This window comes from Macrococcus equipercicus (assembly GCF_004359525.2).
GTDB classification, from domain to species: Bacteria; Bacillota; Bacilli; order Staphylococcales; family Staphylococcaceae; genus Macrococcus; species Macrococcus equipercicus.
On sequence record NZ_SCWC02000003.1, the window covers coordinates 173,015 to 230,685 of the forward strand.

Genomic DNA, 57,671 nt, shown 5'->3' on the forward strand with positions numbered 1-57,671 from the left:
GAGTATCGTATAACATCAGGAAGAGAACTGAAACTCACTGGAACACTAGAACTAATAGGAGGATGACATGCTGACCTTTAATGAGACAAAGCGTGACGCAGAGCACTATCTGGAGAACGCGCGCTTGACGCATTACCATACACCGTCACAGCTGATTAAATATTATGCCAATTACTATGAATACAAAGTCATGCCGACTGTTGAGCAGTTTAAAGAGGATATCGCAGCCCAGCAGAACTTCCATCTGGAAAGAGGGCAGCAGCATTTATTGTTCCTGTTCCCGGAAAACATGGAGCTGTCTGATCAACTGCTGGCTCTGAGCCGGGATTATGGCTTCACACTTAACAAGATGGAGCTTTATAAAGCTGATACAAGTCAGCTGACGGCATCCTGCAATCCGCGTGTGCAAATCGTTGAAGTGCTGGAGCGGGGAAAAGCATTTAATGACTTTCTAGTCGTCTGCCGTGAGAGTGAAATAGAATACGGCGAGGAATTCGTCGAACTGAAGCGGACAACGCATACGAGAGATTTAATGGATCCGTCAGTCATACAGCTCATTGCCTATATGGACGGTGAACCCGCAGGTAAGCTTGAAGCGATTCTTAATAAGCAGACTGTTGAACTTGATGATTTTTATGTCAGAAAGGTGTTCCAAGGGCGCGGTATCGGCAGTCAACTGCAGCACTTTGTCTGGGAGCGGGCGGGGCAGCGTTCTGTCATATTGATTGCAGACGGCGATGATACCGCACGTGATATGTACCAGAAGCAGGGATATAGAAAAATCAGTGAACGTTATGAATTACTGAAAACAGAATAACTTTTCCTCACTATAAACGCCCAGGCATTTGCCTGGGCGTTTTATTTAACGATGCGCTGCGGGTGGCTGTATATATTGAACGAACCATTCCGGATAAAGCCGACTGCAGTAATATTCAAGTCATGAGCAAGCTTGATCGCGAGATCAGTCGGGGCAGATTTAGATAAAATAATACCTACACCTATTTTGGATGCTTTGATTAATATTTCCGAGGAAATTCGCCCGGAGAAGATAAGTACTTTGTCCCGGATTGGAATATGTTGTTCAATGCAGTAGCCGTATAGTTTATCAAGTGCATTGTGTCTACCGATATCTGAACGGTGGATGTAAAAGTCATGACCGTCACTGATCGCTGCGTTATGAAGGCCGCCTGTTTGTTTGAAGTTCGTGCTGCTCTGTTGAAGCTGCTCCATCATATAAATAATCTCATCTGCCTTGATGGTTTTATCGGTCATCGAAACTTTGGCGGTCGCCGCATCGCTGACGAAGTAAAATTCACGGCTTTTACCGCAGCATGAGCTGATCATCCGCTTGGAATAATGAGCAGTGTTATGAGTAAGTTCTTTAGTCAGTGTGATATGACAGAAGCCTTTACTGTCATCCAGATGAATATCCTGGATATCAGCGCGGCGTCTAATGACGCCTTCTGATGCCAAAAAGCCGAGCACGAGCTCCTGCAGGTGTGTCGGGCTGCAGACAATTGTCGCAAACTCCTCGCGGTTAACATATAGAGTGAGCGGAAATTCTGTTGCGATCATATCGTCGACTGTAGTGAATTCATTGTTCTGATATTTGATGATGGACTGATGTCCGGCGATTTCTTCTTTCATCACGACGCCTCCTCACTGCTAGTATACACCAATGGAATTATCATATATATTGGAAACATTTTATAGAAAGAGTAGAATGAAAGAAATGGGTTTCATTAAATTTAAGAAGTTGAGGAATATATATGAATCGCTATGACAGACAGGAAAAGTTTAATCATATCGGCCGGGCCGGGCAATCGCGCATCAATACTAAAACGGTCGGTATTATCGGTATGGGGGCGCTTGGTACGCATACTGCGAGCACCCTCGTAAGAGCAGGCGTCAAGCGGCTCATTATTATTGACCGCGACTACGTGGAACTGTCCAATCTGCAGCGCCAGACATTGTTCGTAGAACGAGATGCAGTAGAATCACTGCCGAAAGTAATAGCAGCTAAAAAACAGCTTGAACAGATTGACAGCGAGGTCATGATTACAGCGCATATCGACCATTGTGATGCAGCGGCGCTACATGATTATTTCGCGTCATGTGACTTGCTGATTGACGGGACTGATAACTTTGAAGTGCGCCAGACCATCAATGATTTCAGCTATAAAACAACCATTCCATGGATTTACGGCGCCTGCGTCGAAGCGACGTATGCTGCCTGTGCCTTTATACCGGGCGTCACGCCGTGCTTCAACTGTGCGCTCGGCAGTCTGCCGGTCATGAACCGGACGTGCGATACAGTCGGTATTATTGAGCCCGCTGTCAGTCTGGCGGCAAGCTTTCAATCGGTCTACGCCATGAAAATATTAACCGGTATACCATTCGACGCCAAGCTTATTTACGGCGATGTCTGGAATAATGACCATACGACGCTTAAATTCGGTCGAACAAAGAAGCCGGACTGTGTGACATGCGGTGTCCACCCGACATTCCCTTATCTCGCTGATACTCAGCAGGAGACCATGCTGTGCGGTCGCAATACCGTGCAGTTCCGCCGTGTTACGGATAATGCGGCAGAACTAGAGCGTTTTCTATCAGACCGCGATATGAATTATCAGAAAACCCCTTATTTTATTCGCTTCCAATTCAATGAGAAACCGATGATGTGGTTTCCGGGCGGCCGTCTGCTGATCCATGATATTAAGTCCATCAACGAAGCAAAAACAGTGTTCCATCAATTATTCGGGTAGGTGATTATATGCATGATAATATATTTAAAGCAATTACAGCAGGCGTACTGACCGTCAGTGATACAAGGACAACAGAGACGGATAAAGGCGGTCAGGCGGTTATCCATGCGCTTGAAGCGAACGATATCACTGTCAAGCAGTACAAGATTGTCACTGATGATGTTCTTGTTATTCAGCAGGCAGTGACAGAGATGCTTCGGCATGTGGATGCCGTTATTACGACAGGCGGCACCGGTGTAGCACAGCGTGATGTTACAATCGAAGCGGTCAAGCCGCTTGTCGCCAAAGAACTGGAAGGATTCGGTGAACTCTTCCGGTATTTAAGCTTTACAGAAGACGTCGGCACAAAAGCTATGCTGTCTCGTGCATTTTGCGGTACCGCCGGCAGCCGTGTCATCTTCTGTCTTCCAGGTTCAGTCGGTGCGGTGAATCTCGCGATGAGCAGGCTTGTTACACAGGAGATCTTCCATATTGTGCATGAGCTGAACAAATAGCTAACGACTGAAGTCACCCGATTTGCCGCCGGATTTGTGGATGAGGTAAGTCGGTCCGATAATCATTCCTTTATCGACTGCCTTTGTCATATCGTAAATAGTCAGCGCAGTGACGGAAGCACCTGTCAGCGCTTCCATCTCAACGCCGGTCAATCCTTTTGTTTTAACAGTGCATTCTATATGCAATATATATTTTTCGTCCGTTTCCCAGCTGAAGCTTATATTGATGCCGCTTAGTGCCAATGGATGGCACATCGGGATGATGCGCGATGTATCTTTTGCGGCCATAATACCTGCCACTTGTGCGACAGCAAGTACGTCGCCTTTACGGTTCGACTGATTGATGATCTGGTCATAAATCATATGATTCACTTCGATGGAGCTGACAGCAACAGCAGTCCGTGCCGTCACTTCTTTTGCGGAAACATCGACCATGTGCGCACGGCCTTCATCATTAAAATGTGTTAATTGATTCATTCGTTTCACCCTTTCCTATATAATCATTATAAAGGACGTACGTTAAATGAGAAAGAAGGATGACAATGCTCGAAAAACGAACACCTATACCTGTTGAGGAAGCAGTAGCCCGCTGTATGGCACATGCTCACAAGCTGCCTGTCATTACAGTGCCGCTGGCTGACAGTTTGGGTTATTACACAGCGGAAGCAATTACTGCGACTTATGATATACCAATGTTCGATAAATCACCATATGACGGTTATGCCGTGAGAAGTGTGGATACAATAGGTGCAAGCGGAGATAACCGGATCAGCTTCCGTACAGTCGATCATATTGGGGCAGGTGCCGTCAGCAGTCACGCGGTGCAGCAGAATGAAGCAGTGCGTATTATGACTGGAGCGCCTATACCAGAAGGGGCAGATGCCGTTGTTATGCTTGAACAGACGGTTGAGACAGAAGAAGGGTTTACTGTGCGCAAATCTTTCAAATCCGGAGAGAATATTGCGGTGCAGGGAGAAGAATGTAAAGCTGGCGAACTGGTGCTGCCGGCAGGCACTCTCATTACTGCAGGCGTACAGGCCGTACTCGCGACATTTTCTTACAGCACTGTGCCAGTGAGAAGGAAACCTTCAGTGGCGCTGATTGCCACAGGCACAGAGCTTGCAGCCATCGACGAACCGCTGACACCGGGGAAAATCCGGAACTCCAATGGCCCGATGATTGCAGGCCAGCTCGCTGAACTACGTATTAAGGCAGCGACTTATGAAGTGACTGCCGATGATTATGACCATCTGCTGGCGCTCATCAAAGAAGCGCTTCAAACGCATGATATCATTATTACGACAGGCGGCGTATCGGTCGGAGACTATGACTATATGCCCGATATTTACAAGGCACTTGAAGCGGATGTGCTGTTCAATAAAGTAGCGATGCGGCCGGGCAGCGTGACGACAGTAGCGTCGCTGGAAAACCAGTTGCTCTTCGGACTGTCCGGAAACCCGTCAGCCTGTTATTCAGGGTTTGAGCTGTTCGCGAAACCAGTCATTAAGAAACTGATGGGAGCAACTAACTGCTATTCACCGGTCATTGAAGCGGAACTGACGGAAGATTTCTTGAAGGCTAATCCATTTACGCGCTTTATCCGGGCAGAACTTGATGTGATCAACCGGACAGTCAAGCCTGCCGGATTTAATAAGAGTAACGCGGTCGTCGCTATTGCTAAGAGCAATAGTATGATTATGCTGCCAGGTGGAACACGCGGATTTCAGGCGGGAGACAAAGTGCAGGTCATCATTACGAAACTGACGGATGTCGCTTCATGGTAGTGCTGCAAGTCGTCGGCTACAAAAAAAGCGGAAAAACGACGGTGATCAATCAGTTGATCCGTGCTGCACGAAAGCTGCAGCTGACAGTCGCGGTCATTAAACACCACGGAGACAAGTCGGGGAACGAGATTGATATTCCTCTTAAGCGAGATCATGTGACTTACATGGAAAGCGGAGCAGCCGAAAGTATTGTTGAAGGCTATCACTATGTGCATAAGCTGCTGAAAAAAAGTGAATCATCACTCGACGAACTCATCAATGAAGTATCGTCAGCTCCAGACATTATTTTAGTCGAAGGCTACAAGCAGGCTGATTACCCCAAAATCGTCCTGCTGAGAAGTGAAAGTGACAAAGAACTGCTCGACCTCACAACTATTACTCAAGTAATATATACAGACGCGATCAGCACAATCAATTACACAGACATTATACAGGGACTGATTAATGATGAAACCATTTGAAGTAGTAACGACACCGCTTGACCCGGAAACTTACCGGAAATACACTGTCAATCCAAAGCAGGGCGCCGTCTGTGTCTTCACGGGAATCGTCCGTGAATGGACAAAAGGGGTGAAGACGGAGTATCTTGAGTATGAATCCTATATCCCTATGGCTGAGAAGAAGCTGGCACAGATCGGCGAAGAAATCAGTGAACGCTGGCCGGGTACGGTGACAGCAATCGGACACAGAATAGGAGCACTTCAAATTTCGGATATCGCCGTCGTTATCGCCGTGTCGTCTCCGCACCGGAAAGACAGCTATGCGGCCAATGAATATGCAATCGAACGTATTAAAGAAATCGTCCCTATATGGAAAAAGGAAATATGGGAAGATGGCGAGGAATGGATGGGCGGCCAAAAAGGGTATCATTCATCCTACAAGGAGGAACATTAATGAGAGTACTGTACTTTGCACATATTAAAGAACTGATCAATCGCACAGAAGATAACTTTACTTTCAGCAATGAACTCAGCGTGAAAGAGTTCAGAAAGCATTTGAATGAAACCTATCCTTTTCTGCAGGGAGAAAAATTTCAGATTGCAGTGAATGAAGAAGTAGTGAGCGATGAAGAGCTGGTCAACAACGGGGATGTCATCGCCCTGATTCCGCCGGTGAGCGGCGGTTGATCGCTATTATACTGGCAGGCGGCGAATCTCGGCGGTTCGGCAGTCAGAAAGCTTTTTATGAACTTGACAGTGAGCCATTTTATAAGTGTGTCGCACAAACATTAGAGTTAAGTGGGCAGTTTGACAAGCTGGTTATCAGTTCCAATGAAGCAATTGCTGAAAGGTTTCAAGACTATCCAGTCGTGATTGATCAGCATCACTATAAAAACCGTGGACCGCTGGCAGGAATTTATTCTGTTATGACAGCCTGTCCCGCAGACGCCTATTTAGTGATTTCAGTAGATACACCGTTTATAACGACTGCAGCATTACATCATCTCATAAAGCAGTATGAAGGACAGCTGACAGTATACCGTGATGACAGTCAAATACATGGGACGATCGGAATATACCCGCACCATTTAAAGGCGGTCATCAAACAGCTGCTTGACAATGACAAGCTTGCATTACGCCATTTATTCAATGAGAACACTGACTATATAGATGTAGCAGCAGTGCCGGGTAACTGGTATGCGAACATCAATACAATGAACGAACTCGCTATAATGAAAGAAGGTGAACGAGATGACTGAACAAATAACAGATAAATTAGGACGGCCGATCCGTGACCTTCGCATCTCTGTTACAGACCGCTGCAATTTCAGATGTTCTTACTGCATGCCGAAAGAAATATTCGGCGATGACTTCGTGTTTCTGCCGAAAGATGAGCTGCTGTCGTTTGAAGAGCTGGTTAGAATTGCGACGCAATATGCGGCACTTGGCGTAAAGAAAATCCGGATAACAGGTGGGGAACCGTTATTGCGACGCGATTTACCGCTATTGATCAACGCGTTGAATCAAATCCCGGGTATTGAAGATATCGGTCTGACGACAAACGGGATGCTGCTCAAAAAACATGGACAGGCACTCTATGACGCGGGACTGCGCCGTCTTAACATTAGTCTGGACGCGCTGGACCATGTGTTTGAGGAAGTCAATGGACGCGGTATTAAAGCAGCAGCAATTCTCGAACAGATCGACTATGCCAACGGCCTCGGCTTCCAGATTAAAGTCAATATGGTCGTCCAAAAAGGGATGAATGATCATCAACTGCTGGCGATGACGGATTATTTTAAAGGCCGCAACATTACGCTTAGATTCATTGAATTTATGGATGTCGGTAATGACAATGGCTGGAACTTTGATCAAGTCGTCACGAAAGCTGAAATGATCCAGCTGATCGAGCAGCATTATGACATCACGCCGGTCAAGCCGAAATATTTCGGAGAAGTTGCCAAGTACTACGAGCATGACAACGGTGCAAAAATCGGTTTTATTACAAGCGTGTCTGAATCATTCTGCTCCAGCTGTACTCGAGTCAGACTCAGTTCAGACGGTAAAATATACGGCTGCTTGTTTGCCGGCAGTGGTTTTGATTTAAAGGGGCTGCTGAGACAAGGCGTATCAGACGAAGAATTAAAAGCCCGGCTTGTGGCGTTCTGGCGCAAGAGAGATGATCATTATTCAGATGAACGAACAGCAGAAACCGTGAAAAACAGGCAGCAGAAAAAAATAAACATGAATTATATTGGAGGCTGAGGCCTCTTTTTTTATTATTTCAGTATAAATAAGTGTATGAATTTATGCTTAATATATGCAATATAAATATAAAATTATTATAACTTAATAACAAATGGTGAGATAATGGAAGTTATTTGAATTTATTTATTCTGTTATTTCATAGAAAATAGGGTATAATAAGTTTATGACTAGATACTATTAACAAATAATAATTATCAATTCATGGTGGTTTAACGGTTTCATATATTATTTTAGAGGTGACCAATGGATAGAGATAAGAAGTTACAGTTAAGAAAGTCAGTCAAGCCTTATGAAAAATCAGAATTGCAAATAAGCATCATTCAGATTATCAATACGTTGATTCCGTATGTTTTGCTCATAGTGACAGGATTCCTCGTATACGATATTTCGCTGGTATTGTCTATTATCTGCGGGACAATAGGTGCATTTTTCCTTATTAGAAGTTTCATCATTTTCCATGACTGCTGTCACGGATCTTTCTTCAAGGATAAGAGAGCAAACAAAATACTTGGTAATATTTCCGGGTTTCTGACGTTGTTCCCTTATGAAAAGTGGCGCCGTGAACATATCACGCATCACGCAACGAGTGGTAACCTCGACAAAAAAGGGACAGGTGACATTTGGATGATGACGATAGAAGAATATAAAGAGGCGACACCGATGCAGCGCTTTATGTACCGTGCATACAGACATCCATTCGTGATGTTTGTTCTTGGTCCGATATATTTGCTGTTTATTTCAAACAGAATGAACGCGAAAGATGCAAAATCAAAAGAACGTAACAACACATATATTCATAATGTTGCTGTCATCGTTGTCTATGGTCTGCTCATCTACTTGCTTGGGCCTGCACGTTTCTTCAGTGTAATGGGACCTGTATTGTTCGTAGGTGGTCTGCTTGGCATATGGTTGTTCTATATCCAGCATACATTTGAAGACGCTTATTTTGAAGATGAAACACAATGGGATTATGTAAAAGCAGCTGTAGAAGGCAGCTCATATTACAGACTGCCGAAATTGTTTCAATGGCTGACAGGGAACATCGGTTTTCATCACGTCCATCATTTAAGCCCAAGAATTCCGAACTATCTGCTGGAACAGGCGCATAATGAAACACCGCCGCTGCACCATGCGACGACAATCGGACTGAAAGAAAGTTTGAAATCATTGAAGTACAAGTTATATGATGAAGACAATAAAGGATTTATTACATTCAGCGAATTTAATAGACGTTTCGCGAAATAGTCAAAAAGCACATCTTATCGATAAAGATGTGCTTTTTTTCCGTGTAATAATAAATAGGCGATGAGTCCGATGATAACAACAATGCTCATAATGGCGTACAGTCCATGCATGCCCGTCGATGGGATGATGCTGCCGAGTGCATAAGGACCAAAACCGAGGGCGAAATCAAGAAAGATAAAAAAAGTCGATGTTGCAAGACCGATCTTATGAGGCTCTGTAACTTTGACTGCTATTGCCTGAGCAATAGACTGGAAGTTACCATAACCAAAACCGATGAATATTGCGCTGATCCATAGCAGCAGGGCATTATGAGTCAGACTAAGCAGCACAAGCCCTATTATAAAGCTGATAAATGATGGAATCATCACAATATTAGTTCCTTTCGTATCCATCATGCGTCCTGTCACCGGTCGGGATAATAACACGGTAATCGCATAAACAAGGAAGAAGAAACTTCCCGCTGTCACTAAGTCGTTTTCTTTAGTGAAGAATGAAATGAAGCTCAGAACGCTTGAATAGGCTGTACAAGTGATCAGCACGACAAAGCCGATAGGAAGGGCATTCTTATCGATGAAATCACTGATATGCAAACCTTTCGGCATATTGGATTTAACAGGTTCAATATGCGGGGCGATTTTAATCATTGGAATAAGAATAAGTGCAATAACCGCGATTATAAGACAGATGATAAATAATTGCTGATATGAAATGAACTGCAGCAGGAACATGCCGAGAAACGGTCCGATAGCTGTAGATAACACAGTGCTCATACTGAAGTAGCTGATGCCTTCGCCGCGTCTATTAACCGGTGTGATAAATGCTGCAATCGTACCGGTCGCTGTTGAAGCAATACCGCTGCCAATTCCGTTTAATAATCTGACGATAATGAGTAGCGGTAAATTGAATGACAGGAAATAAAGGGCAGTTGTAATTGTAAAAATAAGACCACCGATAATAAGAATTTTCTTCTGTCCTAAAATATCGATGTATTTTCCTGCCCAGAACCTGCCGAATAAACTACCGACAATGAAAATACCTGATACAAGTCCTGCGAGGCTGGTAGAGACGTGATACTCAGTCACTGCATAGCCTCCGATAGTAACAAGCAGCAAATACATAGACAGCATGATGATGAAGTTAATCATTGAGACTAAAATAAAGTTTTTAGTCCATAACGGCTCTTTAATATGTTCTTCCAAAGCGCTCTTCCTTTCTATTCTGGTAATATTGAGTAACCATATTGAGCTGTGCGGTCAGTTCTTCGACTGGAACACTGATATTGGCCAGCGATTCCTGCTGGCATGTAGATACTTGCTGCTGAATCTCCTGATACATAGACTGGCCGTGCTCAGTGAGCGATAAGATTTTCTCGCGCTTATCTCTGCCTTCAGAAGACTGGATGAGGTTTAACTCCACTAATTTCTGAATGATTTTCGTTGCGGTTGGTTTTTCTATCGTACGTGCCTTAGCGACTTCTACAAGAGTCGTCGGAGCAGTCTGTGCGATTGTTTTGAAGATAAACCACTGGGCGGAAGATAATTGATAGTTATTAACGATAAAATCCATTTCTCCGACATAAGAACGCCGCAAATCAAGCAGTGCTTCGAAAAATAACTGATTGTTCATAATAACCTCCTAAATAGTTAGTTAGCAAAACTAACTATTTTATTCTAAAGGGTCACGACTGTTTTGTAAAGAGGATAAACTTATTTAACTGAGATAAAGCAAAAAGCACTTTAAGGACTATTACAAAGTCCTTAAAGTGCTGAGGTGAAATTAAAGATAACGTGTGTTGACGAATTTTTCAACGACATATTCTTTCAAGCCGAGGTGACTGTTCTCGCGGCCGAAGCCTGAATGTTTAACACCGCCGAATGGTGTTTCAGGATTAGAGATTTTCACTTCATTGATACCGACCATGCCGTATTCCAGACGAGTTGATAATTCGAATATTACTTTAGCAGAAGAAGCATAAGCATAAGATGCAAGTCCAAATTCTGTATCATTTGCCATTGCAATGACCTGATCGATGTCATTGAAAGAGATGACAGGGACGACCGGTCCAAATGTTTCCTCATAGAAAATGTTCATAGATTGGTTGACGTTATCAATAATCGTCGGTTTGAAGAAGAAGCCTTCAGCATAAGCACCTTCTGTCAGGCGTTCGCCGCCTGTCACAAGTTGAGCGCCTTTTGCCAGCGCATCGTCAAGCTGTCCTTTAATTTTGTCGATAGCGTCTTCGCGGATTAATGGCCCGACCTTTGTGCCTTCTTCCATACCGTTACCGACTTTCAGCGCTTCGACTGCAGTTTTCAGCTGAGTCATGAAGTCTTCTTTGATTTCTTCATGAACGAAAACACGGTTAGGAGCGATACATACTTGGCCGTTATTACGGAATTTTGCAGCGACTAGACCTTCAACACTCGCTTTGACGTCAGCATCTGAATGCACAATGAACGGGGCATGTCCGCCCAGTTCAAGTGACAGCTTTTTAAGGGTGCCGGCTGATTGTTTGTATAGTTCCTGACCGATTGGTGTAGAACCTGTGAATGTCAGCTTTCTGACTGTATCTGAATCAGTCATCGTCCGGCCGATAACATCAGAACCGCCCATAACAAGGTTGACTGCTCCAGCAGGGAATCCTGCCTGTTCCAGCTGCTCAAAAATAGCGATTGCTGTAAGCGGTGTATCGCCTGATGGTTTCAATACGACTGTATTACCTGCTGCAAGTGCCGGAGCGATCTTCCGTGTGACCATCCCTGATGGAAAGTTCCACGGGGTAATTGCTGCCACAACACCGACCGGCTGGTAGATGATTTCATAGTGATGAGCGTTCGGCGCCGGGATGATTTCACCGTACAGTCTTCTTGCTTCTTCAGCATTCCATCTGAACGTTTCAGCGCCGTCAATGACTTCAAGTTTTGACTCGGCAAGTGGTTTCCCCTGCTCAACAGTCATCACTTCTGCGATATAATCCGCATTTTCTTCAATTAAGTCTGCAGCTTTACGCAAAATGTTCACGCGGTCTTTCAGTTCCATACCGCTCCATTCTTTGAAAGCTTTATCAGCGGCTTCGATAGCGCGTGTCGTCTCTGCTTCGCCGGCCTGAGCAATCGTTTTGATTACTTTGCCGGTCGCCGGATTGATGACTTCCTTCGTCTGCTTGTCGTCGCCGTCTACCCACTGACCGTCTATAAATAACTGATGATGCACTTTATTAATCGCTTCACTCATTAACTAATCCTTCTTTCATAAGTTTGATAGTTATATTTTCCCTCATACAAAATCATGAAACAAACAATTAGCTTCCGCTGATTTAATGTATAATGAATTATCTTGATCACTGGAGGTCATTATGAATCATTCTCAGTCTACTCAATCAAAGGTCCAATGGAAACTTGTCGTTGTACTTGGCCTGCTTGCCGCGTTCGGACCGCTGTCACTTGATATGTATTTACCGGCACTGCCGCATGTCGTTGATGATTATCAGACAACTCCATCAAGTGTGCAGCTTAGTCTGACTGCTTGTATGATAGGTCTTGCTGTCGGTCAGCTGTTTATTGGTCCACTCACAGATATTGTCGGGCGGAAAAAGCCGCTGCTCATCGTGCTCGCAGTCTATGCATTAATGTCGCTGTTGTCAGCCGTTGCTCCGACGATTAACTGGTTAATACTCATCCGGTTTTTCCAGGGATTTGCCGGCGGAGCAGGGGCAGTTATTGCCCGTGCAATTTCTGCGGATTTATATAAAGGAAAAGCGCTGACGAAGTTTATGAGCATGCTCATGCTCGTCAATGGACTGGCACCGATACTTGCCCCGATAATCGGCGGGATCATCCTGCGTTTTTCAGTATGGCAGACCGTGTTTTACATTCTTGCAGGCTACGGCATACTTATGTTTCTGCTGAGTACAATGCTCAAAGAAAGTCTGCCGAAGACAAGTCGTCAAAACGCTCGAATTTCTTCTATTTTTATTGATTTCAAGGCACTGCTCAGCAATCAGAAGTTTGTAGTATTGCTGGTGCTTCAGTCATTGACGTACGGTGTATTATTCAGCTATATCGCCGGGTCACCGTTTATTACCCAGAAAATTTATCGTATTTCACCGCAGCAGTTCAGCTTGATGTTTGCGGTGAATGGAATCGGCCTTATTTTATTCAGTCAGTTTACTGCCCGGCTTGTAGACCGCATGCCTGAAGGCGCTATTTTGAAGCTGGGTCAGAACATCCAGTTTATAGGAATGATAGCGACAGTGATCGTCCTCATGTTCCATATGCCGGTATGGCTGCTTTTCAGTGCATTATTTTTACTGATAGCGCCGGTCAGCATGATTGGTACTACCGGTTTTTCGCTCGCTATGCAAGTTCAGCGGCAGGGGGCAGGGAGTGCTGCAGCATTACTTGGTCTCGTCCAGTTTTTAATCGGCGGCGCCTTGTCACCATTAGTAGGTGTAATGGGTGAAGCTAGTTTTATTCCTTTTTTAATCATTATTATTGCTCTTTCTATCATTGCGCAGCTGTTGAGAATAGTTGTACTGAATCGTATGACATTGACCGATAACGGGCACTAAAAAAAGCGTCTGAGGAGATGCTCCTCGGACGCTTATCGTTTGTTGAATAATTTCTTGATGTTATTTCTATAGTAATATAGTAATAATATCAGTCCGGCCAGAATAGATAAGGTGATGCCTATTGTCAGCTGGACGAAGTAGTCATCGATGAATTTCTTGATGCGGTACTGCTGGTAATCTTCGTAAGTGACATTAGGAACATCAGTATCTTTTGAGACAAATGAACGTGCGTACTGATAGGTCGCTTTACCATCTTTGAAAATCAGTTTGCCAGTAACGCCTTTTTTGACGACATCATATAAGTCATGATGAATGTACAGTTCTTGATCACCGTTTTTGTAGTAGCCTTTACTGAGTACTTTCTTGTAGCTGTACTTGCTGTATACATCGTCCATAATTGCATTGGCAATTTTATTGCGGTTGAATTCAGCCGGCGGATCATACCAGTCTTCGACACCCATGATCACTTGAATAATGCGCATGCCGTTTCTTCTGCCGGTAATCGTCGTATTAAAGCCTGCCGTGTCGCTTGACCCGGTTTTCAGGCCATCGACACCTTTGTAGCTGAGCTGTGCGCCTTCTAACGAATGGTTGTATGTGGCGAATGTCTCTTCGTCAATCGTCCCTTTTTTGACAGTGACAGTGAGCAGCTTCGTATAGTTCAGTACTTGAGGATATTCATTGACGATATGACGGGCAAGGATTGCATAGTCCCGTGCAGTAGAAATATTGTCATCATCCTCCTGGTAACGCGCCGGCTTGTACTGCAGCAGCAGATTGTTCGGAGGGCCTGCCGGGTTATAGTAATGCGTATTCTTCATACCGAGCTTCGACGCTGTTTTATTCATTAAATCGACAAAGTCAGAATCATCTTTGTGGACTAACGAGGACAGCATGAACGTCGCTGAATTCGATGAAGCGGTGAGCATAATGTGCAGCAGTTCATCAACCGTATAAGTCGCGCCTTTACGGAAATGATTATTGCTCAGCATCGGCAGTGTTGAAATCTCATAAAATTTGTCGTTGACCGTCACTTTAGTGTTTAAATTGAACTTACCGTGGTCCATCGCCTGATAGACGAGGTACAGTGTCATCAGTTTAGACATAGAAGCGGGCGGCCACTTTACATCTGGGTGATCCGAGTAGAGAACCTGCCCATTTTTCGCTGCAATGACTATCGTTCCTTTTGGATTATAGTTTTCGGTCATCGGATAGCCATCTTCATTTGCTATTTCAACAGGCGTTTTAGCGTAAGTGACAGGAGCGAGCAGCAGTTGTCCCGCAAGCAGTAACAGTAATAATTTGGGATAAATAGTTTTCATTGGTCAGCCTCTTATTGTTCAGTAAATGTTATTATTATCTAATAGTAACATAAATGTTTTTAACGTATCATCAATAAAAATGGACAGATTTTGAAAGAAACTATTAAAAGAAAATATTATATGTATATTTCTTTATCATTTATCATTGTAAGCGTTTATTAAATTTTTATTATTCGACTTTCGAGTACTATTTGCCTTCAATACAAAATAATTGTTCGCTTTTTTTAGAAAAAGTATATCCAATTAAACTTTAATAGTGCTATAATCTTTCTACATTCAAAAATTATAAAGGTGGAAATTATGAATCCCTATTTATTGCTTAACGTTTTAGGTATTTTTGTATTTATCCTTATTGCTTATCTGTTTTCAAGAGATAGAAAAAATGTTGACTGGAAATCAGTAGTTATTATGCTGCTTGTCAACTTGCTGCTTGCCTGGTTCTTCACTCAGTTTCCGTGGGGACGTATGGTGGTCAAAGGAGTAGCAGACGGTTTCAGCTGGATGCTTGAAGCAGCTTATGTCGGTGTCGGCATGCCGTTTGGCAGCTGGGTCGCTGACCGGATGAAAATGGACATGGCGGTAGCAGCGTTACTGCCGATTTTATTCATTGTCCCGCTGTTCGATATTTTAATGTATATCGGCGTGCTGCCGTTCATTATCAAGTGGTTCGGCTGGTTGATCGGTAAAATAACCGGACAGCCGAAGTTTGAATCGTTCTTCTCAGTAGAAATGATGGTATTAGGTAACACAGAAGCACTGGCTGTGTCACAGGCGCAGGTCCGTGAAATGAATGCAGCCCGCGTATTGACCATCGCTTTAATGTCTATGAGCTGTATTTCAGGGTCAATTGTCGGGGCGTATGTCACGATGGTACCTGGTGAACTCGTATTGACAGCGATTCCTTTGAACATTATTAACGCGATTATTATTACGACAATTCTTAATCCGATCAAATTGACACCGGAAGAAGATTACATTGTAGAAATTAAACAGGAAAAACGTCAGCCGTTCTTCTCATTTTTAGGAGATTCTGTACTTGGTGCAGGTAAATTGATTTTGATTATCATCGCATTTTTAATTGCTTTTGTAGCGCTTGCTCACTTCATTGATATGTTGTTGTCGCTGCTCGATCGTTTCACGCACGAAAAAGTACGTCTTGCGAATATCCTTGGCTTCTACATGGCACCATTTGCGATGCTGTTAGGTTTACCTTGGAATGAAGCGCAAGTCGTAGGTGGTCATATGGCAACAAAGATCATCACTAATGAGTTCGTTGTTATGCTCGGCATTAAAGATTCATTGAAAACATTCTCGCCGCATATGACAGCTGTTCTTGTGACCTTCCTCATTTCTTTCGCTAACTTCTCAACAGTGGGGATGATTATCGGAACATTGAAAGGGATTGTCGATCAGAAGACGTCTGACTTTATCAGCAAATATGTACCGATGATGCTGCTCTCAGGTATTTTAGTATCATTGTTATCTGCTGCGTTTGTCGGCCTGTTCAGCTGGTAAATTTAAGAGATTTTAAAATAACTGATGTAATTTCGAATGGTAAGTGGTAAAATGTAACTGATAGAGAGATGAAAAAGGAGGCTTTTTCATGAAAACTCGAACGCTTAGAAATTTAAGACGTAAGTTACAACGTGCCCTGCTGCCGAAGAAAAATGTAGCCGCTGAGTAAAACTGGTTCTTTTAGAACCAGTTTTTTTTAATGACAAATATTTTTGTGAATATATTCACAAAAATATTGCTGTGCAGCAGAAAAAGTATTATAATAAATTTGTGAAAAAATTAACAAACTTTTAAGGGGTCGTTATAATGGAGACAATTAAAGGTAACAAAGTCGTTCTTGTCGGCAATGGTGCAGTCGGTTCAAGCTATGCGTTCTCAGTATTAAACCAAGGGATTTGCGATGAGTTCGTCATTATCGATCTGAATGAAGAAAAAGCCCGTGGTGATGTGATGGACTTAAATCATGGCTTGTTATATGCGCCGAGTCCGATGAACATTTACGCAGGAACATATGCTGATTGTCATGATGCTGCTATCGTTGTCTTATGTGCAGGAGCGGCACAGAAACCCGGCGAAACACGTCTGGATTTAGTCAGTAAAAACATGAAAATCTTCAAAGCTATCATCGATGAGATTATGGCTTCCGGCTTTGACGGGATATTTGTTGTCGCTACTAACCCGGTAGATATTCTGACGTATGCGACTTGGAAATTCTCAGGTCTGCCACAGGAGCGGGTCATCGGTTCAGGAACGATTCTTGACACGGCGCGGTTCAGATATTTATTAAGTAAGGAATTTGATGTTGCTCCGTCAAGTGTTCATGCGAATATCATTGGTGAACATGGGGATTCAGAGCTTGCTGTCTGGAGCGGCGCGAATATCGCAGGGATCTCACTTAAGAAGATGCTGGAAGACTATCCGGAGAAAAAAGGGCGCATGGATGATATTTACATCAATGTCCGCGATGCAGCTTATGACATCATTAAAGCAAAAGGTGCAACTTACTACGGCGTCGCGATGGGATTAATGCGCATCACTAAAGCAATACTCGGCAATCAGGACGTTATTCTCACTGTTTCCGCAAAACTTGATGGCCAATACGGACATGAAGATGTTTATATCGGTGTGCCGGCAGTCATTAATAGAAATGGCATTAGACAAATCATAGAGTCTCCTTTATCTGTTGCTGAGCAGCAGCAATTTAATCGTTCTGTCGAGACATTGAAAGCTATTCAGGCGCCATTCTTTAACTGAAATTAAATAAGACTGACATCAAGGTGTTGGCTTTTAGCCGGCACCTTTTTTATAATGGAGAAGTCGAGCGCTTGTCTCAAGCGATTCGTTAGAATGAGAACTTACGTCAAGTGAACGAGAAAGAGGGAGACGATGAATATTTCATTTAAGACAGTCATGATTGTTCTATTAGGCTGTTTTCTATTTTCTGTAGGAGTTAATACATTTATCATTCCTGCCCATCTTGGTGAAGGCGGCGTGACCGGTCTGTCACTCGTGCTGTTATATGCATTTGGCTGGTCACCGGCCTGGACGACACTTGCGATGAACTTAGTGCTCTTGGCAGTCGGCTATAAATTTCTGTCGAAGCGTTCTATGGTACTGACTGTTATTGCCATTATGGCGCTTGCTGTATTTCTGAAACTGACAGAAAGCTGGCAGCTTCATCTGCATGAAGTGCTCGTCAGCACTGTGTTCGGTGGATTTATAGTCGGCATCGGCATCGGACTGATTGTTATCGTCGGCGGGACGACAGCCGGAACAACGATTCTTGCCCGCATCGCTCATAAATATTTGGACGTCAGCACATCTTACGCCCTATTGTTTTTTGACTTGATTGTTGTTGCGATTTCATTGACTGTGATTCCGGTCGAAAAAGCACTGTTAACTGCGCTCGGTCTTTATATCGGCACAAAAGCGATGGATTTCATGATCGAAGGTTTAAATCCTAAGAAGGCCATCACTATCATCTCGCAGAACCCTGAACCGATTGCAAAAATGCTTGATGAAGACATCGGACGAGGCGTGACTTTGCTGAACGGGAAAGGGTATTATACAAAGAGAGAGACCGATGTCTTATACTGTGTCATCAATAAAACACAGCTGACACGTGCTAAACGAATGATCAGAAAAATTGATGCGGATGCTTTTGTCGTTGTCCATGATGTGCGCGATGTATTAGGAAACGGTTTTATACCTGAAGATTAAGGGAGGCAGTTATGAGATTCATTAATTTAGGCAGCAGACAGGACGCAGCTCATTATACAGCAATTGAAATGTTCAAGGAAATACACTATAACCACTGTACATTGCTCGGTCTCGCAACAGGCGGGACAATGGAAGAAGTCTATGCGAAGCTCGTCGAATTACTGACATTGAATCATACGGATATTACATGCCTTGAAACATTTAATCTGGATGAATATTTTATGCTCGATCAGAACGATCCCAACAGCTATATGTCTTATATGAGAGCGCATTTCTTCGACAAAATCGGTATGCAGCAATCACAGTTTCATCTGCCGGATAACGATGGAATTGATGTGGAAGAAGACAATGAAGCATATGACCGTGCCATCAGAGAAAAAGGGCCGCTGCATCTTCAGCTTCTAGGTATCGGAGAGAACGGCCATATCGGCTTTAATGAGCCGGGGACCCCGTTTGACAGCAAAACGCGGCTCGTCGAACTGACAGAGACGACTATTGCCGCTAATTCGCGGTACTTTGACAATGAGGACGATGTACCGACGAAAGCGATATCAATGGGAATCGACACGATTCTTTATTCAAAGCGTATTATTCTCCTGGCCCTTGGAGAGAAGAAAGCAGACATTATGGCGAAGCTGTATGCGATGTCAGCGCCGGATGAGAGTATACCGGCAAGCAGTCTGCTGAATCATCCTAATGTTGAGATAGTGATGGATGATGCAGCCGCCTGTAAGATCGATAGAACAAGTAAATAACATCACAAAACGCCCCGGCAGTTGCCGGGGCGTTTTGTTGATAAGAGACTTCAGCTTATTTCAGCTGCTGTACAAGTGCCTCATTCTTTTCTTTAAACACATCGTTATGACTGGATACTGTTCCTGCCTGTGCGGCTTCCGGATTAATATATTTTTTGGCGAGATTCGCGGCATTGGCTGCATCATGGAAGCAGCCTGCAATCAGCTGGACTTTGCTGGCATGTGATAAAATATCACCGACGGCATACACACCTTCAACATTAGTGGAAGAATCGGCATTGCCTTTAATGTAGAAGCTGTCTTGACGTTCAAGCTTGATGTCACAGTTGTCCAGCATGTCGCATTCCATATGGAACCCGTGATTAATAATGACGTCATCGACAAGCAGTTCAGATTTTTCCCGTGTCCGACAATGTTCAATAATGACCGCATCGATATGGTCTCCAGTTGCCTGCAGTGAACTGATGGAATGGCTCATCACTTTAAAGACACCGCGCTCGTCGAGCTTACGCACCATTTCCTCGTGTCCTTTAAAGTCATCCTGCCGGCAGAGAATATGCACGCTGCGTGCCAGCGCAGCAATCTCATACGCCCAGTCGACTGCTGCATTACCGCCGCCGGAAATCAGCACGCGCTTGTTCTCAAAGCGCTTTAACGACGGTACAACATAATGCAGGTTATTGACTTCATAGCGTTCGCAGCCTTCAATAGCCAGCTTCATCGGTGAAATAATGCCGCTGCCGACTGCGATGATGACTGCTTTAGAATAGAAGCTTGTGGTTTCAGTCACCACTTCAAAATGCTGGTCGCTGTGCTTGATGATGTTGACGACTTTTTCGTTGACATTGACTTCCGGATTGAAAGTCAGGCCCTGGCTGATCATTTCGCTGACAATCATGGCAGCAGGCTTCGGTGCAACGCCTCCGATGTCCCATATAAACTTCTCGGGATAGAGGTTGACCTTGCCGCCCAGCTTGTCGTGATGTTCAATGATGCGCACCGTCATGCCGCGCAAACCGGAATAAAAAGCTGCGTAAAGACCAGCCGGACCGCCGCCGATCACAGTAACATCCAATATATCGCTCATAGGAGCAGCTCCTTTAATAGTAAGTTATCTTGATTTGATATATATTATACTATAAAATGAAGGCATTGATAATGATTATCATTTATAAAATTGTGAAAGAAGGCTATTTATGGGGAGACTGCAGGGGAATCATATTACGGTAAGCTATGATGACCATGATATTATTAAAGATTTGAGTGTTGATATCGCCGACCACAAAATCACATCGATTATCGGTCCGAACGGCTGTGGTAAGTCGACTTTATTAAAGGCACTGGCCCGTATTATTAATGTCAAGAACGGGCAAGTGCTGCTGGACGGTGTGAATATACATACATCTTCAACGAAAGAAGTCGCAAGAAAAATTGCTATTCTGCCGCAGTCACCTGCCGTTGCGGATGGTCTTACCGTCAGTGAACTGGTCAGTTACGGCCGCTTCCCCTATCAGAAGGGATTCGGACGTCTGACAAAAGAAGATAAAGAGATGATTGACTGGGCTCTGCATGCGACAGGGACGTATGAATTCAGGAATCGTCCGGTCAACGGACTGAGCGGCGGACAGAGACAGCGCGTCTGGATAGCCATGGCACTGGCCCAGGAAACAGAGATTATTTTTCTGGATGAACCGACGACTTATCTTGATATCTCTCATCAGCTGGAAATTCTCGAACTCGTTCAATCATTGAATGAAGAGCGCGGCACTACGATTATTATGGTACTGCACGACATCAATCAGGCCATCAGATTCTCAGATCATATCATTGCGATGAAAAAAGGCCGCATTGTCACACAAGGTGCAACAACCGATGTCTTAACTCATGCAGTGCTGGAAGAAGTCTTTAACATCAATGCTGAACTGAGTACAGACCCAAGGACGGGGAAACCGATGCTTGTCACTTATGATTTGCTGTGTAAGCATTATACGAGAATTTAAGGAGCCCGTCATGAAATTATTTAATAATAAACTATCGATTGAACTGCAGGGTGTAATGCTGCTCGCTGTGCTCCTCATCCTGCTGATTGTTTCATTCTGCCTCGGCGTCGAGAACTATTCTTTAAAGGAAGTTTATGACGCTTTATTTAATTACCGTAACATTGAAAGTTACAATATCATTAGAGATATTCGTATTCCCCGGGAAATAGCAGCTGTACTGGTCGGGATGGCACTGGCATGCAGCGGTGCCATCATGCAGGGTGTGACGAAAAATGCATTGGCTGATCCATCACTTCTCGGTTTGAACGCCGGTGCATCAATGGTTATCAGTATACTGCTTGCATTCAACACGGGAGCAGGTTTCCTTGCACTGATGAGCGCTGGATTTATCGGAGCAGTTATCGGAGGTACAGCTGTCATACTGATCGGCATGTCACGCCGCGGCGGATTCAATACGATGCGCATCATACTCGCAGGTGCTGCTGTATCGGCGTTATTAACTGCACTCGCTGATGGGATCGCCCTGTTCTTTAAGATTAATCAGAGCATCACTTTCTTTATCGCAGGAGGCGTCGCCGGCACAACATGGCAGCAACTCCTGTATGCAGCACCGGTCATTATCTTTGTCTTAATCATCACGACATTAAGTGCCAGACAGCTGACTGCTCTAAGTCTCGGAGAAGAGATGGCTCAAGGACTTGGTGTCAATACCGGAGTCATTCGGACCGTGTTTTCGGTGTTGACCATGATACTTTCAGGTGTCGCTGTAGCACTCGTCGGCTCTCTGGCATTCGTCGGACTGATGGTCCCCCACATTGCACGGATGATTGTCGGGACGGATTATCGTCTTGTTCTTCCATTTTCTGCGCTGCTCGGCGGTATATTCATCGTTACTGCTGATATGATTGCACGGATGAGCGGAGAAAATCCGCTCGGTGCAGTTGTGTCATTAGTTGGCGTTCCATTCTTCATCTACCTTGTAAGAAAGGATGGCAGAATTCTATGAGTGAAGCACACAAACGCCAGACTATCATATTGATAGCACTTTTAATTCTACTGCTCGGTGTAATGGCGCTGAGCATGACGACAGGCGACTTCAAGATGAGTTTCACCGAATTTTTCAGAACGCTTTTCGGTATGGGCAGTCAGACGGAACAGATGATTCTCTATGAATTCCGGATGCCGCGCCTGCTTGTCACTTTATTAAGCGGTGCTGCACTGGCACTGAGCGGCGCGCTGCTGCAGAGTATCACTAAAAATCCGCTGGCAGATCCCGGTATTATCGGTATTAATGCCGGCAGTGGTTTTACAATGGTGCTGCTGATTATGTTTATTCCAGTAGACAGCAGCACATTTGTCTATGTATTACCGCTCTTCAGTCTGCTCGGCGGTATATTAACGGCCTTATTGATCTTTACGCTGAGCTATAAGCACGGGGAAGGTATCAACCCAGTCCGCATGGTGCTGATTGGTGTCGGACTTGCCGCTGCTTTAAGTGGGGCCTCTATTATGATGACGACAACATTCAATAAAGACCAGGTTGAGTTTGTTTCCACTTGGTTTGCCGGAAACATCTGGGGGGACACGTGGCCCTTTGTGGTGCTGCTCGGTCTTATCGTCATCATCTGCCTGCCTGCAATATTCATGCGGGCAAATGTACTGAATATCCTCAATACACATGATCATATATCCCGTGGTGTCGGCATTCATGTCGCCCGGGAGAATATAGTGCTCGTGCTGCTGTCGGTACTGCTCAGTTCAAGTGCAGTCGCTGTAAGCGGCGGTATCGGTTTTATCGGGCTGCTCGGTCCTCATATCGCAAAGAGCATGGTCGGACCAAGGCATCAGCTGTTTATGCCGCTTGCCCTGCTGATTGGTGCGATACTGCTGGCGCTGGCTGATACGCTTGGCCGAATGCTGCTGCAGCCGGAAGGTATTCCTGCAGGTATTATCGTCAGTATTATTGGAGCACCTTATTTCCTGTACTTAATGGGTAAGAAGACGCAGTTTTAATCATACAAAAAAGCAACTCGGCTGAAGAACAGCTGAGTTGCTTTTTATATAGCAGACTAAAGTTCACTTGCTTTACTTAACCATGGCACTCTTTGTTTCACCAGATAGCTGATATAGAGCAGGCCGAGCATGACTAAACCGATAATCGTAATAATAGTAAGTGAAGTCGTGTAAGGAACATTTCCTTCAAAACCAAATATAGATTCTCGCAGCGCCTTGATGACATAGGTCATCGGTGAGAAGACATGCATGGTCTGGAAGAACTTGTTCGTCAACTGTATCGGAAACGTCCCTTCACTTGAACCGAGCTGCAGAATCAGCACAATGATAGCGAGGAACTTGCCGATGTTACTGAACGCCGCAGTCAGGAAGCAGACGATAAACATCGCTGTCAGCGACCAGATGACGAGTGTCAGCGTAAAGTGCAGCGTATGCTCGATCTTAATATTGATGACAAATATGGTGAATAAGGCGAGCAGCAGTCCTTGCAGCAGTCCGTAGAGGGCAATCAGCAGAGATTTGCTTGCCCACCAGCTTATGCTGCGTCTATAGGCGCCGACACGTTTATCAACTGGATAAATGGAAACAAATGCAATGGCACCGACGTACAGGCTTAAACTCAGCACATAAGGCGCGAAGCTCTGACCGTAGTTCGCTACTTTAGTCACATCGTTCTCTGTGATTTTCACAGGGTCACTGATACTTTTCGCGTTGCTTTCCTGGAATGAACGGGCACTGAGCTGCTGCAAGCTGCTATCAAGCTGCGATGTCATTTTGTCTGTGTTTGATGATAATGACGCTAAACCTGAAGTAATCTGCTGTGAGCTTTGCGCAAGCTGCAGCACACTCTGGTTCTGCGGAGAAGGAAGTGCTGCCTGCAGACCCTCTGTAACCCGCGTGCTGCCTGCAGCTAGGTCTTGTTCACCTTGACTCGTTTTCTTTAAGTTCGCTGATAATTTTTTTGAGTTCTCCTCCATGGCATTAACGGACTGGAAAATTTTCTTCAAATAAAGTTCACGAATGGCAAGCGAGACGTTATCTTTGACAGCCTGCGCACTTTTATCACCGATACTTTGTCCTGAGTAACTGTAGCCCGGATTTTTCTTGACGATAATTTGGACTTGCTTCGGTTTCTTTTCAAGCATTGTTCCCGCATCTTTCGAAAAGTCTTTCGGTAGACGGATGACGGCGAAGTATTTTCCTGCTGTAATACCGGCTGATGCTTTTCGGCGGTCGACAAACTGCCAGTTGAAATTATCGTTTTGCTTTAACTTGGCGACAACACGGTCTCCTAAATTTTCTTTCCTGCCTTGTATAGCTGCGCCTGCATCTTCATTGACGACAGCAATCGGCAGGTCCTTTGTCTGACCATAAGGATCCCACATGGAATAAATGAAGACAGCACTGTAAATAATCGGTAAAAATAATAACACAATCAGCGCGGCCAATAGAAATTTTTTGCTGAAAATATACTTGAAATCTTTAAGCATTGGAAAACCACCCTTTTAAGCCCTAAGTTATTTTTTACCAGAAGTGATGTAAATTGATTTGATTATTATGAAAGACTTTGTTGTAATAAATAACGTATGACGAGTAACGGAAAAATATTTTAATTCAGCACTGTGCTTCTCTGTGACTTATATTAACGCAAACAGCGGGTTGATATCCAATACTACCTGTCGTTTTTAAAAATATAAGTAAAATAAGCGAATGTCATTAGTTGAATGAGTAATTGTTACTTTAAACGTGTTAATTGTCTTTGGAGAGGGAATAGAATGAAAAAATGATGGAGTGATGACATGGAAATTCATCCGTTAGTGACATCCTATCAGCAGTTTATAACTAATCGGTCGAATCATAAAATCGGTATTATCGGACAGCCCGATGCCGGAAAAAGCAGCTTGATCAATGCCTTGAACAATAATAACACCGCCCATACATCCGTGCATACTGATGCGACACTTCAAACTAAAGAATATGCTTTTGATACATACGGTATTCTCGTCGACTTTCCAGGAGTCGGTACAGAGGAAGTCAGCACCGGCTATTATAAAAAATTGATTCAGCAGAGTGGTATTAACCATTTTGTCTATGTCTTTGAAAGTAAAATAAAAGAAGCGGACATCGAACTAATCAAGTATCTTGCCAAAAATGATAAAGAACTCATACTTATTTATAATAAAACAGACGCGTTAGTGGACATTACTAATCATGACACAGTAGAAGAGCTGAAACGCGATAAAAATACAGAGCTCAAAGTGACATTGAAGCCTTATATTAAAAAGCCGGTGTCCTATATATTTGTCAGCACGCTCACTCAGGAAGGTCTTGACACTTTGAGGCAGACCATAACGGAAATCTTCCAAGCGCAGCAGCAGGATTATAAGGAAAAATATGCAGCTGATGATATGCTCGAAAGCTATTTGAACTATAAGGCGCATTCACTGCTGCCGAAACTGTTTACACCAAGCTTCAAAGAAGTCGTTATGAAAAAGAACTACCAGTCACTTGAACGGACCATCCTCAATCATTTTAAAATACAGGAGGATGATGTGCTGGATTATAAGAAGGAATGGCCAACCATTCAAGAGCATATCGCTAAGTTTGACCATCCTGAAGTTAAAGAGAAAGTCTCCGGCCTGAAAGAGCTGGCGAAAATTGCCCAGCTGCTGCGGACGGTGTTTAAATTAAAAACGTTGAACCCGGTATCAACAGGGCTGGGCGCCCTGTTTGAAGCAGGAGTCGTCAATGCCTTCCCGACGATTCAAGGCTTGACCAACTATATAAGTGAAATTAAGGACATTGCAAGAAAGATTCTTGAAGCCTCACAGGAAGCTGAGTAATCAGCTTCTTTTTTATTGCATAAAAAAGGTATTTCGTGTCAAGCCTCGGCTAATCGTTTGCACAATTGATTAATCCATAGCTTAATAGTCGCTTTAAATGACTGATGCAACTTCAATGCAATCGTTTGCAAAAAGTTGTTGACAGTCTAAAAATCGTCATGATAATATGAAAGTTTCATTGAAAACGCTTTCTAAAAAATAATACTCAAAGGGGATAAAGAGAATGAGAAAACAATCAAGTCTGATGTTAGTGTTCGTCTTGTTATTTGCAACTGTTCTCGCAGCTTGTGGTAACTCAGGTTCGGGCGGCGGCACAGCTTCAAAAAATGGCGGTAAAGATGCAGTCACAATTAACGTCTTCCAGTTCAAAGTGGAATTCAAAAAGCAATTTGAAGCAATGGCTCAAAAATATATGGATAAACATCCTAACGTCAAAATCAACATTGAAACAGTCGGAGGCGGTAATGACTACGGTCAGGCACTGAAGGCAAAGATCGCTTCTAAAAATGAACCGGATATTTTCAACATCGGCGGACCTGAAGACTTAAAACAGCATGCCAGCCGTTTAGCGGACTTATCAGATATGAAAGCGACTAAAAATGTAATCGATGAAGCATTGCTGGCACCGGTTCAAAAAGATGGAAAAACATACGGTATTCCAATGAACCAGGAAGGTTACGGCCTGATCTACAATAAAGAAATCTTCAAAAAAGCAGGCGTTAAAGCAGAAGATATTAAAACGCTTGATGATTTAGAAAAAGTTACGAAGAAAATTGATTCTCAAAAAGACAAACTTGGCTTAAGCGGTGTCTTCGCTTTACCAGGTAAAGAAAAATGGGTGTTAAGTGATCACGGCGCAAGCATGTTCCTCGCATCTGACTTCGATAACGACATTAAAAAAGCAGCAGAAGCTAAAACATTACCATTCACACATAAAGATTTATTCAAGCAGTATTTAGATATTCAGAACAAATACTCTAAACAACCTGTTGCATCACTTGATTATTCTCAGCAAGTAGAAGAATTATTCTCTACTGGTAAAGTAGCAATGATTCAGCAAGGTAACTGGGCTTATCCGACTATCGCTGATGTGAATCCGGAGTTAGCTGATAAAGTAGGACTGATTGCAGTGCCGACAGATTCAAAAGAATTGACTATTCCAGTAGGGGTTGCTAATAACTGGGCAGTTAACAAAAAAGCTGATGAAAAAGTTCAAAAAGCAGCAAAAGAATTCTTAGACTGGTTATACACATCTGATGAAGGTAAAAATATTGTCATGGAAGACTTCAAGTTCATTCCAGCTTATAAAGGCTACGATTCATCTAAAATTGCTGATCCACTATCAAAAGAAATCTACAAATATTCTCAAGAAGGTAAAACAACTGCATGGGTATTCAAAGGTTATCCGACTGGATACACTGATGATGCATTAGGTGCGTATTTGCAGGATTACTTAACAGGTAAATTGTCATTTGACGAAGCGATCAAAAAATCTCAGGATGCCTGGGCAAAAGCACGTAAATAATAGTTAAGGGGATTAGACATTCGAATATTTAAGAATGTCTGTCCCCTTTTTTAAAAAAAAGAGGTGTAATACAGTGAAGACAAAAAGTTTAGCGTTCTGGTTAATGCTTGCGCCGGTGCTTGTCGCTTTATTCATGGTTATTATTATTCCGTTTCTTTACGGAATTTATTATTCATTTACAAACTGGAACGGCGATACGACAATCGTCCCTGACTTTATAGGATTTCAGAACTACTTAAATCTATTTAAAGATGACAGCTTCAAAAATGCACTCTGGTTTACATTCAAATATTCGATTGCCGCGGTTATTATTATTAATTTAATTGGCCTCGGACTTGCCTTGCTTGTCACAAGTAAAATTAAATCAAGAAATGTATTAAGAACAGTATTCTTTATGCCGAACTTGATCGGTGGATTAATTCTTGGTTTCATCTGGCAGTTCATTTTCACAAAAGTTTTTGCAACTATCGGCGAAGCTATCGGTTCTGAATGGATGCAGGGCTGGCTGAGCGATACAACGACAGGTTTCTGGGGTATGGTCATTTTGTCAACTTGGCAGATGGCAGGCTATATCATGATTATTTATATCGCATATCTTGAGAATGTGCCGGAAGATTTACTGGAAGCAGCTGAAATTGATGGCGCGAATACATGGCAGAAATTTAAAAACATCACATTCCCGCTTGTTGCACCAGCTTTCACGGTCAGCATGTTCCTGACATTATCGGGGGCATTTAAAGTATATGACCAGAACTTATCATTAACTAATGGTGGCCCAGGTAACTCAACAAAAATGGTCGCAATGGATATTGTTGATACGGCATTCAAGATGAACTTGATGGGTTCTGCTCAGGCTAAAGCCGTCGTCTTCTTCCTTATTGTCATGCTGATCAGTTTAATACAAGTTTACTACAACAAAAAAAGAGAGGTGGAGATGTAATGAAGAGTAAATGGCTGTTATTAGAAATCATTGGTCTAGTGATTGGTCTGCTCTGGCTGTCGCCTTTTTATTTGATGATCGTCAATGCGTTTAAAACGAAACTTCAAATATTCGAAGATACTTTAGGACTGCCGAAAGAACGGTCATTCCAAAACTTCCTGGATGCCTTTGACCAGTTAAACTTTATGCAGACGTTTTTGAACTCAGTGATAGTTACTGTACTGAGTGTGGCACTCATTATTATTTTCTCCAGTATGGCGGCCTATGCACTAAGCCGGAACAAAGGGAAAATGTCCAACTTGATTTTCTTCCTGTTTGTTGCAGCAATGCTGATTCCGTTCCAGTCAGTCATGATTCCGCTCGTTAAAATTTTCGGGGATTTAGAAAGTTTGAACCGTTGGGGACTTATTTTCATGTACTTAGGTTTCGGTGCCAGCCTGTCAATCTTCCTTTATCATGGTTCACTGCAAGGGATTTCAAAGTCACTTGATGAAGCAGCGATGATTGATGGTGCAAGTAAATGGCAGATCTACTGGCATGTGATCTTCCCGCTTCTTAAGCCGATTTCTGTGACAGTCGGTATTTTGAATGTCATCTGGATCTGGAATGACTTCCTGCTGCCGCAGCTCGTACTCGGACCTGGACAGGAAACAATTCCACTTAAACTATTCTTATTCTTTGGTCAATATACAAAGCAATGGCATTTAGCACTTGCGGGCTTAACCATTTCCATCATTCCAGTCATCATCGGATACTTCTTTGCACAAAAGCAGATTATTAAAGGTGTTTCTGAAGGTGCGGTTAAGTAGGTGAAAATATGATTACAATCAAAGATGTGGCGAAGCGTGCCGATGTGGCGCCGTCCACTGTATCAAGAGTTATCAGCAATCATCCGGCTATCAGCGAGAAGACTCGGGACAAAGTCCGCCGGGTGATGGATGAGATGGGTTATATGCCCAATGTCTCAGCAAGACGTCTAGTGACGAAGCAGTCCAATACTATCGGTCTGCTGCTGAAGACTGCTTCCAAAGAAATGACGCAGAATCCATTTTTCACGGATGTGTTAATGAGTATTTCTAAAGTATGTAAGGACAATCATTATTCAACTGTTGTCTCTACAAGTATGAATGAACAGGAACTGCTCAGTGAAGTGAGCGAGCTGGTCAACAGCAACGCGGTGGACGGCTTTATTCTGCTGTATTCCAAAAGTAATGATCCGGTTGTCAGCTACTTACAGTCCATTAACTTTCCTTTCGTCATTCTCGGTAAAAAACTGAGTCCATTATCTAATGAAATATATATTGATAATGACAATGTCATGGCGGCTTATCAGCTGACCGATTACATGATTAATCTCGGCCATAAAAACATTGTATTCATCGCAGAAAATTCTACGTACGCGGTGAATGAAGACCGCGTTCTAGGTTACAGCCGTGCTTGTCAGCAGGCGGGTCTTATGCCGGAAGTATTTGAAGGAGCGGCCGGCACTGAAGAAGTAAGCGGCATTATTGCAGAGATTAAAACGATGCTACCCCGGCCGACGGCGATTATTACTTCAGACAGTATGATGAACTTGAATGTACTGAGCGAACTTTATCAGCAGCAGCTGAGGATACCTGATGATATACAGACAGCAACATTCAATGATTCTTATTTCAATGAATCAGCCTGCCCGCCGCAGACAGTGGTCAATATTTATCCTGAATCGCTGGGGGCGGAAGCGGGTAGTAGTTTAATAGAATATTTGAATCATCCTGAGATGATTAAACGCAGCATTATTATCCCGACATCAATTATTGAACGTTCATCGACTAAACCATTAAAGGAGCGAGTGCTGTGAAAGTAACGGTATGGAATGAATATAGACACGAGAAAGAATCAGCGATTGTCAGCAACATATATCCGGAAGGCATTCATCAGCAAATAGCATCATTTATTGAAGGCGCGGACGTCGCGACGGCGACGTTAGATGAGCCGGAACACGGCTTGTCTGAAGAAGTGCTCAATAATACGGATGTCTTGATCTGGTGGGGTCATAAAGCACACGATGAAGTACAGGATATAATCGTTGACCGTGTCCAGCAGCGGGTGCTTGAAGGAATGGGACTTATTGTTCTCCATTCCGGTCATTTCTCTAAGATCTTCAAACGACTGATGGGGACAGGCTGTGACTTAAAGTGGCGTGAAGCAGATGACAAAGAGCGTATCTGGACTGTAATGCCGGGCCATCCGATCGCTGAAGGTCTGCCAGAGTTCTTTGAACTGCCTAAAGAGGAGATGTACGGTGAGCACTTCGATATTCCTGCACCTGAAGAACTAGTATTCATCAGCTGGTTTGAAGGCGGCGAAGTATTCCGTTCAGGTGCGACATTTAAGCGCGGAAACGGTAAGATATTCTACTTCCGGCCAGGTCACGAAACATATCCGACGTATTATGACAGCAATGTCCAGCGCGTCATCAATAATGCCGTACAGTGGGCGAAGCCTAGTACAAACGGCTATCCGACATACGGCAATTATCAACCACTGGAATCTATTTCAGAAAAGGAGTAGCATCATGACTATCAAAGTAGGAATTATCGGCTGCGGCAGCATCGCTGTCCATCGTCACATCCCTGAATATCAGGAAAATGACACTGCTGAAATCGTCGCATTCTGCGACATCAACAAGCAGCGCAGCGATGAACTGGCACAAACATACGGCGGCACAAGCTACAGTGATTACAATGAATTGCTGGCAGATGACACCGTTGAAGCGGTGAGCATTTGTACACCGAACTATCTGCACGCTGAGATGACGATTGCTGCATTGAATGCCGGCAAACATGTGTTATGCGAAAAACCGATGGCAACGTCACTTGATGACGCTGACAAGATGATCGTTGCAGCAGAAAAAAGCGGCGCTAAACTGATGATCAGTCACAATCAGCGGCTGAATGAAGCGCATCAAGCGGCAAAACAGGATGTTGCTGCCGGAAAGCTCGGTAAAATCTATTCATTTAAGACGACATTCGGTCATCCGGGTCCGGAAGGCTGGAGCGTTGACGGGCCGGACAGCTGGTTCTTCGACAAAAAGCGCGCATTTATCGGGGCGATGGGTGACCTCGGTGTGCATAAAGCGGACTTAATGCGCTATATTCTCGGTGAGGAATTCAAGGAAGTCGGCGCGATGATTGAAACGTCAGCGAAAGCGAAGGCAACTGTCGATGATAATGCGGTCTTAATCCTGAAATCCACAGGTGGCATTATCGGTACACTGAGTGCTTCATGGGCTTACAATGGTGAAGAAGATAACAGCACAGTGCTGTACGGCGAAAAAGGTGTGCTCAAATTGAATGCAGACCCTGACTACAGCTACATCTTTATCGGCGCAGATGGTGAAGTCGACAAGCAGCAGCTCGGTGAGATGCAGACGAACGATGAAGACGGTCAAGTGAACTCACATACGATCGATGCTTTCATTCAGTCAATCATAGAAGATACAGTACCTATTTGTGACGGTGAAGAAGGCAGGGCATCACTGAACATTATTTTAAAAGCTATCGAAGCAGCAGAAACAAATACTATTACTAGATTTTAAGGAGCAGACATCATGACTAAAGTCAGAATCGGCATTGTGGGCGTGGGTGGTATCGCGACAGAGCGTCACATCCCAGCCTTCAGAGAATTTGATAATGTGGCTATCACTTGTGTTCATGACATTAATGTAGAACGTGCGATGGTTGTCGCCAATCAGTTCGGCATCCCGCATGTCGCAAAAAAATTCGAGGAAATGCTCGACCATGTAGATGCGGTCGTTATTACGACACCTAATAAATTCCACGCACCCTTTGCGATCGAAGCTTTAAATCATGATAAATCGGTCCTGTGCGAGAAACCGATGGCACTGACGACAGAAGAATGTGATGCGATGATCGCCGCTGAGCAGAAGAGTAAAGGCAAGCTTCATATTGCTTACCATTATCGTTTTATGAAAGAAGCAATCGCTGCCAAAAAAATCATCGATAAAGGCATCATCGGTGAGCCGCTTGTTATCCGCATTAAAGCGATGCGGCGGCGTAAAGTCCCTGGCTGGGGCGTCTTTACGAACAAAGAGCTGCAGGGCGGCGGTGCATTGATTGACTATGGCTGTCATCTGCTCGACCTTGCGATGTGGCTCGTCGGCAGCAGAAAGCCGGTCGAAGTGTCCGCGCAGACTTATAATCAGCTGAGCCGCATGCCGAATCCGGTCAATGAATGGGGGGCATTTAACCCTGAAACATTTGAAGTCGATGATCATGTGACAGCATTCATCAGATTTGAGAACAATATCACGATGCTGTTTGAAACAAGCTGGGCTGCCAATGTCGAAAGTGATGAAGAGCACATCAGTATATCTGGCACTAAAGGTGGTCTCAATGTCTTTGAAATGAAAGTCAATCAGGCGGATGATACATTGATGACAACACTGAATATCGACTATATTCAAGTGGAGCATCCATTTGAATATTTACAGACCGAAAACTTTATTTCATCGATTCTCTACCATACGCCGCTGCGCGTGAAATCGACGGAAGCCCGGGAAGTGTCTCGGATTATTGAAGCGGTGTATTTAAGTGCATCAAACAAAAAGGCCATTTTAATCTAGGAGGATGTACGATGAAATTAGGAGTGTTTAATCCTTTGTTCAATGATAAATCATTTGAGGAGATGCTTGATTACGTGCAGCAGTCAGGCGTTGAAGCAGTTGAAGTCGGAACAGGGTGTTACCCGGGCAGCAGTCATATTGATGTTGACGAGCTGCTTAAAAGCGAACGTGCGAGAGAGACGTACCAGCAGGCATTCGCTGAAAGAGGTCTGTTCATCTCATCATTCAGCTGTCATGGTAACCCGATCTCACCGGAAGCAGCATTCAGAGAAGAATCGGATACGGTGTTACGTAAGACGATTCAGCTTGCCGGCTTGATGGACGTCCCTGTCGTGAACTGTTTCAGCGGCACAGCGGGTGATTCAGAAGAAGCGGTGCTGCCTAACTGGCCGGTCGTTCCGTGGCCGACTGAATACAAGGATAGTTATGACTGGCAGTGGGAAGAGAAGCTGATTCCATACTGGCAGGACATCGCAGAACTTGCGAAGACGCATGACGTAAAAATCGGCCTTGAACTGCACGGAGGATTTCTCGTCCATTCTCCTTACACATTGCTGAAACTAAGAGCAGCGACGAACGAATATATCGGCGCTAATCTGGACCCGAGCCATTTATGGTGGCAGGGCATTGACCCGGTCGCGGCCATCAAAATACTCGGTGAACAGCACGCCATCCATCATTTTCATGCGAAAGATACATATATTGACCAGGATAATGTCAATATGTACGGTTTACTGGATATGCAGCCTTATAGTAATGTCAAGACAAGAAGCTGGACATTCAGAAGCGTCGGCTGCGGTCATGACTTAAAAGACTGGACAGCGATGATGAGTGCCTTAAGGACTTATGACTATGATTATGTCGTCAGCATTGAGCATGAAGATCCGCTGATGTCGATAGAAGAAGGATTCCAGACAGCTGTGCGCAATTTAAAGCAAGTTATCATTAAACAGACACCGACCGATATGTGGTGGGTATAAGGAGGAATTACAATGGCAGAGCTGCGATTAGATCACATTAAAAAGACTTACGAAGGTGGCAACACAGTAGTCAAAGACTTCAACCTTCACATTCACGACAAAGAATTCATCGTATTTGTCGGCCCGTCAGGCTGCGGTAAATCAACAACGCTCAGAATGATTGCGGGTCTTGAAGATATTACAGCAGGTGACTTCACGATAGACGGCGTGCGCATGAACGATGTTGCCCCTAAAAACCGCGATATCGCTATGGTTTTCCAGAACTATGCACTGTATCCTCATATGACGGTATATGACAATATGGCATTCGGTCTGAAATTACGCAAAACACCGAAAGCAGACATTAAACGCCGCGTAGAAGAAGCAGCACAAATTTTAGGACTGACTGAATATTTGCAGCGTAAACCAAAAGCATTATCCGGTGGTCAGCGTCAGCGTGTGGCGTTAGGACGTGCGATTGTCCGGGAAGCGAAAGTCTTCTTGATGGATGAACCATTGTCAAACCTGGATGCCAAGCTTCGCGTGCAAATGCGTGCTGAAATTTCGAAATTACATAACCGTCTGCAGACAACGACTATTTATGTAACCCATGACCAGACAGAAGCACTGACGATGGCGACACGTATCGTTGTGCTGAAAGACGGCGATATTATGCAGGTAGGGACACCGAAAGAAGTCTATGATTTCCCGGATAATATTTTTGTCGCCGAGTTTATCGGTTCGCCGCCGATGAATATTTTCACCGGAAAGTTAACGGAAAAATCAATCCGTATCGGTAATTATGAGTTTGATATACCGGAAGCGATCATGCGCTCACTGAAGAATAAAGGCTACGCCGGCAAGGAAGTTAAGTTCGGCATCCGTCCGGAAGACATTCATGATGAGCCGGTCTTTATCCAGTCGTATGAAAATGCATCGTTCGAAACGAAAGTGACGGTCAGCGAGCTGCTCGGTTCAGAAGTCATGGTCTATTCCATGTTCGAAGGCCAGGAGTTTATTTCCAAGCTGGATGCACGTAATGACTTTAAAGCAGGCGATATTGTCCGCCTGGCGATGGATATGAATAAAGCGCATTTCTTCGATACAGAAACAGGAGAACGTATCCGTAACGCAGCAGAAGAAAGACGCCGTCAGGAAGGTGCACTTAACGAGACTGCAGCGCTATAATCACGGTGTAAGTGCATATTATTGTATTGAACTAAAAAAGCTGTTAACATGCGTCATGTTAACAGCTTTATTTATCTCTAACTGGAGGAACTGGAAAATGAAACGCATTTGGTGGAAAGAAGCGGTGTGCTATCAAGTATATCCGCGCAGCTTTCAAGATTCGAACGGTGACGGTATCGGTGATATCAACGGTCTGACAGAAAAACTTGATTACTTGAAGGAACTTGGGATTGACGTTATCTGGCTGAGTCCGGTCTATGATTCGCCGAACGATGATAACGGCTATGATATTCGTGACTATCAGAAGATTATGAGAGATTTTGGTTCAATGGAGGACTTTGACCGTCTGCTGCTTGAAGTACACGAGCGCGGTATGAAATTGATTATGGATCTTGTGGTGAATCATACAAGTGATGAGCATCCATGGTTTATCGAATCAAGGCATTCAAAGGAAGATCCTAAGCGGGACTGGTATATATGGAAAGACGGCAAGAACGGCCGTGAGCCGAATAACTGGGCCAGTATTTTTGAAGGGTCAGCATGGGAATACGATGCGACGACAAATCAGTACTATATGCATGTATTCAGTCGTAAACAGCCTGACTTGAACTGGGAAAACAGAGAGATGCGCCATGCGGTCTATAATATGATCAACTGGTGGCTGGAAAAAGGAATCGACGGTTTCAGAATTGATGCTATCAGTCATATTAAAAAGACGTTCTCTAAAGGGGATCTGCCGAATCCGGATGCACTGAACTATGTTGAATCATTTGAAGGTCATATGAACCAGCCCGGCATCCATGAGTTTCTGAAAGAAATGAAAGAAGCGACGTTTGATAACTATGATATTATGACCGTCGGTGAAGCGAATGGCGTGACGACAGAAGACGCTGATCTATGGGTCGGTGAAAAAAACGGCAAGTTTGATATGGTCTTTCAATTTGAGCATTTGAACTTATGGAATCATGATGTGGGTACCGGCTTTGATATTCTCGGCTATAAGCAGGTGCTGGCAGAATGGCAGAAAGGTCTGGAGAATGTAGGGTGGAATGCACTCTTCATTGAAAACCATGATCGTCCCCGTGTGCCTTCTACATGGGGAGATGACAAAGTATACTGGTACGAAAGTGCGACCAGTCATGCGGCCGTGTATTTCCTGCAGCAGGGAACACCGTTTATTTATCAAGGTCAGGAGATCGGAATGACAAATTATCCGTTCAAGGATATTTCTGAGTTCAACGATGTTCATGCGAAGAATATTTATAACAATGAACTCGTCAATGGTATGCCGAAAGCTAAGATTATCGAGATGCTGCAGCGTATCAGCCGTGATAACGCGCGCACACCGATGCAGTGGGATGACACAGAACATGCAGGGTTTACAACCGGCAGACCGTGGTTGAAAGTCAACCCGAATTACGTTGATATCAACGTCGAAAAACAATTGCATGATGACCAGTCGATTTACAGCTTCTATAAGAAAATGATTAAGTTCAAAAAAGAGAATTTAATCATGACGTATGGCATATTCGACCTTGTCTATGCGAATCACCCGGATGTGTTCGCTTATACGCGGACGTTAGGTGATGAGCAGGTGCTTGTCATCGGCAATCTTGCTGATATTGAAGTGAAACTCGATAGCAGTGAAGGATTTTATTTTGACCCTGAGAAGATCGTGCTGAATAATTACAAGCTTCAGGAATCAGCATCAGATGAAATTATTTTGAAACCTTACGAGGCACGTGTATATCATTTAGCATAAGCTGAAGCAGCATTTTGAGCTCTTTTATATAATATTTACAAAACCCTCACTGCGATATAAAGATGAGGATTGGTAATTATAATGGACGCCCTGGATTTCCGGGGTGTTTTTTTGATGGGAATTTGTCTGTTTCTTTTGTTTTAAGGGAAAATTACTTACAATGGAAGATGAGGTGAAGGATATGCTATTAAAATGGGACCACATCATTCATTATATAAAGAATCTTGAGGATTTTGAGTTTCCGGATGAACTGCTCTTGCTGCAGCCGGGCGGCAGACATGAAGCATTAGGGACATATAATCAACTCAGCTACTTTGACTTAAGCTATGTTGAATTCATCGATGTCTTTGACGAGTCATTAGTGAAGCAGGCGGCTGTTGATAGCAAGGAGCGGTTAAGTTTTGCGGCAACTCTTGAGCGTACGCATTATAAGGAAGGGTTTAAGCGACTCTGTTTTCGTACCGATGATATTAATGCGCTAAAAGATCACTTTGTGTCATGCGGACGTGAAGTGATCGGGCCGAACAAGATGACGCGGACTAAGCCGGATGGGCAGGTCATCAGCTGGCAGCTGCTCTATATCGATGATAACAGCGTCCGTGAGCTGCCGTTTTTCATTCAGTGGGATGAATCAGATGAAGACAGAGAACAAGCGCTCATTTCTTTGTTCCAGCCGTTGACTGTCAAAGAGATAGCGCTTGTTTCAAAAGACAAGGAACGAACGATTACGGAATGGCAGGATTTATTCGGGGCGACTTATGACGGACATGCGTTAACGCTGCCCGGCAGCCCGGCATTCACCATTACAGCAGGTGACTTTGACGGCATACGCTCTATCACGATAGCGTCAGCGGACGCAGACGTAAATGAAGTAACTGTTCACGGGGCGACTTATTTATTCACTTAATAGACGTAGTGATATACACGCATAACTAATAGCGACGCATGGTATAATGCAATGAGAAGGGCAATCAAAATAAATATCATGTTCATTTTCGAAGGCTTCACAATGAGAAAGAGAATCGAAATGATAAGCGTCAGACCGACTGCCACTACGCTGATATCGAGATGATAAATAGCCTGGCGCGTCTGAAAGAGAAAAATGAGCACTATGTTAACAACCATAAGTACTGCCAGCAAAATATTTTTGAACATCATATACCTCTCTTACATGTATTTTGTCATCATTATAACAAAAATAGCCAGACGATTATAGTTGAACGATTGAAAGGAAGATTCACATGACAGTAAAGAGACTTCATATTTCCAATGACATACACGATCAGTTCGTGAAACAGCATCCAAATGGAGATCTGCTGCAGCTTTCTAAATGGGCGGAATCCAAGCGGCTGACAGGCTGGTACGCAAAACGCATCGCAGTCGGCCGTGATAACGAAGTGGCAGGCGTCGGCCAGCTGCTCTTCAAACGTGTGCCGAGACTGCCGTTTACGCTCTGCTACATATCCCGCGGCTTTGTCTGTGATTATAATGACAAAGAAGTGGTAGCAGCATTGACAAAGTTTGCGGTTGAAGTGGCACGTGCTGAACGCGCTTATGCGATTAAGATTGATCCGGACATCGAAGTGGAGAATGCGGGGAATCTTGTCGATTATATGGAATCACTCGGCTACCGCCATAAAGGGTTCGAAGACGGGCTCAGCAAAAGCTATATTCAGCCGCGGATGACGATGATTACAGACATCGACCAGGATGACGAGGCACTCATTCAAAGTTTCGAGAAGAACAACCGCTCACGAGTGAAACTGAGCCAGAAAAAAGGAACAGAAGCGTATATCGCCGGCCGCGACGACTTAAAGACGTTCGCCGCTCTGATGAAAGAGACCGGTGAGCGGGATGGTTTTCTGACGCGTGACGTCTCGTACTTCGAAAATATTTATGATGCGCTGAATCCAGACGGCGATGCAGAGCTGTTTCTCGTCAAACTCATACCGGCCGCTGTCATCCCTAAACTGCAGGAAGAGTATGATGCGCTTGAAAGTAAAAAGCAGAAGCTTGAACAGAAGAAGGATCAGAAGAAAGCACAGAATCAGCTGAAAGATATCGCGCTGCAGCAGACGAAGCTGCAAAAACAGCTCGCTGAACTTGAACAGCTGAATGAAACAAATCCTGAAGGAAAAGTATTGTCGGGTGCGCTGCTGACATTCTCAGGGCATAAATCCTATTATTTATACGGCGCTTCAAGCAATGAATATCGGGATTATCTGCCGAATCACAACATGCAGATCAGTATGATGCGCTATGCCCGTGAACGCGGAGCTAAAAGCTATGATTTCGGTGGGACAGACAACAATCCACCGCAAGGTTCAGAGCATTTCGGGCTCTGGCAGTTCAAGAAGATGTGGGGCACGCGTCTGAGTGAGAAAATCGGGGAATTTGACTATGTACTTAATCAGCCGGTCTATCGATTAATAGAACAAGTGAAGCCGCGGGTGACGAAGATGAAGCTGAAATTCACTAAAGGACGTAAAAAGTAGGGATCATATGAGGATAGCGATAATTGGCGGCGGCAAAATGGTAACACAGATGGTAAAGGGCTGGAAAAATAGCGGGCTGGAACTCAGCGCATTTGGTCTATGGCTCAGAAATAAAGAGAAGCAGCAGCATTTTGTCGAAAAACACGGTGTAACAAGTATTGAAACACTTGAAGAACTTAAAGATTACGATGGTATCATGCTTGGCATTGTACCTGAAGCTTTTGTTGAAATCGCAGGACAGCTGCACCATTATTTAGTAGAGGATCATCTCATTATGTCCATTGCGGGCGGTGTGTCGATACAGGATATCGATGATATGTTTGACCATCATCAGAAAATTGTCCGGATGATGCCTAACACACCTGTTGCAGTGAACGCCGGCGTAATTGCCATGAGTCATAATGACTATGTCAGCAGAGAAGAAATCCAAGAATTAACTGAAATCATGCAGCGGCTGGGTACAGTGAAGTGGATTGATGAATCGCTGATGCATATTATGCCTGCTATCGCGGCCTCATCACCGACATTTGTCTACATGATGATTGAAGCGATGGCCGACAATGCTGTCGCTGCTGGTCTGGGCCGGGAAACGGCTTATCAGCTGGCGAGCCAGATGGTCATTGGAGCAGGGAAGATGGTGCTGGAAAGCGGTAAGCATCCTGCAGTCCTGAAAGATCAAGTGACGTCTCCAGGCGGTTCGACCATTCAAGGAGTGAAAAAACTAGAAGAAAAAGGCTTCAGAGATGCTATCTCAAAAGCCATGGATGAAATAACGAAATATAATTAATGTCTGAATTCCAGATAGAAATAAGGGTTCACAAAACTGATATAAAGAATGAAAAATAAATTAAGCATACTGACGAGTATGAGCGTACTGGCCAGTACTTTGTAAGCCGTATTCTTTTCTTTGACGGGAAGTTTTGCAAAAAAATAAACAGTACCATTGATAACAGTGATGATACAGAATAAAAACCAGAAATACGTAGTAAAGAAGATAATTCCACTATTAATGAAGTAACTTGTGGTTAAGACGATATGCATAATGATAAAAAGCAGCATGAGTACCTTTTGCATATAACACCCTCCTATTGCTATTCATTTTAATGGAAAATCATGAGTTTTAAAATATAAATCTGGAGGTAGCACATGAATATTGGATTTATTGGTACAGGAGTCATGGGCCGCAGTATGGCGGGTCATTTGAAAGGACATTCGCTGTTTGTCTACAACCGCACGAAAGAAAAAGCTGAATCACTGCTGACAGAAGGAGCGGTGTGGTGTGACAGTCCACAAGAAGTGGCTGCAGCATGTGACATTATTTTTACGATGCTTGGTTATCCACATGATGTCGAAGCCATGTACTTAGGAGAAACAGGATTAATTCACCATGGCAGAGCAGGGCAGATCTTGATTGACTGCACGACGTCAAGTCCAGAACTTGCCGGTAAGATTGCTCGAGAAGCAGAAGACGCTGGTATCGCAGTTATAGATGCACCTGTCAGCGGCGGCGACGTCGGTGCTAAAAAAGGCACATTATCTGTGATGGTCGGGGGCGATGAGCAGGCGTTCCTTAAAGTGAAGAATATCATTGATATGTTCAGCAGCAGCGTGCAGTACTTCGGTCCGGCCGGCAGCGGTCAGCACACGAAGATGGCCAATCAGATTGCGATTGCGTCCGGCATGATCGGCGTGGCAGAAAGTCTCTATTATGCTGAGCAGGCAGGACTTGATATTGAGCGGGTTCTTGAAACAATTTCTAAAGGTGCAGCGGGCAGCTGGTCGCTGTCAAACCTCGCACCTCGGATGCTGAACGGTGATTATCAGCCGGGATTTTATACGCATCACTTCCTGAAAGATATGAAGATAGCGCTCGACGAGGCAGCAAAGCTGAATATCCAGCTGCCTGGCCTTGAACTTGCCTATCAGCTTTATGATGAGTTGACCCAAGAACAGAAACAGACGACAGGAACGCATATTATTTTCGAGAAATATAGAGGTAATAATTAGCAATATATAGTTATTTGGTCTATATTGTTAGTTGAGAATGAAAAATGGAGGAAGACAGTGATACAGAAAATTATAAATTTCTCGTTACATAATAAATTGGCGCTTTGGCTGATGACATTGATTCTTGCAGCGGCCGGAATTTATTCGGCAATGACGATGAAAATGGAAATGCTGCCTAGTATATCTTCACCGGTCATCACAGTAACGACGCCTTATCCAGGAGCGACGCCGGAAGCGGTGCTTGATAACGTGACGGACCCAATCGAGAAGAAAGTGGCGAGTATGTCAGGTGTCGACAAAGTATCCAGCCAGTCGCTGCAGAATGCTTCAGCCATTACCCTCCAGTATGATTTCGGTACTGATATGGATAAAGCGGAGAAAGATCTGCAGGAAGCTATAGGAAAAATAGATATGCCGGAAGAGGCGCAGAAGCCGACCATCGACCGTATCTCTATGTATACTTTCCCGATTATCAGTTATTCTTTCTCTTCAGACAGTAACAATATCAAGGAACTGACAAAAGTCATTAAAGATGACCTTGTCCCTCAAATTGAAGGAGTGGATGGTGTCAGCAGTGTCACTTTCTCAGGACAGGAAGTTCAGCAGATTGAGCTGCAGTTTGATGAAGCTGAACTTAAGAAAAAAGGATTGACTGAAGACACGGTGCTGCAGTTCATTAAAGGCGCAACAACTGATGCACCGCTCGGCCTTTACACATTCGGTAATGACTTGAAGTCTATCGTCGTTAACGGCCAGTTTACATCAGTCGATGCTTTGAAGTCACTGAAAATACCAATGACAGGTGCCTCTCAAGGTGCAGGACAAACAGCAGGCGCTCAAGCGCAGGCAAATCCGGCAGCTGGTGCGCAAAGCGCTAATCCTGCCGCAGCACAGATGAAGCTGCCGACAGTGGAATTAGGTGATATTGCAAAGATTAAAAATGTGGCAAGCCGCGATTCAATTTCTAAAACAAACGGTAAAGATTCATTGAGTATTCAAGTTGTTAAATCAGACAATGCTAATACTGTGAAACTTGCTAATGATGTGAAAGACATCGTTAATAAGTTCGGTAAAGAGAATAAAGATATTAATGCTCTGCTGATGATGGACCAGGCTAAACCGATTGAAGATTCTGTGAGAACAATGGTGGAAAAAGCACTGATTGGTGCCTTGTTCGCAGTTATCATGATCTTGATCTTCCTGCGTAATATACGTTCGACGTTTATCGCCGTTGTCTCTATTCCAATGTCTATTCTTATTGCACTGCTTATTTTAAAGCAGCTGAATGTCACATTGAATATTATGACGCTCGGCGCAATGACGGTTGCGATCGGCCGGGTCATTGATGACTCGATTGTTGTTATAGAAAATATTTTCCGTCGGATGTCACTGAAGAACGAACGCTTGAGCGGCTCAGCTCTTATCGCCGATGCGACGCGTGAGATGTTCATTCCGATCATGTCGTCCACACTTGTGACGATTGCCGTGTTCCTGCCGCTTGGACTTGTATCAGGTTCAATCGGGGAGTTATTCAGACCGTTCGCATTGACTGTTGTGTTCGCCTTACTCGCATCACTCTTAATTGCGATCACAATCGTACCGATGCTCGGCCATATTTTCTTCAGAAATGGCATTAAAGGCCATCATGATGAAAAGCCCGGTGCTATCGCCGGCTTCTACCGCCGCATTCTCGACTGGTCATTAAGACATAAATGGATTGTCGGCTTACTCAGCATATTATTACTGGTCGGTAGTTTAATGTTAATGCCTTTTGTCGGCACATCATTCATTTCAACAGGTGAAGATAAGCTGCTCGCGCTTACTTATAAGCCGCAGCCGGGAGAGACAGAAGATGAAGTTGTCAAGCATGCTGAGACAGTACAGCATTACTTATCGAACAAGAAATATGTTGAAAACGTCCAGTTCTCCGTCGGTGGTAAAAATCCATTCAGCCCGATTGCGTCAAACGACATGGCAATGATGGTTGAATATAACAAAAACACGCCGAACTGGGATGATGAAGCAGAAAAAGTACTGGATAAGCTCGCAACTTACAACTATCCAGGTTCTTGGAAAAATCAGGACTTCGCTACAGGCGGCGCTTCTAATAGTGTGTCTGTGTCGGTTGTCGGACCTTCCACCGATGCCATTCGTTCGACAGTCGACAAAGTAGAAAAAGCAATGAAAGACGAAAAAGCATTATCCAATGTGGATTCTTCGTTATCAGCAAGCTATGATGAATATACGCTGAAAGTTGACCACGACAAATTGTCTGAACTCGGCCTGACAGCCGGTCAAGTAGCAATGACACTTAATCAGCGTTCACCTGATACAGTCGTCACTAAAGTAGGACAAGGCGGAAAATCAACTGAAGTTGTTCTGACGAAAGCGGAGCAGAACAACTGGACGAAACAAAAGCTTGAAGATACTAAAATCACTTCGCCGCTTGGCCGCGACGTGAAACTGAGCGACATTGTCAAGATTGAAGAAGGTAAATCATCAGATACAATCACTCGTGAAGATGGTGACGTCTCAGCTACTGTCGACAGCAAAATTAAAGCAGACGATGTCGGTAAAACGACAGCGGACGTGCAACAGGCAATCGACAAAATCGATACACCGAGCAACGTCTCTATCCATGTCGGCGGTACAAATCAAGATATCGGCGAAAGTTTCTCTCAGTTAGGTATTGCGATGCTTGCCGCTATCGGTATTGTTTATTTGATTCTTGTACTGACGTTTAAAGGTGGTCTGGCACCACTTGCTATTTTGTTCTCACTACCGTTTACGGTTATTGGTGTCATCATCGGTCTGCTTCTTGCCAAAGAAACATTGTCCGTTCCATCGATGATCGGGGTGCTCATGCTGATTGGTATAGTTGTCACCAACGCCATCGTATTGATTGACCGCGTCATTCATATGGAGAACAGTGGATTATCAACACGTGACGCACTGCTTGAAGCGGCGTCGACTCGTGTCAGACCGATCTTGATGACTGCGCTGGCAACAATCGGGGCGTTATCACCGCTGTTATTCGGCGGCGACGGCTCAGTGTTAATTTCAAAAGCGCTCGGCGTCACTGTTATCGGTGGTCTTGTATCATCTACACTGCTGACATTGATTGTCGTGCCGGTGGTCTATGAAATGCTTATGGCCATAAAAAACCGCAAAAAAAGAAAACAGACAATCACTGAAACACGCTAATTCATATTGACGCGTGTGTCATATCATATTATAGTGAAAGTCACCAATTGAATATCTTATCCAGAGAGATGGAGGGACTTGGCCCGAAGAAATCTCAGCAGCAGGCTTCGGCACTGTGCTAAATCCAGCAAGCAGATGCTTGATAGATAAGTGACCTATGTCATCGCTATTAAGCGGTGACATTTTTTTATATCATTGTATAAGGGGAATCAGCATGACCTACACAAAAATTTTAAATGATATTCCAGACAGTTATTTCGGTAAGACCATGGGACGTAAACTTGAAATCGGCAGCAAGCCGCTGATTAATATGGCAGTCGGCATTCCGGATAAGCCGGCACCAGATGAAGTGATCAAAGCGATGAGCGCAGCAGTGCAGAACCCGGAGAACAATAAATACGGGGTGTTCAGGGGGAAAGATACATTCAAGGAAGCCATCCAGAAGTTCTATCATGATGTCTATCATGTGACACTCGATAAAGACGAGGAAATATGCATTTTATATGGGACGAAGAACGGGCTTGTGCATTTGCCGTTATGTGTCATAGAGCCGGGTGACGGTGTGCTGCTGCCGGACCCGGGCTATACGGATTATTTGGCGGGGGTCATACTGGCTCACGGTGAGCATTATACACTGCCGCTCTATGAAGAAAAAAGCTATTTACCCGACTTTAATGATGTGCCGGCTGATCAGCTTAGCAGGACGAAGCTCATCTACTTGAACTATCCGAGCAATCCGACAGGCGCTGTAGCGACGCGTGAGTTTTTTGATGAGACGGTCAATCGTTTTAAACAGACAGAGACGAAGATTGTCCACGACTTCGCTTACGCGGCATTCGGTTTTGATGCGAAAAACCCGAGTATCCTGCAGTCTCCCGGGGCTAAAGACATCGCCGTAGAAATTTATTCATTGTCTAAAGGCTTCAATATGTCAGGCTTCCGCGTCGGGTTTGCGGTCGGCAACAAAGAGATGATTGCTGCACTGAATAAATTCCAGGATCATACACAAGTAGGCATGTGGGGGGCGCTGCAGGATGCAAGTACTGCTGCCCTGAAGCTCGGCGAGTCGTTTACAGAAGTGCAGAACGATTTGTTCCGCAGGCGCCGTGACCGTGTGACCGCTCTTCTTGATCAACATCACATTCCATACAGTCCGCTTGCGGGAGGTATTTTCCTCTGGCTGAAGACACCTCGGGGTTATGATGGTGAGTCATTCGTCGACTACTTGCTGAAGGAACAGTCCATGCTTGTCACACCGGGCATACCTTTTGGAGAGCGCGGCCGAAATTTCGTCCGTGTCTCTCTGGCGGTTGATGACAGCATTCTTGAGACGTTCCTTGAAAGGTTGATCGAAGAGAAATCATTGTACTGATACATAATAAAAACACCCCAAACGTTAGATTTTAGGTCCAACTTTGGGGTGCAGTTTTTAGCTTAAACGCTGTAGTTGAAAAATGATACACCGATGATCAGTACAGTCAGCATTAGTGTAAAGATATGAAGTATAAGCACGCCTTTTTGGTCATTAATGCGATGTTTAAAAGCAGTGATCTCTATGTTGATGACAAGTGCCAGCACTAACAGAAAGACCCACCATGATGTCGCTGTAATACCGACCAGCAGGCTGAAAGAAAATAACAGCAGGCCGATGCTGAGTATGATTCTTAAGATTCGGGTGAGTGGAATGCTGTACTGATAAATGCTCAAATAGGAGACGAGCAAATAAATGAGCAGGTAAAGCGTAAGTAAGAATATCATGCCAACTGTCCTTTCGAGAAATAAATATAAATGAGAATAAGGGATAACATACTTGTGACAGCGCCGATATAAAAAGGCAGACTTAAATCAAATGTCAGTAGTCCGGTGAAGGCGAGCGGACCGATAATTCTGCCTAAGCTGTCCAGTGAGTAGCTGATTCCTGTCAATTTGCCCATATGCTGCGCCGTTGTTGTCTTTGTAATAGTTGACGTCAGCAGTGTGCGCACCATAGCATTTCCTGCCATCAGCAGCACGAGGCACAGGCCGGCATAAGCCAGATTCATCGTGAACGGCAGCATGATGAAAGCAACAGCAGTGATGATCTGCCCGGCAATCATCACTTGACGTTCTGCACCGTGTTTAACTTTTCTTAAATAGCCGCCCTGCAGAATGGCGCTGACGAAACCACCGACCATAAAGAGCAGCCCCATCTCAGTCGGGGTGATATTAATACGGTTAATCTCAAGCAGCTGGAATGAACTCTCCATCCCGCTCATCGTCATCATGACAATGAATGTACATAATAACAATAACCCGACCGGCTGCCTGAAAATCTGCCAGTTGATGCGCTTGTCTTCTGGACCGGAACGCTCATGATGCGTCTCCGGAAGTTTGATCAGCACTAAAATAAAGATCAGCATCAATATGACAGCCGTGATGAAGTAGGGCAGCTGGTAGGAAATGCCGGCCAGCAGTCCGCCGACAGCAGGACCAAAGATAAAGCCGAGGCCGATCATCATGCCGAGCAGCCCCATATAGCGGTTACGTTCCTCGGCCGTCGTTAAGTCAGCGACAATACTTGTTGTCGTTGAGAAGCAGGCGCCGGAAAAAAGTCCGCCGATAATTCGTGACACGTACAGCATCGGCAGATTGCCGATGAACAGACCGAATGTGAGAAAGCTCACTGTAAAGCCGATCAGGCCGATCAGCAGCACTTTCTTACGGCCGTTATTATCAGAGAACTGACCCCAGAACGGTGCTGCGATAAATGAGGCAATGGAATAGCTTGCAAGCAGCAGGCCCATATGAAAAGCACTTAAGTTCATATGAGCAATCAGCGCGGGAATAACGGGAATGACGACACTGAAGCCGAAATAAATAAAAAACTGGATGCCCATCAGCAGGCCGAAAACCTGCTTAATATTACTGTTCATTCAACTGTTCTCGTACACTGCGGATTTCTTCTTCCAGTTCATGCAGACGCTCTTCCAGCTTGTCAGCGTGATTGCCTGTTGATTGGACCTTCTCTATGTCGCCCTGTAATCTAACATATTCCTGTTTTAGTTCTGTCAGTTGATAATTTAAATCAGCCATTTTGTACACTCCTTTATTTTTAAAATGTAAGTCCATTATAAGCTATAATGGAAGTAACTTGAAAGCGGGGAACTGATAATGACGAAGAAAATCAAAACAAATGCACTGCGTCAGCTGGATCAGCAGCACATGGATTATACTATTTTTACTTACGACGTAGAAGACGGTCAGATCGATGGCATAAGCGTAGCGTCGAAAATCAATCAGCCGGCTGCAGCGGTTTATAAAACACTTGTCACTCATATGGGTCAGGAGTTATTTGTCTTTGTCATACCTGTCGCAGCTGAACTTGACATGAAGAAAGCGGCGAGAGCAGCAGGCGTGAAGAAGCTGGAACTGCTGCCGGTCAAAGAGCTGCTCAGTAAAACAGGCTATGTAAGAGGCGGCTGTTCACCGGTGGGCATGAAGAAGCGGCTGCCGACCATTGTTGATGCGTCAGCTGCTGAGCAGGAGACAATTATCGTCAGCGCCGGACAGCTCGGTGTCCAGGTGAGGCTCAGCCTCAGTGCGCTGCTCACAGTTACTAACGGCCGGACAGCGGATGTGCTGCGATGAAGCTGAAAGATAAATACATGCAGCTTGCCATTAGAGGGCGCCGGACGATTGTCATCTCAGATATCCACGGTGAGAAAGCGCTGTTTCAGCAGCTGCTTGACCAGGTCGGCTTTTCAGCTGACGATATTTTGATTATCGGCGGCGATATTATAGATAAAGGACAGGATTCCATAGGCACGATGCACTATGTGTTTGAACTGCTCAAGCAGCCGAATGTGCATATGATTGAAGGCAACTGCGACCGGATTCTAGAGGAGCTGTATGAAGACTGGCTGTATGATTATATGGCTTACCGGCGTACATTTGTCCATGACTATCTGGAGAAAGTCGGCAGAACACCTGCGGATTATCCATCACAGCAGCAGCTTGCTGATGACATACTCGCTCACTACGGACACTACCGCGAACAGCTGGCTGCACTGCCGACTGCGATTGAAACGGAGGACTTTCTGTTTGTTCATGCGGGGGTTGACGATGACTATCTTGAGACAGACCGCGAGCGGGCGCTCAGCATGCCGAACTTTTATAAGCGTCATCATCAGCTGGATAAATATATCGTTGTCGGTCATTATCCTGCCTGTAACTATGTGGAAGGCGGATTGTTCAGCCATGCAGTGAAAATTAACGACACCCGTAAAGTTATCGCCATTGACGGCGGCAATCAGGTGAAGCCGTCCGGTCAGCTCAATGCACTGATCATTGAAGCGGATGGTTCGCTTAAGTCTGAATTTGTTGATGCGCACCCGGAAGCTTTAGTTATTCAGTCCTTTGAAGTGAGTTATCAGACGCCGCACACATTCACCTATCCGGAATTTGATATAATGGTTGAGGAGATAGACCCTTACTTCACGCTGGCTGTCCACAGCCAGTCGGGTACTGAGTTCATGGTCAAGACTGAATATATTCAGGGAGATTGTGGTCACTACCGGTTGAAAGATGATTATACGGATTTATTTCTGGATGTAGAAGTCGGGAAACGGGTCAAAGTAGTCGATGACACATGTCTTGGTTATATACTGATCAAAAAGGGCAGTCTTGTCGGCTGGGTGCCTGAAGAAGTACTTGCTCATTAAGAAAACACACTACTCGTAGTGTGTTTTATATTTTTCGTGCTGGATGTAATGACGGTGACGGATGACAAGCATAGTCCCGGCAGTGATCAGCAGCACGGGGAAGATTAACGTGAATAACAGCATGAGACCGGCGACGATGAACATGACAGCACTCACTACCGGATAGCGCTTCAAGTATAGAATGCCGAGCAGATTGAGTGCCCATGGGAACAGCATCATCACGATGAGCGGCAGCAGCACGCCTTTCAGTGAAGCGGTACTCGCAGTGACAGAGCCGCCTTGATGAGCAAGAAAGTTCTGGATGACAGCACTTGTTGCACTGAAGTAAAGGACGATGATTGAGAGGACGAGAACAGTCATGATTACGAGTGCTGCGACTGCGAGACGTTTCGGAATTTTAATGAAGTCGTTCATAAAGCACCTCTAGGTTTTATGTTTATTTTATCACAGTAATAAAAGGAGAGGTTTAAATGACACAAAGTTTCATCATGATTATTGCGATGATTCTGCTGGGCTATTTGATGAAGCGGCTCGGTTATTTCACAGAACAGGACGGCGGGGTTATTGCACGTATCATCTTTAATATGACGCTGCCGTCACTTGTCATCGTGACATTGAGCAAAGTAGAAATCGTGCCGTCGTTAATGCTGCTGCCGGTCGTGATGATCAGCTATGCGGTAATCGCAAAGTTTCTGGCTATTGTGCTGTTTCTTAAATACAACAATCATGTCAGAGGGTCAGTCGGCATGATGGCCTCTGCCTTGAACATCGGGTTATTTGCCTATCCGCTCGTTGAACGGATGTTCGGCGCACACGGTCTGCTTTATTTCGGCATGTTCGACATCGGCGGTTCCATTGTCATGTTCGGTATCACTTATTTCGTCGGCAATTACTTCAGTGAAGGCAGCGAAACGTTCGACGCCAAATATTTGCTGCTCAGCCTAGTGAAAAGTGTGCCGCTCATGACTTACATGATGATGCTGACGCTCAGTCTGACACATATCCATCTGCCGGCTGCCATGCTCGACTTCTTCAGTGTTCTGTCGAAAGCGAATATGCCGCTGTCCATGCTGCTTCTTGGTATTTACTTGAACTTCAAAGTCGATAAATATTATTTGCCGCTCGCTGTTAAATACCTTGCTTTTCATTACGGCTTCGGGGCACTCGTCGGTCTCGCGTGTTATTTCCTGCTGCCGTTCGATACAATGTTCAGAACTACTTTACTGATCGGTTTCTTACTGCCGGTCGGCGTATCTATCATTCCGTACGCTATTCAGTTCAAATATCGCACGCTGCCGTTTATCGGTATGGTCACTAACTTGTCTATCATCATCTCAATCATCATATTGTTCATCTTCCAGATGGTCATGCTGTAATTTCGACACAAAAAAAATCTGTCTCGTACTTGAGACAGATTTTTTGTTAGCCTTTACCACCCATGAATGATGGATATTTTGTCATACCGCCGTCGACATAGAGCGTTGCGCCGGTAATATAGCTGGCATTTTCACTTGCGAGGAATGTCGCAACAGTTGCAATCTGCTGCGGTTTGCCGATAATGCCCATCGGAATCATTTTTTCTGTTTCAGCGCGTGTTTCAGGGTCGCTGAATTTTTCGGTGGTGTGCTCTGTCATAATTGCACCAGGTGAGATGTTATTGATACGGATGCCTTGAGGTGCAAATTCCATACACATTGTTTCCATCATCAGTTTCAAACCGCCTTTACTTGCTGCATAATTGACGTAGTTCGGCCAGGCGATGACGTCATGCACACTTGAAATATTGATGATAACGCCTTTTTTGCCCGTTTCAACGAAATGTCTGCATGCTTCACGGCTACCGATAAATGCACCTGTCAGATTTGTCTCCATCACTTTATTGAATTCGTCAGCTGACATTTCAAGTGACGGGGTAGGATGTTCGATGCCGGCGTTATTAATCATAATATCAATGCCGCCGAACGTAGCATAAGCCTGCTGACAGATTTTAAGGACATCTTCTTCTTTACCGACGTCGCCTTGCACGATAACTGCGTCGCCGCCGTTCTCCTTGATCGTTGCCGCGACTTCTTCTGCCCGCCCGGGACTTGAATGGTAATTGACGACGACTTTACATCCTTCTTTACCGAACTCTTCCGCCATCGCTTTCCCGATACCATTTGAAGCACCTGTGATGACAACGACTTTTTCTTTTAAATCTTGATACATGGATACCACTCCTTGTTATTTTTTAGCGTAACCTAATAGAAAAGCTGCAGCAATAATCAGAATAATTCCGACAGCGATACCGATATACTGTTTCTTTGACTTCTTTTCCTTGAGCAGAAAAATACCGCCCAATGTTGAGACGACGACAAGCATCTGCGAGAAGGAGAAGCTGGTCGCTACGCCTACTTTCGGCTGTGAATAAAACATGGCCATGTTACCGAATGCCCAGACAACACCGGGGATGATGTTTTTAACGACCGCTTTTTTCTCAGGATGATGCTTCATACTGAGCAGGAGGCCGCCGATGACCATACCGATTGCCTGCGGGAAAAGCGCATCCCATCCTTTAACCCCGAAAAACTGGCCGATAACGACATATGTAATATAACCGATAGAGGAGATGATAAGAATATGGAGTGCTGACTTCACACTGCCCTGTTCTTTCTCCTGACCTTTGAGGGATGTCAGAATGACACCAGCGACAAGAAGAGCAAGCGCTGTAATACCTAAAATGACAGCAGATGATGACTTCCATTCATCAAAAAAGATAACTGAGATCAAGGTCGTCCCGACAAGCTGCATCCCAGTAGAGAGCGGCATCGTTTTAGAGACCCCGATCTTTTCCACACTTTTTAGCTGGTTACCCTGACCGAGTGCCCAGAACCCGCCGGAAATCATACCGACAATTAATATCTTCCAGTTGAGGTCGGGGTGGACGATGAAGTAAGCAGCAGTACCAATAATGAATGCACCGAGCACTGTCCCCATAATCTGTTCATAAGGCGAACCGCCCACCTTGACGTTGATCAGGACAACGCTGCCCCAGAGCAGAGCAGGCAGCAAAGCGATTAATATATCCATAGCCTCAATCCTTTATCTATTGATGTTATTCTATTCCCGTCAGCTTGTTACTGAAACATGCCCGTTAGCTGTCTAATTAATTGACGCTGTACTTATAATGATGAAGCTCATCGACTTTCTTGAAGCCGAGCTTCTCATAAAATTCAATCGTCCGCTTCCTCTTATCCTCTACGCTCAGCTGTATTTCTGTTGCTTCATGTTCCTTGAAAGCATGTTCTGCCGCATACGTAACAAGCTGATGACCAATCCCTTGGTGGCGATAGTTTTTATGAGTGACCACATAGTCGACGTAACATGTCGTCTGATTATTGGTTGCCAGTACGATGTAACCTTTAACGATGCCTTCGCTTAACAGAATGAATAGTTCATAGGACTTATCAAGCAGTCCCAGCAGTTCTTCTGTCCGTTCTTTCGGATTAATGTATAAGTTTTTCATAAGAGTCTTGAAACTCTTTTTATAGATCGGGCTGTAAGGGATGACAAGGCGTGTATCGATCGCATTGTCATTAAGCCGTGTAGCGGCCATCGTATAGCGCGTACCCAAATACTGTGTTCTCAGCGACTTCATCACAAGTCGGCCGAAGCTGTGCTGTGCACTAATGTAAAACTCATAGTCTTTAATGTCAGGATGTTTATTGATCAGTTGTTCACAGAGCGCTGTAATACGGCGCGAAGTCGCGGCATCTGTTCGTGCGGTAATCGGGCCGAAGACATGGGCGGTCCCATCTGTAATGGTTTCGATACCTACAACTGCAATGATGTCATTTCCTTCGTATAAGACGGCAATATGATCAGGCCCGTGCTGCTCGAGCTGTGTCATAATACGTTCCTGACTGCGTCCTAAATAATTGACATGATATTCCGGCTGCTGATTCATTTCGTAAAGAAACTGGCTGATTTTCTCATACTGCTCTGTCTCATTTCTGTCCATGTGCTGTTCACTCCTTAACTATATGGGTCAATGTCGTTAATATACCTTTATTGTATGGATGTTCAGCAATAGATGGGTATAACTGCTTCGCTTCTGCTGGCGCATTACTTACTAAATACCCGTATTCAACCGCATTGAGCATGTTAATATCATTGCCGCTGTCACCGAATGCGATAGTCTGATTGACTGGAATGCTGAACTTCTTGATCAAATAAGTGACGGACGAGCCAGCTGATATTCTCCGGGAAATACATAGGATTCATAAGCGTGCCTCCTCCATTTGAAATTAGCATAACGGAAACATAGGGTTAACTCAAATGAAATCTTAATAGGAGCATGCTATAATGATGCAATGACCAAAGAGGATAGGAATGATAATATGAAATCTGTTGTATTAGCAGAGAAACCATCTGTCGCCCGGGATATCGCCCGCGTGCTTGGATGTCATCAAAACAAGAACGGCTATATGGAAAACAACCGCTATATTGTGACTTGGGCGCTCGGTCACCTTGTGACGAATGCAGACCCTGAACAATATGATGCTCAGTATAAAGAATGGAAGTTAGATGTGCTGCCGATACTGCCGGAGCATATGAAGACAGTTGTCATCGGTAAGACGCGTAAGCAGTTCAATACCGTGAAGGCACAGATTGAACGCAGTGATGCAGGAGAAGTCATTATTGCGACAGACGCTGGACGTGAAGGAGAGCTCGTTGCCCGGCTCATCCTTGAGAAGTGTAAAGGTAATAAGCCGGTGAAACGTCTGTGGATCAGCTCAGTCACTGACAAGGCGATTAAAGACGGCTTCAATAGACTGAAAGACGGCAGCGCATATCAGGGCTTATATGACGCTGCGCTGGCAAGAAGTGAAGCGGACTGGATTGTCGGTATTAATGCGACGCGTGCGCTGACTACGAAATACGATGCCCAGCTGTCAACCGGGCGTGTGCAGACGCCGACTTTACAGATGGTGAGACTGCGACAGGATGAAATCAATGCCTTCAAGCCGCGGCAATTTTACGGCATGGAGACCGTCATTAAAGGCACGAAGTTCACATGGCAGTCCGGCGGTCAAATATTTGATGAAGCAAAGGTGGACCGTCTGCTGGCGAAGCTGTCAGATGAATCAGCTTCAGTCACTGCTGTCGATACAGTGGAGAAGAAGAAATATCCGGAACTGCTGTATGACTTGACGTCACTGCAGCAGGAAGCTTACAAACGCTATCAATATTCGGCGAAAGAAACGTTGAGCACGATGCAGAATTTATACGAAAGCCATAAACTCGTGACTTACCCGAGAACAGATGCCAACTATTTAACAGAAGACATGGTACCGACATTAAAAGACAGAGTGGCAGCGCTCGGCGGCACGGCGTACCGGCAGACAGTCGTGGAGCTGCTCAAAACGCCGATCAAAGGCAGCAAGCATTTTATTAACGACGCGAAAGTGTCCGACCATCATGCCATTGTGCCGACAGAAGTAAGAGCGAACGTCAATGAGCTGTCGCTGCGTGAGCGTCATATTTATGAGCTGATTGCTGAACGGTTCTTAAGTGTACTGATGAAGCCGTACCGTTATTCTGTTCAGACAGTGACTGTACAAGCAGGCGGCGAAACATTTACCGCAAAACACGAACAGGCGATTGAACTCGGCTTTAAAGCGTTATATGAGACATTGAGCGAAAAAGCAGCCCTGTCATTCCAGCAGGGCGAAGTGATCAATTCCTTGAAGTTAACGAAGACGACCGGCGAAACAGCGCCGCCACCGTATTTCAATGAAGGAACACTGCTGAAAGCGATGGAAAATCCGTCCGCTATTTTTAAGCTGGATAAAGAACAGAAGGCAACTTTAAAAGAAACGGGCGGCATTGGTACAGTGGCGACCCGCGCCGATATTATAGAGAAGCTCTACAACTTGAATGCGATTGAGAACCGTGACGGCAAGCTGCGTGTCACAAATAAAGGAAAGCAGCTCCTGGACCTTGCGCCGGACGCATTGAAGTCACCGGACTTAACCGCCGACTGGGAGCATAAGCTGACACAAATTGAGAAAGGCAAGTACAATAAGCGTCAGTTCATCAATGAGATGCGTGAGTTCACGAAGACATTGATCACAGACATTAAAACAAGCGAAGATAAGTTCAAGCATGACAACTTAACATCAACTGAATGTCCGACTTGCGGCAAGTTCATGCTTGAAATCAAGACGCGTAACGGCAAGATGCTTGTCTGTCAGGATCCGACGTGTAAGACGAAGAAGAATGTCCAGCGTCAGACGAATGCCCGCTGCCCGAACTGCAAGAAGAAGCTCACACTGCACGGCACAGGGAAAAAGGCAATGTACAGCTGCAGCTGCGGTTTCAGAGAGACGCAGGAAGCAATGGATAAACGCTTCAAGTCAAACAAGACAGGCAAAGTATCAAAAAACGAGATGAAGAAATACATGAAGCAGGATGAACCGGTGAACAATCCGTTTGCTGATGCCTTAAAAGGACTGAAACTGTAACTCAGCTGGCTGCTATTTACGAACAAAAACACCTATTAATTTAGAAATGTTCGATTTTTACATTGATTTTTATAGTTCAAAGTAATAAGATATACAAGTGCTTATTAACAGAACGTATAAAAGGAGATTTTATGAAGAACTATTTCAAGTTTGATGAACTGGGTACAAACTATAAACGTGAGATATTGGGCGGACTGACGACTTTTTTATCGATGGCTTATATTCTAGCAGTCAATCCGGCTACTTTATCATTATCTGCAGTTAAAGATATACCTGATTCCATGCGGATGGATGCCGGTGCTGTGTTTGTAGCGACAGCACTTGCTTCTATCGTCGGCTGTCTGTTCATGGGTCTGATTGCGAACTATCCGATTGCACTGGCGCCGGGTATGGGACTGAACGCCTTCTTCGCTTTCACTGTTGTATTGACGCTCGGTATTCCGTGGCAGACGGGCCTGACAGGCGTACTGTTCTCAGGGATTATCTTTGCGCTGCTGACGATGACCGGCCTCAGGGAGACGATTATCAACGCTATCCCGTTTGAACTTAAGATGGCGGTATCATCCGGCATCGGACTCTTTATTACATTTGTCGGGCTGCAAGGTGCCGGTATTATTCAGAATCATGAAGCAACGCTCGTGACGCTCGGAAACTTCCATGACCCGAAAGTTATTCTGGCACTAGCCGGTATTACGCTTACTGTCATCTTGATGGCGAAACGCGTACCGGGAAGCATTTTCATCGGTATGATCATCACAGCGCTGATCGGTATGCTGACAGGTCTTATTGCATCGCCGCATGCGGTAGTCAGCAGTGTGCCAAGTGTAAAACCGACATTCGGTGCTGCTTTCGAAGGGTTAATGGATCCTTCAAAAATTTTGAATATGAAGTTCCTGATTGTCGTGCTGACTTTCTTGTTCATCGATTTCTTCGATACAGCAGGAACATTAGTTGCAGTAGCGACACAGGCAGACTTAGTGAAAGACAACAAGCTGCCAAGAGCGGGACGCGCGTTATTCGCTGACTCATTAGCGACGATTACAGGAGCTATTTTCGGAACGTCTACGACAACGTCTTATATTGAATCTTCTGCCGGTGTTGCAGTAGGTGCCAGAACTGGATTCGCCAGTGTAGTGACAGCAGTATGCTTCTTCCTGGCGCTGTTCTTCTCGCCGCTCATGAGCGTCGTCACTTCAGCAGTCACTGCACCAGCGTTAGTCATTGTCGGTGTACTGATGGTCTCCAACTTAGGGAAAATTGACTGGTCACGCTTTGAAATCGCCGTACCGGCATTTTTGACGATGATCATGATGCCGTTATCTTATTCGATTGCAACAGGTATTGCCTGCGGATTTATCTTCTATCCGATCACAATGATTATGGCAAACCGCCGCAAAGAGATTCATCCCATTATGTATTTCCTGTTTGTCGTTTTCGTGCTGTACTTTATCTTCGTCAAACATTAAAAAAGTTCCGCCACTCTTATGAGCGGCGGAACTTTTTTGGCTGCTGTAAATTAGTATC

Annotated in this window: 60 protein-coding genes and 1 riboswitch (2 of these 61 running past the window's edge); of the genes, 41 read left to right on the top strand and 19 right to left on the bottom strand. The window is 44.6% G+C overall.

From position 1 onward, the window contains the following. Positions 1-66: the 3' end of a hypothetical protein gene (locus tag ERX35_RS05990; protein WP_149459018.1), read on the top strand. It extends 231 nt beyond the left edge of the window; only the last 66 of its 297 coding nucleotides appear in the window; its start codon lies beyond the left edge, outside the window; its stop codon occupies positions 64-66. 1 nt (position 67) lies between these two features. After that, a complete protein-coding gene (locus ERX35_RS05995) occupies positions 68-817 on the top strand; it encodes a GNAT family N-acetyltransferase (RefSeq protein WP_149459019.1) in 750 nt (249 codons plus the stop codon). A 41-nt stretch (positions 818-858) separates the two neighbouring features. On the opposite strand, the gene fdhD is transcribed toward ERX35_RS05995, so the two are convergent. After that, complete coding sequence (gene fdhD, locus ERX35_RS06000) at positions 859-1,647, bottom strand: formate dehydrogenase accessory sulfurtransferase FdhD (RefSeq protein ID WP_149459020.1); 789 nt, start codon at positions 1,645-1,647, stop codon at positions 859-861. 122 nt (positions 1,648-1,769) lie between these two features. Here fdhD and ERX35_RS06005 point away from each other — a divergent pair, with 122 nt between their 5' ends. After that, the gene (locus ERX35_RS06005) at positions 1,770-2,765 is read left to right on the top strand and encodes a ThiF family adenylyltransferase (protein WP_149459021.1); all 996 of its coding nucleotides are present in this window, start codon (positions 1,770-1,772) and stop codon (positions 2,763-2,765) included. An 8-nt stretch (positions 2,766-2,773) separates the two neighbouring features. Continuing rightward, positions 2,774-3,259 (top strand): MogA/MoaB family molybdenum cofactor biosynthesis protein, encoded by a 486-nt coding sequence (locus ERX35_RS06010; protein WP_149459022.1) that lies wholly within the window; start codon positions 2,774-2,776, stop codon positions 3,257-3,259. Here ERX35_RS06010 and moaC read toward each other — a convergent pair whose 3' ends face one another. Next, on the bottom strand, positions 3,260-3,736 hold the full coding sequence (moaC, locus tag ERX35_RS06015; protein WP_149459023.1) for a cyclic pyranopterin monophosphate synthase MoaC: 477 nt from the start codon (positions 3,734-3,736) through the stop codon (positions 3,260-3,262). A 65-nt stretch (positions 3,737-3,801) separates the two neighbouring features. Here moaC and ERX35_RS06020 point away from each other — a divergent pair, with 65 nt between their 5' ends. From ERX35_RS06020 to desA, 7 genes are all read left to right on the top strand, one after another. Beyond that, complete coding sequence (locus tag ERX35_RS06020; RefSeq protein ID WP_425463255.1) at positions 3,802-5,043, top strand: molybdopterin molybdotransferase MoeA; 1,242 nt, start codon at positions 3,802-3,804, stop codon at positions 5,041-5,043. Beyond that, positions 5,037-5,504, top strand: a complete 468-nt coding sequence (gene mobB / locus ERX35_RS06025; RefSeq protein ID WP_149459025.1) for a molybdopterin-guanine dinucleotide biosynthesis protein B — start codon at positions 5,037-5,039, stop codon at positions 5,502-5,504. Before ERX35_RS06020 ends, mobB begins: the two co-directional genes overlap by 7 nt. Beyond that, positions 5,491-5,937, top strand: a complete 447-nt coding sequence (locus ERX35_RS06030) for a molybdenum cofactor biosynthesis protein MoaE (protein ID WP_149459026.1) — start codon at positions 5,491-5,493, stop codon at positions 5,935-5,937. The genes mobB and ERX35_RS06030 overlap by 14 nt, the downstream gene beginning before the upstream one ends. Then, positions 5,937-6,170, top strand: coding sequence for a molybdopterin converting factor subunit 1 (gene moaD / locus ERX35_RS06035; RefSeq protein WP_149459027.1), 234 nt, complete (start codon positions 5,937-5,939; stop codon positions 6,168-6,170). Before ERX35_RS06030 ends, moaD begins: the two co-directional genes overlap by 1 nt. Next, positions 6,167-6,742 carry a molybdenum cofactor guanylyltransferase gene (gene mobA / locus ERX35_RS06040; RefSeq protein ID WP_149459028.1) on the top strand — a complete coding sequence of 192 codons (576 nt, stop codon included), beginning with the start codon at positions 6,167-6,169 and terminating at the stop codon, positions 6,740-6,742. Before moaD ends, mobA begins: the two co-directional genes overlap by 4 nt. Further along, on the top strand, positions 6,735-7,748 hold the full coding sequence (gene moaA, locus ERX35_RS06045) for a GTP 3',8-cyclase MoaA (protein WP_149459029.1): 1,014 nt from the start codon (positions 6,735-6,737) through the stop codon (positions 7,746-7,748). The genes mobA and moaA overlap by 8 nt, the downstream gene beginning before the upstream one ends. Positions 7,749-7,994: 246 nt before the next feature. Then, complete coding sequence (gene desA, locus ERX35_RS06050; protein ID WP_149459030.1) at positions 7,995-8,996, top strand: Delta(5) desaturase DesA; 1,002 nt, start codon at positions 7,995-7,997, stop codon at positions 8,994-8,996. Between the two features lie 14 nt (positions 8,997-9,010). Here desA and ERX35_RS06055 read toward each other — a convergent pair whose 3' ends face one another. The 3 genes from ERX35_RS06055 to ERX35_RS06065 all read right to left on the bottom strand — a co-directional run bounded on the left by ERX35_RS06055 (position 9,011) and on the right by ERX35_RS06065 (position 12,230). Beyond that, a complete protein-coding gene (locus tag ERX35_RS06055; RefSeq protein WP_246143132.1) occupies positions 9,011-10,195 on the bottom strand; it encodes an MFS transporter in 1,185 nt (394 codons plus the stop codon). Next, positions 10,179-10,622, bottom strand: a complete 444-nt coding sequence (locus ERX35_RS06060) for a MarR family winged helix-turn-helix transcriptional regulator (RefSeq protein WP_149459031.1) — start codon at positions 10,620-10,622, stop codon at positions 10,179-10,181. The genes ERX35_RS06055 and ERX35_RS06060 overlap by 17 nt, the downstream gene beginning before the upstream one ends. Before the next feature lie 150 nt (positions 10,623-10,772). Further along, positions 10,773-12,230, bottom strand: coding sequence for an NAD-dependent succinate-semialdehyde dehydrogenase (locus tag ERX35_RS06065; RefSeq protein ID WP_149459032.1), 1,458 nt, complete (start codon positions 12,228-12,230; stop codon positions 10,773-10,775). A 121-nt stretch (positions 12,231-12,351) separates the two neighbouring features. On the opposite strand from ERX35_RS06065, the gene tcaB reads away from it, so the two are divergent. Beyond that, positions 12,352-13,566, top strand: coding sequence for a putative multidrug effflux MFS transporter TcaB (tcaB, locus tag ERX35_RS06070; protein WP_149459033.1), 1,215 nt, complete (start codon positions 12,352-12,354; stop codon positions 13,564-13,566). 32 nt (positions 13,567-13,598) lie between these two features. Here the strand turns inward: tcaB and ERX35_RS06075 are convergent, their stop codons facing one another. Further along, positions 13,599-14,888, bottom strand: coding sequence for a DUF1958 domain-containing protein (locus ERX35_RS06075; protein WP_149459034.1), 1,290 nt, complete (start codon positions 14,886-14,888; stop codon positions 13,599-13,601). Between the two features lie 300 nt (positions 14,889-15,188). Between ERX35_RS06075 and ERX35_RS06080 the strand changes: the two genes are divergently transcribed. The 4 genes from ERX35_RS06080 to ERX35_RS06095 all read left to right on the top strand — a co-directional run bounded on the left by ERX35_RS06080 (position 15,189) and on the right by ERX35_RS06095 (position 19,378). Then, positions 15,189-16,403 carry a NupC/NupG family nucleoside CNT transporter gene (locus ERX35_RS06080; protein ID WP_149459035.1) on the top strand — a complete coding sequence of 405 codons (1,215 nt, stop codon included), beginning with the start codon at positions 15,189-15,191 and terminating at the stop codon, positions 16,401-16,403. 306 nt (positions 16,404-16,709) lie between these two features. Continuing rightward, complete coding sequence (locus ERX35_RS06085) at positions 16,710-17,657, top strand: L-lactate dehydrogenase (RefSeq protein WP_149459036.1); 948 nt, start codon at positions 16,710-16,712, stop codon at positions 17,655-17,657. Between the two features lie 132 nt (positions 17,658-17,789). After that, entirely contained in the window at positions 17,790-18,623 is an 834-nt protein-coding gene (locus ERX35_RS06090; protein ID WP_149459037.1) for a YitT family protein, read from the top strand. An 11-nt stretch (positions 18,624-18,634) separates the two neighbouring features. Beyond that, positions 18,635-19,378 carry a glucosamine-6-phosphate deaminase gene (locus tag ERX35_RS06095; protein WP_149459038.1) on the top strand — a complete coding sequence of 248 codons (744 nt, stop codon included), beginning with the start codon at positions 18,635-18,637 and terminating at the stop codon, positions 19,376-19,378. 55 nt (positions 19,379-19,433) lie between these two features. Here ERX35_RS06095 and ERX35_RS06100 read toward each other — a convergent pair whose 3' ends face one another. Further along, positions 19,434-20,465, bottom strand: a complete 1,032-nt coding sequence (locus ERX35_RS06100; RefSeq protein WP_149459039.1) for an NAD(P)/FAD-dependent oxidoreductase — start codon at positions 20,463-20,465, stop codon at positions 19,434-19,436. Positions 20,466-20,574: 109 nt separating this feature from the next. On the opposite strand from ERX35_RS06100, the gene ERX35_RS06105 reads away from it, so the two are divergent. The 3 genes from ERX35_RS06105 to ERX35_RS06115 are packed head-to-tail and all read left to right on the top strand — an operon-like array spanning position 20,575 to position 23,391. Next, the gene (locus ERX35_RS06105; protein ID WP_149459040.1) at positions 20,575-21,378 is read left to right on the top strand and encodes an ABC transporter ATP-binding protein; all 804 of its coding nucleotides are present in this window, start codon (positions 20,575-20,577) and stop codon (positions 21,376-21,378) included. Between the two features lie 10 nt (positions 21,379-21,388). Continuing rightward, positions 21,389-22,384 carry a FecCD family ABC transporter permease gene (locus tag ERX35_RS06110; RefSeq protein ID WP_149459041.1) on the top strand — a complete coding sequence of 332 codons (996 nt, stop codon included), beginning with the start codon at positions 21,389-21,391 and terminating at the stop codon, positions 22,382-22,384. After that, positions 22,381-23,391: a FecCD family ABC transporter permease gene (locus ERX35_RS06115; protein WP_149459042.1), complete on the top strand. Its 1,011-nt coding sequence runs from the start codon at positions 22,381-22,383 to the stop codon at positions 23,389-23,391. The genes ERX35_RS06110 and ERX35_RS06115 overlap by 4 nt, the downstream gene beginning before the upstream one ends. A 56-nt stretch (positions 23,392-23,447) precedes the next feature. Here the strand turns inward: ERX35_RS06115 and ERX35_RS06120 are convergent, their stop codons facing one another. Beyond that, positions 23,448-24,881: a YhgE/Pip domain-containing protein gene (locus ERX35_RS06120; RefSeq protein ID WP_149459043.1), complete on the bottom strand. Its 1,434-nt coding sequence runs from the start codon at positions 24,879-24,881 to the stop codon at positions 23,448-23,450. Positions 24,882-25,190: 309 nt separating this feature from the next. Here ERX35_RS06120 and ERX35_RS06125 point away from each other — a divergent pair, with 309 nt between their 5' ends. The 12 genes from ERX35_RS06125 to ERX35_RS06180 all read left to right on the top strand — a co-directional run bounded on the left by ERX35_RS06125 (position 25,191) and on the right by ERX35_RS06180 (position 38,142). After that, positions 25,191-26,234 (top strand): GTPase domain-containing protein, encoded by a 1,044-nt coding sequence (locus ERX35_RS06125; RefSeq protein WP_149459044.1) that lies wholly within the window; start codon positions 25,191-25,193, stop codon positions 26,232-26,234. A 223-nt stretch (positions 26,235-26,457) separates the two neighbouring features. After that, positions 26,458-27,759 carry an ABC transporter substrate-binding protein gene (locus ERX35_RS06130; RefSeq protein WP_149459045.1) on the top strand — a complete coding sequence of 434 codons (1,302 nt, stop codon included), beginning with the start codon at positions 26,458-26,460 and terminating at the stop codon, positions 27,757-27,759. 73 nt (positions 27,760-27,832) lie between these two features. Further along, positions 27,833-28,699: a carbohydrate ABC transporter permease gene (locus ERX35_RS06135; protein ID WP_149459046.1), complete on the top strand. Its 867-nt coding sequence runs from the start codon at positions 27,833-27,835 to the stop codon at positions 28,697-28,699. Continuing rightward, entirely contained in the window at positions 28,699-29,508 is an 810-nt protein-coding gene (locus ERX35_RS06140; RefSeq protein ID WP_149459047.1) for a carbohydrate ABC transporter permease, read from the top strand. Before ERX35_RS06135 ends, ERX35_RS06140 begins: the two co-directional genes overlap by 1 nt. Positions 29,509-29,516: 8 nt before the next feature. Further along, positions 29,517-30,539, top strand: coding sequence for a LacI family DNA-binding transcriptional regulator (locus tag ERX35_RS06145; RefSeq protein WP_149459048.1), 1,023 nt, complete (start codon positions 29,517-29,519; stop codon positions 30,537-30,539). Then, positions 30,536-31,252, top strand: a complete 717-nt coding sequence (locus ERX35_RS06150) for a ThuA domain-containing protein (RefSeq protein ID WP_149459049.1) — start codon at positions 30,536-30,538, stop codon at positions 31,250-31,252. The genes ERX35_RS06145 and ERX35_RS06150 overlap by 4 nt, the downstream gene beginning before the upstream one ends. A gap of 1 nt (position 31,253) precedes the next feature. Next, entirely contained in the window at positions 31,254-32,279 is a 1,026-nt protein-coding gene (locus ERX35_RS06155; RefSeq protein ID WP_149459110.1) for a Gfo/Idh/MocA family protein, read from the top strand. Between the two features lie 12 nt (positions 32,280-32,291). Then, positions 32,292-33,326 carry a Gfo/Idh/MocA family protein gene (locus tag ERX35_RS06160; RefSeq protein ID WP_149459050.1) on the top strand — a complete coding sequence of 345 codons (1,035 nt, stop codon included), beginning with the start codon at positions 32,292-32,294 and terminating at the stop codon, positions 33,324-33,326. A gap of 11 nt (positions 33,327-33,337) precedes the next feature. Further along, positions 33,338-34,306: a sugar phosphate isomerase/epimerase family protein gene (locus ERX35_RS06165; protein ID WP_149459051.1), complete on the top strand. Its 969-nt coding sequence runs from the start codon at positions 33,338-33,340 to the stop codon at positions 34,304-34,306. A gap of 12 nt (positions 34,307-34,318) precedes the next feature. Then, positions 34,319-35,473, top strand: a complete 1,155-nt coding sequence (locus ERX35_RS06170) for an ABC transporter ATP-binding protein (protein WP_149459052.1) — start codon at positions 34,319-34,321, stop codon at positions 35,471-35,473. 97 nt (positions 35,474-35,570) lie between these two features. Continuing rightward, positions 35,571-37,235, top strand: a complete 1,665-nt coding sequence (locus ERX35_RS06175; RefSeq protein WP_149459053.1) for a glycoside hydrolase family 13 protein — start codon at positions 35,571-35,573, stop codon at positions 37,233-37,235. A 181-nt stretch (positions 37,236-37,416) separates the two neighbouring features. Continuing rightward, positions 37,417-38,142 carry a VOC family protein gene (locus tag ERX35_RS06180; RefSeq protein ID WP_170234566.1) on the top strand — a complete coding sequence of 242 codons (726 nt, stop codon included), beginning with the start codon at positions 37,417-37,419 and terminating at the stop codon, positions 38,140-38,142. On the opposite strand, the gene ERX35_RS06185 is transcribed toward ERX35_RS06180, so the two are convergent. Continuing rightward, positions 38,139-38,390: a hypothetical protein gene (locus ERX35_RS06185; protein WP_149459055.1), complete on the bottom strand. Its 252-nt coding sequence runs from the start codon at positions 38,388-38,390 to the stop codon at positions 38,139-38,141. The two genes, ERX35_RS06180 and ERX35_RS06185, sit on opposite strands and share 4 nt — an antisense overlap. A gap of 86 nt (positions 38,391-38,476) precedes the next feature. Here ERX35_RS06185 and ERX35_RS06190 point away from each other — a divergent pair, with 86 nt between their 5' ends. Beyond that, positions 38,477-39,730: a lipid II:glycine glycyltransferase FemX gene (locus ERX35_RS06190; RefSeq protein ID WP_149459056.1), complete on the top strand. Its 1,254-nt coding sequence runs from the start codon at positions 38,477-38,479 to the stop codon at positions 39,728-39,730. A 7-nt stretch (positions 39,731-39,737) separates the two neighbouring features. Continuing rightward, positions 39,738-40,517: a pyrroline-5-carboxylate reductase gene (gene proC / locus ERX35_RS06195; protein ID WP_149459057.1), complete on the top strand. Its 780-nt coding sequence runs from the start codon at positions 39,738-39,740 to the stop codon at positions 40,515-40,517. Here the strand turns inward: proC and ERX35_RS06200 are convergent. Continuing rightward, the gene (locus ERX35_RS06200; RefSeq protein ID WP_149459058.1) at positions 40,514-40,804 is read right to left on the bottom strand and encodes a hypothetical protein; all 291 of its coding nucleotides are present in this window, start codon (positions 40,802-40,804) and stop codon (positions 40,514-40,516) included. The two genes, proC and ERX35_RS06200, sit on opposite strands and share 4 nt — an antisense overlap. A gap of 72 nt (positions 40,805-40,876) precedes the next feature. Here ERX35_RS06200 and ERX35_RS06205 point away from each other — a divergent pair, with 72 nt between their 5' ends. From ERX35_RS06205 to ERX35_RS06215, 3 genes are all read left to right on the top strand, one after another. Next, positions 40,877-41,737 carry an NAD(P)-dependent oxidoreductase gene (locus ERX35_RS06205; protein WP_149459059.1) on the top strand — a complete coding sequence of 287 codons (861 nt, stop codon included), beginning with the start codon at positions 40,877-40,879 and terminating at the stop codon, positions 41,735-41,737. 57 nt (positions 41,738-41,794) lie between these two features. Continuing rightward, positions 41,795-44,941: an efflux RND transporter permease subunit gene (locus ERX35_RS06210; RefSeq protein WP_149459060.1), complete on the top strand. Its 3,147-nt coding sequence runs from the start codon at positions 41,795-41,797 to the stop codon at positions 44,939-44,941. A 53-nt stretch (positions 44,942-44,994) separates the two neighbouring features. Next, a riboswitch (SAM riboswitch) is annotated at positions 44,995-45,094 on the top strand. A 61-nt stretch (positions 45,095-45,155) separates the two neighbouring features. Continuing rightward, positions 45,156-46,313 carry an aminotransferase class I/II-fold pyridoxal phosphate-dependent enzyme gene (locus ERX35_RS06215; RefSeq protein ID WP_149459061.1) on the top strand — a complete coding sequence of 386 codons (1,158 nt, stop codon included), beginning with the start codon at positions 45,156-45,158 and terminating at the stop codon, positions 46,311-46,313. Between the two features lie 62 nt (positions 46,314-46,375). On the opposite strand, the gene mspA is transcribed toward ERX35_RS06215, so the two are convergent. The 3 genes from mspA to ERX35_RS11425 are packed head-to-tail and all read right to left on the bottom strand — an operon-like array spanning position 46,376 to position 48,013. Continuing rightward, complete coding sequence (mspA, locus tag ERX35_RS06220) at positions 46,376-46,699, bottom strand: membrane stabilizing protein MspA (RefSeq protein WP_149459062.1); 324 nt, start codon at positions 46,697-46,699, stop codon at positions 46,376-46,378. Next, positions 46,696-47,853 carry an MFS transporter gene (locus ERX35_RS06225; RefSeq protein ID WP_246143133.1) on the bottom strand — a complete coding sequence of 386 codons (1,158 nt, stop codon included), beginning with the start codon at positions 47,851-47,853 and terminating at the stop codon, positions 46,696-46,698. The genes mspA and ERX35_RS06225 overlap by 4 nt, the downstream gene beginning before the upstream one ends. Further along, entirely contained in the window at positions 47,843-48,013 is a 171-nt protein-coding gene (locus ERX35_RS11425; RefSeq protein WP_170234567.1) for an SE1832 family protein, read from the bottom strand. The genes ERX35_RS06225 and ERX35_RS11425 overlap by 11 nt, the downstream gene beginning before the upstream one ends. 78 nt (positions 48,014-48,091) lie before the next feature. Between ERX35_RS11425 and ybaK the strand changes: the two genes are divergently transcribed. Then, entirely contained in the window at positions 48,092-48,568 is a 477-nt protein-coding gene (ybaK, locus tag ERX35_RS06230) for a Cys-tRNA(Pro) deacylase (RefSeq protein ID WP_149459063.1), read from the top strand. Continuing rightward, positions 48,565-49,641, top strand: a complete 1,077-nt coding sequence (locus ERX35_RS06235) for a metallophosphoesterase (protein WP_149459064.1) — start codon at positions 48,565-48,567, stop codon at positions 49,639-49,641. Before ybaK ends, ERX35_RS06235 begins: the two co-directional genes overlap by 4 nt. 9 nt (positions 49,642-49,650) lie before the next feature. On the opposite strand, the gene ERX35_RS06240 is transcribed toward ERX35_RS06235, so the two are convergent. After that, a complete protein-coding gene (locus ERX35_RS06240) occupies positions 49,651-50,055 on the bottom strand; it encodes a DUF4064 domain-containing protein (RefSeq protein ID WP_149459065.1) in 405 nt (134 codons plus the stop codon). Positions 50,056-50,111: 56 nt separating this feature from the next. Between ERX35_RS06240 and ERX35_RS06245 the strand changes: the two genes are divergently transcribed. After that, complete coding sequence (locus ERX35_RS06245) at positions 50,112-51,017, top strand: AEC family transporter (RefSeq protein ID WP_149459066.1); 906 nt, start codon at positions 50,112-50,114, stop codon at positions 51,015-51,017. Positions 51,018-51,063: 46 nt separating this feature from the next. On the opposite strand, the gene ERX35_RS06250 is transcribed toward ERX35_RS06245, so the two are convergent. The 4 genes from ERX35_RS06250 to ERX35_RS06265 all read right to left on the bottom strand — a co-directional run bounded on the left by ERX35_RS06250 (position 51,064) and on the right by ERX35_RS06265 (position 53,900). Beyond that, positions 51,064-51,849 (bottom strand): glucose 1-dehydrogenase, encoded by a 786-nt coding sequence (locus ERX35_RS06250; RefSeq protein WP_149459067.1) that lies wholly within the window; start codon positions 51,847-51,849, stop codon positions 51,064-51,066. Positions 51,850-51,864: 15 nt separating this feature from the next. Beyond that, positions 51,865-52,710, bottom strand: coding sequence for a GRP family sugar transporter (locus ERX35_RS06255; protein ID WP_149459068.1), 846 nt, complete (start codon positions 52,708-52,710; stop codon positions 51,865-51,867). A gap of 76 nt (positions 52,711-52,786) precedes the next feature. Continuing rightward, a complete protein-coding gene (locus ERX35_RS06260) occupies positions 52,787-53,641 on the bottom strand; it encodes a GNAT family N-acetyltransferase (RefSeq protein ID WP_149459069.1) in 855 nt (284 codons plus the stop codon). Positions 53,642-53,648: 7 nt separating this feature from the next. Next, on the bottom strand, positions 53,649-53,900 hold the full coding sequence (locus ERX35_RS06265) for an HAD hydrolase family protein (protein ID WP_149459070.1): 252 nt from the start codon (positions 53,898-53,900) through the stop codon (positions 53,649-53,651). Positions 53,901-54,020: 120 nt separating this feature from the next. Between ERX35_RS06265 and ERX35_RS06270 the strand changes: the two genes are divergently transcribed. Both ERX35_RS06270 and ERX35_RS06275 read left to right on the top strand, forming a co-directional pair. Further along, positions 54,021-56,147, top strand: a complete 2,127-nt coding sequence (locus tag ERX35_RS06270; protein WP_149459071.1) for a DNA topoisomerase III — start codon at positions 54,021-54,023, stop codon at positions 56,145-56,147. Between the two features lie 131 nt (positions 56,148-56,278). Beyond that, a complete protein-coding gene (locus ERX35_RS06275) occupies positions 56,279-57,613 on the top strand; it encodes an NCS2 family permease (protein WP_149459072.1) in 1,335 nt (444 codons plus the stop codon). Positions 57,614-57,663: 50 nt separating this feature from the next. Here ERX35_RS06275 and ERX35_RS06280 read toward each other — a convergent pair whose 3' ends face one another. Continuing rightward, on the bottom strand, positions 57,664-57,671 hold the final stretch of the coding sequence (locus ERX35_RS06280; protein WP_149459073.1) for a hypothetical protein. Its footprint extends 370 nt past the window's final position; the window shows 8 of its 378 coding nt (coding positions 371-378); its start codon lies beyond the right edge, outside the window; the stop codon is at positions 57,664-57,666.

Coding starts and splice junctions, on each gene's coding strand:
- ERX35_RS05995 (WP_149459019.1), top strand. CDS start 68: ATGCTGACCTTTAATGAGACAAAGCGTGACGCAGAGCACTATCTGGAG.
- fdhD (WP_149459020.1), bottom strand. CDS start 1,647: ATGAAAGAAGAAATCGCCGGACATCAGTCCATCATCAAATATCAGAAC.
- ERX35_RS06005 (WP_149459021.1), top strand. CDS start 1,770: ATGAATCGCTATGACAGACAGGAAAAGTTTAATCATATCGGCCGGGCC.
- ERX35_RS06010 (WP_149459022.1), top strand. CDS start 2,774: ATGCATGATAATATATTTAAAGCAATTACAGCAGGCGTACTGACCGTC.
- moaC (WP_149459023.1), bottom strand. CDS start 3,736: ATGAATCAATTAACACATTTTAATGATGAAGGCCGTGCGCACATGGTC.
- ERX35_RS06020 (WP_425463255.1), top strand. CDS start 3,802: ATGCTCGAAAAACGAACACCTATACCTGTTGAGGAAGCAGTAGCCCGC.
- mobB (WP_149459025.1), top strand. CDS start 5,037: ATGGTAGTGCTGCAAGTCGTCGGCTACAAAAAAAGCGGAAAAACGACG.
- ERX35_RS06030 (WP_149459026.1), top strand. CDS start 5,491: ATGAAACCATTTGAAGTAGTAACGACACCGCTTGACCCGGAAACTTAC.
- moaD (WP_149459027.1), top strand. CDS start 5,937: ATGAGAGTACTGTACTTTGCACATATTAAAGAACTGATCAATCGCACA.
- moaA (WP_149459029.1), top strand. CDS start 6,735: ATGACTGAACAAATAACAGATAAATTAGGACGGCCGATCCGTGACCTT.
- desA (WP_149459030.1), top strand. CDS start 7,995: ATGGATAGAGATAAGAAGTTACAGTTAAGAAAGTCAGTCAAGCCTTAT.
- ERX35_RS06060 (WP_149459031.1), bottom strand. CDS start 10,622: ATGAACAATCAGTTATTTTTCGAAGCACTGCTTGATTTGCGGCGTTCT.
- ERX35_RS06065 (WP_149459032.1), bottom strand. CDS start 12,230: ATGAGTGAAGCGATTAATAAAGTGCATCATCAGTTATTTATAGACGGT.
- tcaB (WP_149459033.1), top strand. CDS start 12,352: ATGAATCATTCTCAGTCTACTCAATCAAAGGTCCAATGGAAACTTGTC.
- ERX35_RS06075 (WP_149459034.1), bottom strand. CDS start 14,888: ATGAAAACTATTTATCCCAAATTATTACTGTTACTGCTTGCGGGACAA.
- ERX35_RS06080 (WP_149459035.1), top strand. CDS start 15,189: ATGAATCCCTATTTATTGCTTAACGTTTTAGGTATTTTTGTATTTATC.
- ERX35_RS06085 (WP_149459036.1), top strand. CDS start 16,710: ATGGAGACAATTAAAGGTAACAAAGTCGTTCTTGTCGGCAATGGTGCA.
- ERX35_RS06090 (WP_149459037.1), top strand. CDS start 17,790: ATGAATATTTCATTTAAGACAGTCATGATTGTTCTATTAGGCTGTTTT.
- ERX35_RS06095 (WP_149459038.1), top strand. CDS start 18,635: ATGAGATTCATTAATTTAGGCAGCAGACAGGACGCAGCTCATTATACA.
- ERX35_RS06100 (WP_149459039.1), bottom strand. CDS start 20,465: ATGAGCGATATATTGGATGTTACTGTGATCGGCGGCGGTCCGGCTGGT.
- ERX35_RS06105 (WP_149459040.1), top strand. CDS start 20,575: ATGGGGAGACTGCAGGGGAATCATATTACGGTAAGCTATGATGACCAT.
- ERX35_RS06110 (WP_149459041.1), top strand. CDS start 21,389: ATGAAATTATTTAATAATAAACTATCGATTGAACTGCAGGGTGTAATG.
- ERX35_RS06115 (WP_149459042.1), top strand. CDS start 22,381: ATGAGTGAAGCACACAAACGCCAGACTATCATATTGATAGCACTTTTA.
- ERX35_RS06120 (WP_149459043.1), bottom strand. CDS start 24,881: ATGCTTAAAGATTTCAAGTATATTTTCAGCAAAAAATTTCTATTGGCC.
- ERX35_RS06125 (WP_149459044.1), top strand. CDS start 25,191: ATGGAAATTCATCCGTTAGTGACATCCTATCAGCAGTTTATAACTAAT.
- ERX35_RS06130 (WP_149459045.1), top strand. CDS start 26,458: ATGAGAAAACAATCAAGTCTGATGTTAGTGTTCGTCTTGTTATTTGCA.
- ERX35_RS06140 (WP_149459047.1), top strand. CDS start 28,699: ATGAAGAGTAAATGGCTGTTATTAGAAATCATTGGTCTAGTGATTGGT.
- ERX35_RS06145 (WP_149459048.1), top strand. CDS start 29,517: ATGATTACAATCAAAGATGTGGCGAAGCGTGCCGATGTGGCGCCGTCC.
- ERX35_RS06160 (WP_149459050.1), top strand. CDS start 32,292: ATGACTAAAGTCAGAATCGGCATTGTGGGCGTGGGTGGTATCGCGACA.
- ERX35_RS06165 (WP_149459051.1), top strand. CDS start 33,338: ATGAAATTAGGAGTGTTTAATCCTTTGTTCAATGATAAATCATTTGAG.
- ERX35_RS06170 (WP_149459052.1), top strand. CDS start 34,319: ATGGCAGAGCTGCGATTAGATCACATTAAAAAGACTTACGAAGGTGGC.
- ERX35_RS06175 (WP_149459053.1), top strand. CDS start 35,571: ATGAAACGCATTTGGTGGAAAGAAGCGGTGTGCTATCAAGTATATCCG.
- ERX35_RS06180 (WP_170234566.1), top strand. CDS start 37,417: ATGCTATTAAAATGGGACCACATCATTCATTATATAAAGAATCTTGAG.
- ERX35_RS06185 (WP_149459055.1), bottom strand. CDS start 38,390: ATGTTCAAAAATATTTTGCTGGCAGTACTTATGGTTGTTAACATAGTG.
- ERX35_RS06190 (WP_149459056.1), top strand. CDS start 38,477: ATGACAGTAAAGAGACTTCATATTTCCAATGACATACACGATCAGTTC.
- proC (WP_149459057.1), top strand. CDS start 39,738: ATGAGGATAGCGATAATTGGCGGCGGCAAAATGGTAACACAGATGGTA.
- ERX35_RS06200 (WP_149459058.1), bottom strand. CDS start 40,804: ATGCAAAAGGTACTCATGCTGCTTTTTATCATTATGCATATCGTCTTA.
- ERX35_RS06205 (WP_149459059.1), top strand. CDS start 40,877: ATGAATATTGGATTTATTGGTACAGGAGTCATGGGCCGCAGTATGGCG.
- ERX35_RS06215 (WP_149459061.1), top strand. CDS start 45,156: ATGACCTACACAAAAATTTTAAATGATATTCCAGACAGTTATTTCGGT.
- mspA (WP_149459062.1), bottom strand. CDS start 46,699: ATGATATTCTTACTTACGCTTTACCTGCTCATTTATTTGCTCGTCTCC.
- ERX35_RS06225 (WP_246143133.1), bottom strand. CDS start 47,853: ATGAACAGTAATATTAAGCAGGTTTTCGGCCTGCTGATGGGCATCCAG.
- ERX35_RS11425 (WP_170234567.1), bottom strand. CDS start 48,013: ATGGCTGATTTAAATTATCAACTGACAGAACTAAAACAGGAATATGTT.
- ybaK (WP_149459063.1), top strand. CDS start 48,092: ATGACGAAGAAAATCAAAACAAATGCACTGCGTCAGCTGGATCAGCAG.
- ERX35_RS06235 (WP_149459064.1), top strand. CDS start 48,565: ATGAAGCTGAAAGATAAATACATGCAGCTTGCCATTAGAGGGCGCCGG.
- ERX35_RS06240 (WP_149459065.1), bottom strand. CDS start 50,055: ATGAACGACTTCATTAAAATTCCGAAACGTCTCGCAGTCGCAGCACTC.
- ERX35_RS06245 (WP_149459066.1), top strand. CDS start 50,112: ATGACACAAAGTTTCATCATGATTATTGCGATGATTCTGCTGGGCTAT.
- ERX35_RS06250 (WP_149459067.1), bottom strand. CDS start 51,849: ATGTATCAAGATTTAAAAGAAAAAGTCGTTGTCATCACAGGTGCTTCA.
- ERX35_RS06255 (WP_149459068.1), bottom strand. CDS start 52,710: ATGGATATATTAATCGCTTTGCTGCCTGCTCTGCTCTGGGGCAGCGTT.
- ERX35_RS06260 (WP_149459069.1), bottom strand. CDS start 53,641: ATGGACAGAAATGAGACAGAGCAGTATGAGAAAATCAGCCAGTTTCTT.
- ERX35_RS06270 (WP_149459071.1), top strand. CDS start 54,021: ATGAAATCTGTTGTATTAGCAGAGAAACCATCTGTCGCCCGGGATATC.
- ERX35_RS06275 (WP_149459072.1), top strand. CDS start 56,279: ATGAAGAACTATTTCAAGTTTGATGAACTGGGTACAAACTATAAACGT.